The 56,924-nt window shown below is 62.8% G+C and carries 50 protein-coding genes and 1 other RNA gene (1 of these 51 running past the window's edge); 16 read left to right on the top strand and 35 right to left on the bottom strand.

Going from position 1 to position 56,924, the window contains the following annotated elements:
- Positions 1 to 584 carry the 3' end of a type II toxin-antitoxin system HipA family toxin gene (locus PSV38_RS11605; RefSeq protein ID WP_300547585.1) on the top strand. It extends 739 nt beyond the left edge of the window, so the window shows 584 of its 1,323 coding nt (coding positions 740-1,323); its start codon lies off the left edge, out of view; it ends in the stop codon at positions 582 to 584.
- Between the two features lie 23 nt (positions 585 to 607).
- On the opposite strand, the gene PSV38_RS11600 is transcribed toward PSV38_RS11605, so the two are convergent.
- The 13 genes from PSV38_RS11600 to PSV38_RS11540 form a co-directional block, all read right to left on the bottom strand.
- A complete protein-coding gene (locus tag PSV38_RS11600) occupies positions 608 to 4,102 on the bottom strand; it encodes a DEAD/DEAH box helicase (protein ID WP_300547583.1) in 3,495 nt (1,164 codons plus the stop codon).
- On the bottom strand, positions 4,102 to 4,863 hold the full coding sequence (locus PSV38_RS11595) for a Hachiman antiphage defense system protein HamA (RefSeq protein WP_300547581.1): 762 nt from the start codon (positions 4,861 to 4,863) through the stop codon (positions 4,102 to 4,104). The genes PSV38_RS11600 and PSV38_RS11595 overlap by 1 nt, the downstream gene beginning before the upstream one ends.
- 95 nt (positions 4,864 to 4,958) lie before the next feature.
- Complete coding sequence (gene ftsZ, locus PSV38_RS11590; RefSeq protein ID WP_300547919.1) at positions 4,959 to 6,101, bottom strand: cell division protein FtsZ; 1,143 nt, start codon at positions 6,099 to 6,101, stop codon at positions 4,959 to 4,961.
- Between the two features lie 503 nt (positions 6,102 to 6,604).
- Positions 6,605 to 7,228 carry a hypothetical protein gene (locus PSV38_RS11585; RefSeq protein WP_300547579.1) on the bottom strand — a complete coding sequence of 208 codons (624 nt, stop codon included), beginning with the start codon at positions 7,226 to 7,228 and terminating at the stop codon, positions 6,605 to 6,607.
- A gap of 487 nt (positions 7,229 to 7,715) precedes the next feature.
- Entirely contained in the window at positions 7,716 to 8,870 is a 1,155-nt protein-coding gene (locus tag PSV38_RS11580; RefSeq protein ID WP_300547577.1) for a hypothetical protein, read from the bottom strand.
- 7 nt (positions 8,871 to 8,877) lie between these two features.
- Positions 8,878 to 9,126 (bottom strand): acyl carrier protein, encoded by a 249-nt coding sequence (locus PSV38_RS11575; RefSeq protein ID WP_300547575.1) that lies wholly within the window; start codon positions 9,124 to 9,126, stop codon positions 8,878 to 8,880.
- On the bottom strand, positions 9,123 to 10,181 hold the full coding sequence (locus tag PSV38_RS11570) for a ketoacyl-ACP synthase III (RefSeq protein WP_300547573.1): 1,059 nt from the start codon (positions 10,179 to 10,181) through the stop codon (positions 9,123 to 9,125). The genes PSV38_RS11575 and PSV38_RS11570 overlap by 4 nt, the downstream gene beginning before the upstream one ends.
- Positions 10,178 to 11,095, bottom strand: coding sequence for a peptide chain release factor N(5)-glutamine methyltransferase (gene prmC / locus PSV38_RS11565; protein ID WP_300547571.1), 918 nt, complete (start codon positions 11,093 to 11,095; stop codon positions 10,178 to 10,180). Before prmC ends, PSV38_RS11570 begins: the two co-directional genes overlap by 4 nt.
- A 3-nt stretch (positions 11,096 to 11,098) precedes the next feature.
- Positions 11,099 to 12,085 (bottom strand): NAD(+) synthase, encoded by a 987-nt coding sequence (nadE, locus tag PSV38_RS11560; RefSeq protein ID WP_300547569.1) that lies wholly within the window; start codon positions 12,083 to 12,085, stop codon positions 11,099 to 11,101.
- Positions 12,086 to 12,089: 4 nt separating this feature from the next.
- Complete coding sequence (locus PSV38_RS11555; RefSeq protein WP_230177685.1) at positions 12,090 to 12,341, bottom strand: acyl carrier protein; 252 nt, start codon at positions 12,339 to 12,341, stop codon at positions 12,090 to 12,092.
- A 35-nt stretch (positions 12,342 to 12,376) separates the two neighbouring features.
- Entirely contained in the window at positions 12,377 to 13,903 is a 1,527-nt protein-coding gene (locus PSV38_RS11550; protein ID WP_300547565.1) for a class I adenylate-forming enzyme family protein, read from the bottom strand.
- Positions 13,900 to 15,837, bottom strand: a complete 1,938-nt coding sequence (asnB, locus tag PSV38_RS11545) for an asparagine synthase (glutamine-hydrolyzing) (protein ID WP_300547563.1) — start codon at positions 15,835 to 15,837, stop codon at positions 13,900 to 13,902. The genes PSV38_RS11550 and asnB overlap by 4 nt, the downstream gene beginning before the upstream one ends.
- Positions 15,838 to 15,980: 143 nt before the next feature.
- Positions 15,981 to 16,712: a PEP-CTERM sorting domain-containing protein gene (locus tag PSV38_RS11540; protein WP_300547561.1), complete on the bottom strand. Its 732-nt coding sequence runs from the start codon at positions 16,710 to 16,712 to the stop codon at positions 15,981 to 15,983.
- A 94-nt stretch (positions 16,713 to 16,806) separates the two neighbouring features.
- On the opposite strand from PSV38_RS11540, the gene ruvC reads away from it, so the two are divergent.
- Positions 16,807 to 17,358 (top strand): crossover junction endodeoxyribonuclease RuvC, encoded by a 552-nt coding sequence (ruvC, locus tag PSV38_RS11535; RefSeq protein WP_300547559.1) that lies wholly within the window; start codon positions 16,807 to 16,809, stop codon positions 17,356 to 17,358.
- A 9-nt stretch (positions 17,359 to 17,367) separates the two neighbouring features.
- On the opposite strand, the gene PSV38_RS11530 is transcribed toward ruvC, so the two are convergent.
- The 4 genes from PSV38_RS11530 to dsbD form a co-directional block, all read right to left on the bottom strand.
- On the bottom strand, positions 17,368 to 18,498 hold the full coding sequence (locus PSV38_RS11530) for a carbonic anhydrase family protein (protein ID WP_300547557.1): 1,131 nt from the start codon (positions 18,496 to 18,498) through the stop codon (positions 17,368 to 17,370).
- A 95-nt stretch (positions 18,499 to 18,593) separates the two neighbouring features.
- Positions 18,594 to 18,920: RNase P RNA component class A (gene rnpB, locus PSV38_RS11525), an RNA gene on the bottom strand.
- A 9-nt stretch (positions 18,921 to 18,929) separates the two neighbouring features.
- Positions 18,930 to 20,129, bottom strand: coding sequence for a multidrug effflux MFS transporter (locus PSV38_RS11520; RefSeq protein WP_300547555.1), 1,200 nt, complete (start codon positions 20,127 to 20,129; stop codon positions 18,930 to 18,932).
- Positions 20,126 to 21,940, bottom strand: coding sequence for a protein-disulfide reductase DsbD (dsbD, locus tag PSV38_RS11515; protein ID WP_300547553.1), 1,815 nt, complete (start codon positions 21,938 to 21,940; stop codon positions 20,126 to 20,128). The genes PSV38_RS11520 and dsbD overlap by 4 nt, the downstream gene beginning before the upstream one ends.
- A gap of 61 nt (positions 21,941 to 22,001) precedes the next feature.
- Between dsbD and cysK the strand changes: the two genes are divergently transcribed.
- Complete coding sequence (gene cysK, locus PSV38_RS11510) at positions 22,002 to 22,919, top strand: cysteine synthase A (RefSeq protein ID WP_300547551.1); 918 nt, start codon at positions 22,002 to 22,004, stop codon at positions 22,917 to 22,919.
- Between the two features lie 4 nt (positions 22,920 to 22,923).
- Here cysK and pyrC read toward each other — a convergent pair whose 3' ends face one another.
- Entirely contained in the window at positions 22,924 to 23,961 is a 1,038-nt protein-coding gene (gene pyrC / locus PSV38_RS11505; protein WP_300547549.1) for a dihydroorotase, read from the bottom strand.
- 209 nt (positions 23,962 to 24,170) lie between these two features.
- Between pyrC and PSV38_RS11500 the strand changes: the two genes are divergently transcribed.
- The 4 genes from PSV38_RS11500 (at position 24,171) to PSV38_RS11485 (ending at position 29,550) form a co-directional block, all read left to right on the top strand.
- Entirely contained in the window at positions 24,171 to 26,822 is a 2,652-nt protein-coding gene (locus PSV38_RS11500; RefSeq protein WP_300547547.1) for a C25 family cysteine peptidase, read from the top strand.
- Between the two features lie 43 nt (positions 26,823 to 26,865).
- A complete protein-coding gene (locus tag PSV38_RS11495; protein WP_300547545.1) occupies positions 26,866 to 27,411 on the top strand; it encodes a PEP-CTERM sorting domain-containing protein in 546 nt (181 codons plus the stop codon).
- Positions 27,412 to 27,576: 165 nt separating this feature from the next.
- Positions 27,577 to 29,022 carry an esterase-like activity of phytase family protein gene (locus PSV38_RS11490; RefSeq protein WP_300547543.1) on the top strand — a complete coding sequence of 482 codons (1,446 nt, stop codon included), beginning with the start codon at positions 27,577 to 27,579 and terminating at the stop codon, positions 29,020 to 29,022.
- Between the two features lie 45 nt (positions 29,023 to 29,067).
- Positions 29,068 to 29,550: a YqaA family protein gene (locus PSV38_RS11485; protein ID WP_300547541.1), complete on the top strand. Its 483-nt coding sequence runs from the start codon at positions 29,068 to 29,070 to the stop codon at positions 29,548 to 29,550.
- Between the two features lie 222 nt (positions 29,551 to 29,772).
- On the opposite strand, the gene PSV38_RS11480 is transcribed toward PSV38_RS11485, so the two are convergent.
- Positions 29,773 to 30,060 carry a copper-binding protein gene (locus PSV38_RS11480; RefSeq protein WP_300547539.1) on the bottom strand — a complete coding sequence of 96 codons (288 nt, stop codon included), beginning with the start codon at positions 30,058 to 30,060 and terminating at the stop codon, positions 29,773 to 29,775.
- A gap of 175 nt (positions 30,061 to 30,235) precedes the next feature.
- On the opposite strand from PSV38_RS11480, the gene argB reads away from it, so the two are divergent.
- A complete protein-coding gene (gene argB, locus PSV38_RS11475) occupies positions 30,236 to 31,150 on the top strand; it encodes an acetylglutamate kinase (protein ID WP_300547537.1) in 915 nt (304 codons plus the stop codon).
- Between the two features lie 75 nt (positions 31,151 to 31,225).
- On the opposite strand, the gene PSV38_RS11470 is transcribed toward argB, so the two are convergent.
- The 3 genes from PSV38_RS11470 to PSV38_RS11460 form a co-directional block, all read right to left on the bottom strand.
- Positions 31,226 to 32,251 (bottom strand): PEP-CTERM sorting domain-containing protein, encoded by a 1,026-nt coding sequence (locus PSV38_RS11470; protein WP_300547535.1) that lies wholly within the window; start codon positions 32,249 to 32,251, stop codon positions 31,226 to 31,228.
- Between the two features lie 305 nt (positions 32,252 to 32,556).
- Positions 32,557 to 33,525, bottom strand: a complete 969-nt coding sequence (locus PSV38_RS11465) for a CapA family protein (protein WP_300547533.1) — start codon at positions 33,523 to 33,525, stop codon at positions 32,557 to 32,559.
- Positions 33,522 to 33,953: a hypothetical protein gene (locus PSV38_RS11460; protein ID WP_300547531.1), complete on the bottom strand. Its 432-nt coding sequence runs from the start codon at positions 33,951 to 33,953 to the stop codon at positions 33,522 to 33,524. Before PSV38_RS11460 ends, PSV38_RS11465 begins: the two co-directional genes overlap by 4 nt.
- 67 nt (positions 33,954 to 34,020) lie before the next feature.
- Here PSV38_RS11460 and PSV38_RS11455 point away from each other — a divergent pair, with 67 nt between their 5' ends.
- Genes PSV38_RS11455 through PSV38_RS11430 form a run of 6 tightly spaced genes read left to right on the top strand, consistent with a single transcriptional unit; the run spans position 34,021 to position 40,559 of the window.
- A complete protein-coding gene (locus PSV38_RS11455; protein WP_300547529.1) occupies positions 34,021 to 34,737 on the top strand; it encodes a pyrimidine 5'-nucleotidase in 717 nt (238 codons plus the stop codon).
- 19 nt (positions 34,738 to 34,756) lie between these two features.
- On the top strand, positions 34,757 to 35,380 hold the full coding sequence (gene slmA / locus PSV38_RS11450; protein WP_300547527.1) for a nucleoid occlusion factor SlmA: 624 nt from the start codon (positions 34,757 to 34,759) through the stop codon (positions 35,378 to 35,380).
- A gap of 33 nt (positions 35,381 to 35,413) precedes the next feature.
- The gene (locus PSV38_RS11445) at positions 35,414 to 36,289 is read left to right on the top strand and encodes an ATP-binding protein (protein WP_300547525.1); all 876 of its coding nucleotides are present in this window, start codon (positions 35,414 to 35,416) and stop codon (positions 36,287 to 36,289) included.
- Positions 36,282 to 36,755 (top strand): NUDIX domain-containing protein, encoded by a 474-nt coding sequence (locus tag PSV38_RS11440; RefSeq protein ID WP_300547523.1) that lies wholly within the window; start codon positions 36,282 to 36,284, stop codon positions 36,753 to 36,755. The genes PSV38_RS11445 and PSV38_RS11440 overlap by 8 nt, the downstream gene beginning before the upstream one ends.
- A gap of 50 nt (positions 36,756 to 36,805) precedes the next feature.
- A complete protein-coding gene (locus PSV38_RS11435) occupies positions 36,806 to 37,684 on the top strand; it encodes a crotonase/enoyl-CoA hydratase family protein (protein ID WP_300547521.1) in 879 nt (292 codons plus the stop codon).
- A 4-nt stretch (positions 37,685 to 37,688) separates the two neighbouring features.
- A complete protein-coding gene (locus tag PSV38_RS11430; protein ID WP_300547519.1) occupies positions 37,689 to 40,559 on the top strand; it encodes a DEAD/DEAH box helicase in 2,871 nt (956 codons plus the stop codon).
- Between the two features lie 82 nt (positions 40,560 to 40,641).
- On the opposite strand, the gene PSV38_RS11425 is transcribed toward PSV38_RS11430, so the two are convergent.
- Positions 40,642 to 40,992, bottom strand: a complete 351-nt coding sequence (locus tag PSV38_RS11425; RefSeq protein ID WP_300547518.1) for an SWIB/MDM2 domain-containing protein — start codon at positions 40,990 to 40,992, stop codon at positions 40,642 to 40,644.
- A gap of 257 nt (positions 40,993 to 41,249) precedes the next feature.
- Here PSV38_RS11425 and PSV38_RS11420 point away from each other — a divergent pair, with 257 nt between their 5' ends.
- Complete coding sequence (locus PSV38_RS11420; RefSeq protein WP_300547516.1) at positions 41,250 to 42,515, top strand: NADH:flavin oxidoreductase/NADH oxidase family protein; 1,266 nt, start codon at positions 41,250 to 41,252, stop codon at positions 42,513 to 42,515.
- A 14-nt stretch (positions 42,516 to 42,529) separates the two neighbouring features.
- Here PSV38_RS11420 and PSV38_RS11415 read toward each other — a convergent pair whose 3' ends face one another.
- The 12 genes from PSV38_RS11415 to PSV38_RS11360 form a co-directional block, all read right to left on the bottom strand.
- Positions 42,530 to 43,105 (bottom strand): PEP-CTERM sorting domain-containing protein, encoded by a 576-nt coding sequence (locus tag PSV38_RS11415; protein ID WP_300547513.1) that lies wholly within the window; start codon positions 43,103 to 43,105, stop codon positions 42,530 to 42,532.
- A 29-nt stretch (positions 43,106 to 43,134) separates the two neighbouring features.
- On the bottom strand, positions 43,135 to 44,673 hold the full coding sequence (locus PSV38_RS11410) for an alkaline phosphatase PhoX (RefSeq protein WP_300547511.1): 1,539 nt from the start codon (positions 44,671 to 44,673) through the stop codon (positions 43,135 to 43,137).
- 133 nt (positions 44,674 to 44,806) lie between these two features.
- Positions 44,807 to 45,943, bottom strand: a complete 1,137-nt coding sequence (locus tag PSV38_RS11405) for an alpha-hydroxy acid oxidase (RefSeq protein ID WP_300547510.1) — start codon at positions 45,941 to 45,943, stop codon at positions 44,807 to 44,809.
- Positions 45,944 to 45,955: 12 nt separating this feature from the next.
- Complete coding sequence (locus PSV38_RS11400; RefSeq protein WP_300547508.1) at positions 45,956 to 46,492, bottom strand: cytochrome b/b6 domain-containing protein; 537 nt, start codon at positions 46,490 to 46,492, stop codon at positions 45,956 to 45,958.
- Positions 46,489 to 46,761 carry a PepSY domain-containing protein gene (locus tag PSV38_RS11395; protein WP_300547507.1) on the bottom strand — a complete coding sequence of 91 codons (273 nt, stop codon included), beginning with the start codon at positions 46,759 to 46,761 and terminating at the stop codon, positions 46,489 to 46,491. The genes PSV38_RS11400 and PSV38_RS11395 overlap by 4 nt, the downstream gene beginning before the upstream one ends.
- Positions 46,762 to 46,802: 41 nt before the next feature.
- A complete protein-coding gene (locus PSV38_RS11390) occupies positions 46,803 to 47,486 on the bottom strand; it encodes a Fe2+-dependent dioxygenase (protein WP_300547506.1) in 684 nt (227 codons plus the stop codon).
- 31 nt (positions 47,487 to 47,517) lie between these two features.
- Positions 47,518 to 49,794, bottom strand: a complete 2,277-nt coding sequence (locus PSV38_RS11385; RefSeq protein WP_300547504.1) for a TonB-dependent receptor — start codon at positions 49,792 to 49,794, stop codon at positions 47,518 to 47,520.
- Between the two features lie 224 nt (positions 49,795 to 50,018).
- On the bottom strand, positions 50,019 to 51,119 hold the full coding sequence (locus tag PSV38_RS11380) for a ChuX/HutX family heme-like substrate-binding protein (RefSeq protein ID WP_300547502.1): 1,101 nt from the start codon (positions 51,117 to 51,119) through the stop codon (positions 50,019 to 50,021).
- Positions 51,120 to 51,157: 38 nt separating this feature from the next.
- On the bottom strand, positions 51,158 to 53,377 hold the full coding sequence (locus PSV38_RS11375) for a TonB-dependent receptor (RefSeq protein WP_300547500.1): 2,220 nt from the start codon (positions 53,375 to 53,377) through the stop codon (positions 51,158 to 51,160).
- A gap of 79 nt (positions 53,378 to 53,456) precedes the next feature.
- Positions 53,457 to 54,095, bottom strand: coding sequence for a PEP-CTERM sorting domain-containing protein (locus tag PSV38_RS11370; RefSeq protein WP_300547498.1), 639 nt, complete (start codon positions 54,093 to 54,095; stop codon positions 53,457 to 53,459).
- Positions 54,096 to 54,229: 134 nt separating this feature from the next.
- Positions 54,230 to 54,430, bottom strand: coding sequence for a hypothetical protein (locus PSV38_RS11365; RefSeq protein ID WP_300547496.1), 201 nt, complete (start codon positions 54,428 to 54,430; stop codon positions 54,230 to 54,232).
- 130 nt (positions 54,431 to 54,560) lie between these two features.
- The gene (locus PSV38_RS11360) at positions 54,561 to 56,237 is read right to left on the bottom strand and encodes a M48 family metalloprotease (RefSeq protein ID WP_300547495.1); all 1,677 of its coding nucleotides are present in this window, start codon (positions 56,235 to 56,237) and stop codon (positions 54,561 to 54,563) included.
- A 112-nt stretch (positions 56,238 to 56,349) separates the two neighbouring features.
- Here PSV38_RS11360 and moaC point away from each other — a divergent pair, with 112 nt between their 5' ends.
- Positions 56,350 to 56,823 (top strand): cyclic pyranopterin monophosphate synthase MoaC, encoded by a 474-nt coding sequence (gene moaC / locus PSV38_RS11355; protein ID WP_300547493.1) that lies wholly within the window; start codon positions 56,350 to 56,352, stop codon positions 56,821 to 56,823.
- The last annotated feature ends 101 nt before the right edge of the window (positions 56,824 to 56,924 follow it).

The following is a 56,924-nucleotide window of genomic DNA, read 5'->3' as shown; positions in this document are numbered from 1 at the left end:
TGGTTGCCCGCATTAAGGACGTGGTCACCGTTCCTGCGCAGCAGAACGCGGCGCTGTCAAATCTCGCTGATTTGCTGCTGCTGACCTATGCGCTTCGCAACGCGGATTGCCACACGAAGAACATCGCTTTGCTCTACAGCACTCGTGAGCAAATCGAACTGGCGCCTGTCTACGACATGCTGACCATCACCGTCTACGACGACTATGCAAAGAACCCTCCGGGCATGGCCGTGGAGGGGCGGGCCACCTGGACGCCAGGTAAAGCGCTGGAGCGCTTCCTGCAGACGCGATGTAACCTGGCGCCAGCTCAAACGCTTGAGCGCATTGAACGAATCTGCGAGGCCATCGTGCAGGTCACGCCACAGGTGGTTGAGGCCACACGGCATCACCCGTCGTTCGTTGAGACGGGCAAGCGGATGCTGCATGCCTGGAACGACGGGATGAACAGCCTGCGTCTTCAAAAGACGTGGAGTTTGCCCAGCTTGGACGAGTCAATCGCGGCGGCCAAGTTTTCTGACCCGCTTCCCATCAAGCGCCGAAAAGTAGAAAAGATCGGGCGCTCGCCGCTGTTAGGGCTGCGCTAAAGGGGCTTACAAGGGGCAGTAAGCTAGTCCAGCAAAATCGTGTCGGGGCCGATATATTCAAATTCGAGCTTGTCGGCTGCGCCGGTCGCTATTGGGAGTGTCAGCCCAGAGGCTTTCAAATTCGGACGGAAGCCCAACGTACCGACCTCTTGATAGTCCGCAGTGAAGACGCGAACTTCACCAGTTGGTCCGCGCGGCTCGAAGCGAAGTGGCATGCCGGAAGGCATCGGCATGCCGTGCCACTTCACGGCACCCCAATACTCTGTGGCTTCCCAAGGCTTGGTCGCCTGGATTGAAGTGGGTGCGGCGAACTCGACCCAGATCTCGTGTGAGCTTGAGGTAGGCCAAGACGGGTCGGTCGAGCGAGCTTGAATGTCATCGGAGGCAAGCCAACTCAGGAGACCTAACATTGAGTCGAAGCTCGCGCCTGTAGATTCGACAGCCTTGATTGCGCCAAGGCGAGAGCCGAACCCGGCCTGGATGAGCATCGCCGCAGCAATGGACATCGTGCCTGTTTCCAAGGCGGGGACCGCGTAGGAACGAGTGAAGTCTGACAACTTCAGGTCTTCGGAGAACATGTCTTCGTGCACCTCGGCGCGCACCCTGACGGCCTCCATCGCCCAAGGTAGGTTGTAGACAAATGCGTGCTCGATGAGCGAGACGGCGGCATCCGTATCGTTTTCACCGATGTCCGTAAGAGGCGCGCCCATCAGCCATAGGCGCAGTACGTCCCTCCAGCGGCCCATCAGCTTGCCGGGCGTGAACGGCGGGATGTTGAAAGCGATCGCGGCGAACGCTGTGATGTGCGTAACGGCCTGCTCCCGTTGGCCAGTCATAACAGCGGCGTTTGCCGCCATCAGCAAACGATTGAGCTCCTCGGCCTGGGCATCGAGTGCATGACCCGTTGTGAGACCAACGCCAGCCAGGAAATAGCCACGACGCTGCTGTGCGGTTGAATTTGACCAGATGTACTTCGCTCGAGCCGCCAGGCCCGCAGTCAAAGCCATTTGGGTCGACTCTTCATGGCGGGCAAGGCGCCGCTTGAAAAGCGATGAAGCGAGCACCTCATCGAGCTTCGCCTCGATCTCATCGTCGGCAACCGTTGCTTCTCCCAGCAAGCTAAAAATAGCCGTGTCGAGATTGGTGAGATGACCTTCCCATGTTGCCTGCTCCTCAATTCGGATCCTCTCGCTCTCGCCGTCCAACTGCGGAAAGTCCCAAGGGGCCTCGCCTGTCACGAATTCAAGCAGCTTGTCCATATCTGATGTTCCGAGCTTTCGACGCATGCGGATTAACAGAGCCGCGACCAAGCGAAGCAAACCGCTTTCCATCTCTCTACCTGCGTGGCTATCGGCGAGTTGCTTCCAGTCGCCGCGACGGTTACGGTGGTCATCAAACATGGGGTAGAGCACCAGCCCTTCGACGTCGATGTACGCACGTCCCGCTCGACCGACGACGTTGCGGAACTCAGAGATGTCCAGAATCTTGCCTCGGCGCTTCGTTCCATGGAAGATGAGACTTGTGGCTGCAAGATTGAGTCCCTGCGCCAACGTCGGAGAAGAAACGGTGAGTTTGAGCACGCCGTCACGTAGCAAGCGCTCAATTTCTTTGCGGTAGGGGGTGGGTAGCTCGCCGTGATGGACGGCAACGCCAAGCTTGAGGCAAGCCAAGATTTCGTGATCTGGCCCGAACCACTCAGCCCCAACTGCCAACGCTGTAGCCAGGATCGACTCGGGCTGATCGAGAACCGAGTCGATGTGTCCGCGGTCATGCATATCGATGATGCACCGAGCAAATGGGAGCACGGATACGCGCAGTGGGCAAAAGACGAGCACAGTCTGATCGTCTTGCATTAGCCGCCAGGCGGTTGCAATGCAGAGCTCCGTTTGGTCGGACGGAAAGAGCTTTTTCTTCCCCTTCTTGGTCGGCTTCTTCGCAACGATGAACTTCGGCACGAAAGGGGTTTCGTCCCCGACTACGATATTTAACTGCGCGTCGCTTCCCCTCCAGTCGACCTCTCCGTAACGGAGCCTGGTCGGTCGCCAGTTGTTTTTGATGAGTCCGTCCGGCTTATCGCACGTCAACCATCCTGCGAAGTCGTGCAACTGGTCGCCCTCGGGCAAGATTGCGGACAGGCAGACGATGCGCCGCTCAGTGGCGTCTGAGCGGCGCAACAGGCGCTGGATCTGCGCTTCATAGCGAATTTCTCTCTCGTTTAGGCCGATCATGTGCCCCTCGTCGAGTACCACCAAGCCGACATCTTGCAGGAGTGTGGGATCGCTGCGCAGCGCGAAGTCGAGCTTTTCCGGTGTTGCGACGACGATGTCTCTGGTGCGCAGCGCATCGACGTCTGCGCCGCTCGCTCCGATGCTGCCGTACAGGCTGGAGACGGTCTTGCCGAGCGGTGCGAACGTTCGGCGCAAGCCTAGTTCCGTTTGAGCCGAGAGCGCACGCAGCGGGGTGACAAAGATAACGCGCTTACCCTTGGCGAGGCACGCCAGGATACAGAGCTCAGCGATACGCGTCTTGCCAGCGCTGGTGGGAAGGGATAAAACGAGATTCGAGTCGAACTCGAGTACGCGCTTGGCCGCATCGAGCTGGGAAGGCCAGAGCTCTATCTCAGCTCTACCGCGCTGATAGAGCGAGCTAATGAAGAGCTTGCGAAGAAGCGCCCAGTTGTCTGCCCCTGCATCCAGAGGCCCTGTTCGTGGCAAAACCGCATGGAAACTGGTATCCCAAAGGCCTCCAATGAGCCGAATGGCAAGTCGATGCAGCCACCACTGCGTCACAAAGCTGAGATCGCCTGCAACGTCTAGCCCGGCGCGAAGTCGCTCACGCGCGGCCAGGGACAAAGACTCGTCGCCTCGCTCGTGAGCCATCAACGTCTGGGACATAGCAGCCAGGAAATTCTCCTCAAGCGCGAGGTTCATTCCTTCCAGGACGTTATTTTCAACAAAATCGTCTTCGTCTGGCTCCAGCGACTCGGTGGAAAAAACGGTCTGCAGCGTATCGTCCGAGCCGGTGCCGGAAGAAAACCACGCGGAGACATCGCTTGCAAGACCATCGAGGTCACGCAGCATGAGTTTTGCAAACGCTCGTTCCGATGTCGACAGATTCGATTTCGTCAAACTACCGTGCAGCAGCGAATAGGCGCGTGCTGAGTAGCGTCCAAGGTGGTATGCCGCTGCAGCGACTAGACGATGAAAGTCGCGTTCGCGGTCATCCTCGCCCTTGAACGCAACGGCCTCAAGGGCTTCCGCTGCGACCTCGAAGGCTATTCGAGCTAGCTGGGGGTCTCCATTGATGTCAAGGTAGCGAACGCCGTGCAAAAGTAACGAGTATCCGTAGGACAGCAGATTGTCGGAAAGGTCGGGGCTGAACTCGGGTGCACTGTCCGGAAGCACTCCATCCCGCCAGATCATCGCTCGGGACTGGCCGCGTGCAAGCAGGCGCTGACGAAAACCGGGTTCGACGGCCGCCCGGATGTCATGTTCAAGCTCTTCTCGAGTGGTGGCCATCAGACTTTCACCGCATCAAAGACTGACTTGATGAAGTCCTGATGTGCCTTCACGCTAAGCGCGACGTACATCTGGGGTACAGCACCCTTGTAATTGGTGAGGTTGGTCGTCAGTAGTTTGCTTGGGTCGTTTCCGGAAAACGTGAACAGCATGTGGCTAACCTGGGACTGCTTGAGGGCGCTTTTGAGCTGAACGTCGTCGATGGCATCTCGAAGCGCCTTATCACCCTGCTCAAAGAGCCTGTCGGCAACGAACGAGAGCGCGTGCGCAGATGGCAGTCCTTTGTTCGAGGATAGGGCCTTCCGTGCGTCGCCGATTACTCCCGAGCCCATTGCCACACGGCTTTTCACCTCGGTCTTGAGCACCTTGAGTCCCTTGCCCCTAGCGTTTAAACTGAAGGCGAGGACGTCTTCGCCTCGCATCGCCATCTCCCGATGGTCTTTCCACCTGAGTTTGGTAATGCCGAGCGTGAAGCTTGTCGCCTCACCGATGTAGGCGGTGCAGAGTACCTCGCCGAGGTCACCAGACCGGATGGCTTTGGTCGTAGGAAGCTTCTCCTTCACAAACTTCGCCAACTTCGTTCGACCGAGGCGTCCCAGAAGTTGCGCAGCACGATCACTTGACACGTAGTAGCTGGGTACAGCTTTCGCGACCACCTTGACCGCGTGCGGCTGTTTTGTGGGATCGGCAGCAAGCAATCGCAGGGTGTGGTCTGCTATGGGAGTTTCAGTATCGTTGCACCATTCGTGAAATCGTGTCATAGGTTCCTGTTTAAGGCGAGAAAGGAGCTTGGCTTACATTAGCAACCAGCTTCAACGCAAGCGAAAATCTAAATCGCCAAACTGAACGCTCACTATCATTCTGGCTGCCTGCGCAGGAAAGCGGGGATTTCGATATCGTCCATTCCGTTGCTGGACAGGGAGTTGGCTTTGGATGTGGCTTGATTTGGGCCATTGCGCCACACGCTTAATGAGTTTCTGAAATTCAGCACGGGTATGTTGTCCGTGCCTGTGCGTGCAAATGCTTGTGTTAATGGTGCGCGGTGCATGGCGGCAATAGGTGCTCGGGCGAGTTCGGCGCCGCCTAGACCCGTGGCAATCACGGTTACACGTAATTGGTCGCCTAGGCTTTCGTCATATGCTGTACCGTAGATCACATGTGCTTCTTCAGCAGCGTATTGGCGGATGGTGTTCATCACAGTTCGCGACTCGCTCAGCTTAAACTTGCTCTTGCCAGCGGCGATTAACACCAGCACGCCCCGTGCGCTCGACAGGGCAAAGCCTTCCAGCAGCGGGCAAGCCACCGCAGCTTCAGCGGCTTTGGTTGCGCGATCAAGGCCATTGGCCACCGCTGTACCTACCATGGCCCTGCCCGGCTCTCTCATCACAGTCTTGATATCGTCAAAGTCTACGTTTACCAGCCCGGGGATATGTAGGATGTGGCAAATGCCGTCAACGGTGTTCTTCAATATATCGTTGGCCATGCTGAAGGCCTCTCTTTGCGTGACGTTGTCGCCCAGCAATTCAAGCACCTTTTCGTTAAGCACGACAACTAGCGAATCGACATTAGCCTCAAGTTCTTTGAGGCCCACATCGGCTTGATACATGCGGCGCCCGCCTTCAAATTCAAAGGGCCTGGTTACCACTCCCACGGTCAGAATACCCATTTCTTTAGCAATACGGGCGATCACAGGTGCAGCACCCGTGCCGGTGCCTCCCCCTATTCCTGCGGCGATGAAAACCATGTGGGCTCCGTCTAGCGCAGCACGGATCTGCTCTTTGGTTCCCTCAGCTACGGCCCTGCCTGCATCAGGCTTGCCCAGAGCGCCCAAGCCTGAAGCGCCGAGTTGGATTTGTATCTCGGCGTTGGAATGCAATAGTGCTTGTGAATCCGTGTCGGCGTAGATGAACTGCACCCCCGTCACACCTTGGGAAATCATGTGCTCAACCGCATTACCACCACCTTCACCTACGCCAATCACTTTGATTTGCGTGCCCATATCGAAGTTTTCGAGTATTTCGATATTTCGCCGACCGTGACTTTTTTCAGAGAGGGTTTTTTGACCTTGGAAAAGCACAGGGATTTTTGAAATAAACTCTCCCCCCAAAATTACCCTGCTAATGAATTCTGAAATCTCTCCCAGTGCTTTTCGTCCTATTTTTTCATTGCTGCAGGCAAAATCAATCAAAGCTTTTGACAATTGTTGCGCATCTCCAAACCATATTTTCCCGGCTTCAAATTCATAACCATAAATAGGTAAGGCATCTTGCAATTGAGAGATGCCAGCAATGCCAATTGGGGAGATGCGAACAAGTGTATCCTCGGCATCAGGTTCAACGAAATCCAATTTCGCACCATTCAATGAGTAATAAGCTCTGCCGATAGCCACATCCGCATTTTGCACCACCGGAAAAACGAAAGCTCGTTCATCTGGAACGGTTTTTAAGTAGCCTATGATGTACCAGTCTGGGGTGAGTGGGTTATTCATGAGTATCTCCGATACTAAACTAGTTCAGCACAGATTTCTTCCAGCTTGGCCTGGTAGTGGCCAGCTGTGTGCAAAGGTCGAAGTTGATAAGTTTTGACGATAACGCCCGCACCTAAATCAGACTGCCAACTCCGAAGCCAATCGGCTTCGGAGATTGACTCTGGAACGACTATGGCAAAGGTGTCTGCAGTAGTTAACGATAAATTTCGATTTATCTGTAGCTCAATAGCAAGGCGCCGATCATCGGCCGGCTCTGCAGATTTGTCATTTAGCATTTCAGCAATGGATTCAACCTCAAACTCACCTGAGTAAGGGCGAGTCGGACGAATCGGCGCCATTGCCAAGTAATGGTCACGGCTACCGAAGAATTCTGAGACATGTCTTTCCGCCGCATCTTGCCCACAAGGCATTGTGAAGCCAGATAGCTGCATATCCTGATGGCGCCAGGGCTCATATCTAGACTCGAACGCTCCACTGTCGAACGGAAATAATCTCATTCCTGCGCGCTCAATGACGTTATTGAATATCAGCACTACGGGAGCTCTGGCGGAAAGTCGAAGTTGTTGAGATTCGATGGCCCGATATGCAGGCCTTCCATAGAATAAATAAATCAATGCTTCTTTGAATACGTTGCACATTTGCGGGGCAATGTACCCATTTTTCACCATATTCCGCAAGGCGAAAGCGTCCGTTCTATGGCACCATTTGAGTCTATCGTTGAGGGGGGCGGATTTCTGCAGCCAGCGCCAATATGGAGGCTCGGTATGCGAATCGGATATTGCCGTCAAAGCATGCTCCCAGTCATGTTAGTCGCAAGCATACATTCATTCGTTGATATGGAGCACATGGCTTGCCCCGGATCACGGATTGCAATGCTTGGGTGGCTGTTAATAGAAGCGAGGGATCTTGAGTTTGGCGCCTTGTCGGCGGGCAGGCTAACCAAAAATTTCTAGCAGGGATGGGCCTTAGATGTTTTGCGAGTTGACAGCCTGCTATGGGTCGATACGAGCAACCCCACGCGCAGCCCCGAGACCACTGGAACGAAGAGGCACGAGCCTGCGTGAAATCCATGAATTGTTCGCCGGTGCCTGGGCACTGCTGGGCGCGTCAACGCCCTGCTACCCCTCAAACCCGATCAGTGTGAACCTCGCTCAATGTCCAGTCCGGCCGGGCTTCAACCAAAGCCTTGAAGCCTTCATCCCGGCAGGTCCAACCCAGCGTCTCGAACTGGTGGGCCTGCTGGCGAAAACCCGCTCGGCGCAACTCACGCTCCACATCCTGGCGGTACGAAGTCATGCTCACGTACTCGACCTGGTGGCGCCAGGCTTCCTCCAGCACAGTCCACAACAAAGCTCGCAAGGCTGGCCGGCCGCTGGGCAATGGCACCACCAGGTCCACGATGGTCAATGCCTGGCGCTCGCCGTCCAACGGGGTTAGTTGCGTGGCCATGTAGCCGATCAAGCGGCCTTTTGACCAAGCGCCCCACACCTGCGATGACCCACGTGGGTTGTCCAGCAGGCGCCAGTTCAGCTGCGCCGGGGTGCGTTCGGCATGCACCACATCGTTGGCCTCCAGTTGGGCATTCAGCTCATGCAAGGCGTCGTCCAGCCGAGCCCATGGCCTGACCTGGATGGACGATGGCAACCAGGGCGCCAGCAGCAGCGCACGGCCCAGCCGCATCATGGTTTCCAGGCCCATCGCCATGAGGTGCGGCAGGCCTGGCACCGGCAGCCGCTTGCGCAGAAAGTGGCCCAGTTTGACGGGGTGCACAAAGCTGCGCCGATTGGGCAAGGTGTCGAACAGGCGGCTGACCATGCCGATGGAGTTGGCGTTGGCCCCGATGGCCAGCGTGGCCGTGGTTTGTTCCTGGATGAACAGGTTCAACCAGACGCCCAGGCCCACGCTCTCCAGCTCAGGCTGGATCAGGATGTCCATCAGGGACAAGGCCGGGCAGGACTGGTCATCGCAGCGCAGCACCAGGTCTTGCGTGCCGACCATGCCCAGCAACGCACCATCGCGCACCAGCACCCAGCATTCGCCACCACCGGCTTGGGGGCGACCCAGGCGGTAGCGCCAAGCCATGTAGGCCTCGTCGTCCCAGCGTATGTCGGCACCGATCACGCGCGTTCGCAGGGCCAGGATGGCGGGCAGGTCGGCCCACACGGCGGGGCGACAACTGGCGCTCAGGTCCTCGGCGCTCATGCCGAGGGCCCGCGCCACCAGTCGGGTCGTTTGGGCCAGCGAGGGCCTTGGTCGTGAACCTGTACTGCGCTTGCTCACGGAAAGTTCAGTCGCGCAAAGCGCCGTGTTGCTTCAGAAAAGCCAGGGCATCGCCAATGCTTTTCATGGCGCGTGACTCTTCAGCGCTCAGCTCCAGCTGAAAACGTTCGTCGATCTCGGCGATCAGCATCAGCGCGCCCATCGAGTCCCAGCCAGGGATGCTCTCGCGCGAGGTGGTGGCGTTCAGTTGGTCGGCCGGCTCCATGAAGCATTCCGAGAACATGGCCAGGGCCTCGGCGGTGGAGATGGGGTTCAAAGGGGGCTCCTTGAAGGCGGCGACTCAGGCGCCTGGTAGGTGTGGTGAAGCAAGGGGGTGTCGGGGTGCAGGGTCATGATCGTGGCGCCCCATGACAGGCCCACGCCATAGCCCAGCAGCATCAGGCGCATGGGCTGGTCGCCGCGCTGTGCCAGCGACCGGGTCAGCGTCAAAGGCACCGAGGGGCCGCCGCAATTGCCCATGTCTTCGAGGATGAAGGGCACCCGGTCTTCCGGCAGTTCGCACTTCTTGATCAGGTGCTTCATGATGAAGCGGTTGGACTGGTGGAAGATGTACGAGTCGATGTCGGCCACCTGCAGGCCAGCGTAAGCCAGGGTGTCCTGGATCAGGGCGGGCACGCGCTTGATGGTGAAGTTGAAAACGCTGGCGCCATCCATGCGCAAACGCAGGTCGCGCGGGTCGGCGGGGTGCGGGTCGCGGAAGGCGCCGCCTTTGATGATCAGGCTGTTGGCGCCACTGCCGTCGGTGAACAGGCTGAACCAGGCTTCGTCTTGTTCATCGCCAGTGTGTTCAAGCGCGGTGGCCGAGCCCGCATCACCAAACAGCAAACTGGTGGCCTGGTCTTGCGGATCAATGAAGAGGCTGGGCGTTTCACCGTGCAGCACCAGGATGCGCTGGTGGCCACCGCCGCGCAGCATGGTGGCGGCCAGGTAGAGGCCATAGGGGTAGCCAGAGCAGCCCAGGCCCACGTCGAAGGCCGCGCACTGGTCGCCCAGGCCCAGGCGGGCATGGACCACGCAACTGGACGAGGGCAGGAAGTAGTCGGGCGATTGGGTGACCATGATCAGGCCGGTGACGGATTCTGGGGCCCAGCCCAGTTGCACCAGCAGGCGCTGTGCGGCGTCGGTGCACAGGTCCACGGCGGTGACGTCGGGGGTCACGACATGGCGGTGGCGCACGCCGGCCATGGAGACCACCTTGCGCACTTCGACCGCGCCAAAGTCTTTGCCGGCTTCCAGGTTGTCGACGCGGGTTGGCGGCACGCAGGTGCTAACGCCGGCCACCTTGAAGCCGTGCAGGTGCGAAAAACTCATGCGGTGTCCTTGTGGCGGGCCAGGAAGGCGCGGGGCTGGCCTTCGGCGTCGAGCACGCTCTCGATGGTGTCGTAGTGACCGGTTTTGTTCAGCCATTGCAGCACGGCGGGCCCTTGCCCCAGGCCCACTTCAAAGGCCAGCCAGCCGCCCGGGCGCAAAAAGCGCGCCGCCTCGCGCATCAGGCGCTGCAGGATGCGGATGCCGAAGGGGCCGCCATCGAAGGCCAGCCGGGGTTCGAAGCCAACGATCTCGGTGGGCATGGTTTCCAGCTTGCCGGACGAGATGTAGGGTGGGTTGCAGACCAGCAGGTCCACCCGGCCGTGGAAGTCGGCTTCGTCAAAGGGGGCCAGCAGATCACCGCTGCGCCATTGCACGCGCGCTTGCAAGCCCAGGTGAATGGCGTTGCGCTGGGCCAGGCTCACGGCCTCTTCCGACAGGTCGGCGCCGAAGACTTGGGCGCCGGGCACGCCATGGGCCAGGGCCAGTGCCAGGTTGCCTGAGCCGGTGCAGACATCGATGACCAAGGCGGGGCGGTCGCCCTGCGCGGCGGCCAGTTGCCGCAGTTTGTTCAGCGCGGCGTGGGCCAGCAGCTCGGTCTCGCGGCGTGGGATCAGGGCTTGTGGGCCAGCCAGCATCTCCAGCCCCATGAAGTGCTGGCGCTCGGTCAAGTGGGCCAGCGGCGTGCCGCTGATGCGTTGGGCGCTCAGTTCGTCCAGCATCAGCAATTGGGCGGTGGTCAGCTCGGGCAAGGGCAGGCGGGTGGCCGCTTCGATGGACAAGGCCTGTCCGGCCGCCAGGTGCCACAAGGTCTGCAAGGCGGACGTGGTGGTTTCATCCGGCTTGTCGGGCAGGGTGCGCAAGGCGGCGTCCAGCTGGGCCAGCCGTTCGGCGAACAAGGGGTGGGTCGTGTCCATGGGTCAATCGGCCAACTGGGTGATGGGCTCGACCAGGGCGGGGCGGGCGTGCAGGTAATGCGTGGCCCGGCGCTTGGCCTCGATGTCGGTGTAAAGGTGGCTCGCTTGCGCTTCGCTCAGGTTCAGGGCTTGGGCCAGTTCAACGGCGGGCCGCTGGTGGTTGTGGGCCCACAAGGCCAGGTCCATCTGCGGGTAAGGCAGGGCGAAGTAGAACTCGTCCTGGCCTTGCTGCAGGCTGTAGGTGTCGGTGGTGGGCATGGCCGAGCAAACCACCTCGGGCAGGCCCAGGTGCCGGGCCAGCGCGTACACCTGGGTTTTGTACAGGTGGGCAATGGGCTTGATGTCGGCGGCGCCATCGCCGTTCTTGACGAAGAAACCCTGGTCGTACTCCAGCCGGTTGGGCGTGCCGATCACGGCGTAGTTCAGGCGGTCGGCGTGGAAGTACTCCACGGTCTTGCGGATGCGCTGCTTGTAGTTGGTGGCGGCCACGATCTGCAGGTATTCGCGCAAAGGCAGGCGGGCTTCGTGCTGCACGCCATCGGGCGATTGCACGATGAGCTTGAAGAAGTTGATGCGCCCCTCGGTGCCGCCCGAGATGGCGATCTTGCTTTTCCACTGCTCGTTGTAATCAGGAAAGACCGCGCGCATGGCTTCGTCGCGCCAGCGGTAGCAGCCGATCGCCTCGACCGTGGGGCCGATGTTCTCAAGCAGGTAGCCCATGCCCAGTTGCTCGGCCACCAGTTGGCCCTGGTCGGCACTGCCGGCGCTGGAGTCGCGCTCGGGCATCAACAGGCCGAAGACCTTCTTGGGCCCCAGGGCGCGCACGGCCAGCGCGGCGCACACCGAGCTGTCCACGCCACCCGACAGGCCCAGCACCACGCCGCGCTTGTGGAAACCGCGCAGCGAATCGACCAGGTGGCGGCTGATGCGTTCGACCTCGGCGGCGCAGTCCAGCGCCAGCACGTCGGGGGTGAGCGGGGGCGTGCTCATGGGATCAGGCGGCCTTCTTGCGGTTGACGTAAGCCTCGATGGCGTTCAGGCCGTCCAGGTTCTCGGGCACCATGTCTTCGTCGGCGACCTGGATGCCGAAGGTGTCTTCGATGAACACGATGAGTTCGAGGAAACCGGTGGAGTCGACGATGTGCAGTTCCAGCAGCGAATCGGCATCGCTGAAGGGCTGTTCATCGGAGCCCATGATGAAGTTGTCGACGATGTATTGGCGGACCTGGTCTTTGATGCTGGACATGTTGCTCTGCTTGAATGATGGTGGCGGTGGTGGGCTCAGTTCAGCCCGGTCTTCTTGATCTTGCCGGTGTCGGTGGTGGGCAGCGAAGCGACGAACTCGACGTGCTTGGGGGCCATGAAGCTTTCCAGGCGGCTCAGGCAATGTTTGATGACATCGCGCTCGCTCAAGGTGACGCCGGCTTTCAGCACGACGAAAGCCTTGACGGCCTGGCCCAGCAACTCGTCGGGCACACCGACCACGGCGGCCTCGTAAACGCCTTGGTGCGCGTACAGGGCATTCTCGACTTCGCGCGGGCTGACTTTCTCGCCACGGCTCTTGATGATGTCATCCTTGCGAGACACGAAGTAGAGGTAGCCCTCGGCGTCGGTTCGGAACAGGTCGCCGGAGTAGAGCACCATCTCGCCGGGCAAGGGGCCAGGCTTGAGTCGTTTGGCGGTTTCCAACGGCTTTTCCCAATAGCCGCGCATGACGTTGCTGCCGCGGATCACCAGCTCGCCCAGGCTGCCGTTGGGCAGGCGTTGGCCGGCGTCATCGACCAGCCAGACTTCTTCATTGGGCATGCCGCGGCCCACGCTGGTGGGGCGCGCGTCGAGTTGATCCGGGGGCAGGTAGGTGACGCGCTTGCACTCGGTCAGGCCGTACATCGAGAACAGCAGGGCTTGCGGAAACAGCTCACGCAGCTGGCGGATGCGTTCTTCCGGCAAGGCGGCGGCCGTGTTGGTGATCATGCGCAGGCTGCTCAAGCCATGGTGGTCCAGCGACTTCAGGTTCATCAGCATGGAGAACATGGTCGGCACGCCGGGGAAGGCGGTGACCTTCTCGCGCGCCATCACCTCCAGCACCTTGACGGGGAAGGTGAAGGAGCGCTCCAGCACGACGGTGGCGCCCACCGCGAAGGCCATCAGCACCTGGTACAGGCCATAGTCAAAAGCCAGGGGCAAGGCGCACAGGATGATGTCGTCCTCCTGCAGGCCCAGGTAGGTGCTGACCGAGCGCGTGGCCGAGACCATGTTGAGGTGGCTGAGCATCACGCCCTTGGGATCGCCGGTGGAGCCCGAGGTGTAGATGATGCTGGCCAGGTCCTGGTCGATGAGGGCGGGCGCTTGCCAGCTGGCTTGACCGGGTTGGCCGGTGAAGGGCAGGGTGCGTTCATCCAAGGCTTCGCTCAGGCCTGCGACCAGCACGGTGTGCACGCTGTCATTGAGGGCCAGGGCAGCTTGGTAAACGCTGGCCAGCGAGCTTTGCGTGATCAAGGCACTGGCGCGCGCATCGTTGAGCAGATAAGCCAGCTTGTCTTGTTTGGTCAGCGGGTTGACCGGCATGAACACCGCTCCCACCTTCAGGGCTGCGAAGATGCCCACCACCATCTCGACCGTGTTGTCCAGGAACAGGGTCACGCGGTCGCCACGCTGCACGCCGCGCTGTTGCAGCCTCAAGGCGAGCTGGTCGACCTGTTCGCGCAACTGGGCATGGCTGTGGCGCTGCTCACCACAGACCAGCGCGGTCTTGTCCGGCAGGCGCGCGCAGGTCTGGTCGAAGAAGTGGTGCAGCAACGTGCTCATTGAAATGCTTTGCCCAGGATGAACTGCTCGTGCACCAGCATGGTCGACAGGATGCCGACGAAGGCCATGTTGTCGCCAAAGCCAATGGCGCGGCCCGCACGGCATTTCTCGAACAGCTTGCTGACGGCCTTGGGATCGAAGTAGCCAGCATCCGCGATGCGCGCGGGGCCGAGCAGTTCGGCCACGTAGTCCACCGGCTGGCCGCTCTCGAAAAAGCTGGCGCTGTCGGGCGAGCGGTAAGGCTGCTTGGTGCGCGTTCGGATGCTGTCGGGCAGCAGGCCGGTCATGGACCGTTTGAGCAGGTACTTCTCGGTCAGGCCCATCAGCTTGTAGCGCGGTGGCAAGCGGTTGGCGAACTCGATCACGCGGTGGTCCAGGAAGGGGAAGCGCCCTTCGATGGAATGGGCCATGGCGGGCCGGTCGCCTTGCGAGCTGAGCAGGTAGCCTGACATCAAGGTGTGCGCTTCGATGTACTGATCTTGGCTGAGCGCGGCCCACTGGCCGATGTCCGGCGGCAAGTGCGGTGCGATGGCGGCCAGGTGATCGACACCCGCCAGGCTTTGCCGAACCTCCGGCGTGAAGAACTGCCACATGCGGCGCGTGGTGGCCCAACGCGGGCCGTGGGCGAAGTGCGGCTGGCCCAGGTGCTCCGAGCCTTCGCTGAAGAAGCGCTGCGCCATCACGCGGTTGGCGGCGGGCGAGTGGCGCAGGTAGGGGTAGAGGCGCTCCATCAAGGCGGGTCGCATCTTGGAGCTGGGCTGCCGCGCCATGAAGCGGCGCACGCTGGCTTCCTTGAAGAGGTCATAACCACCAAAGACTTCGTCGGCACCTTCGCCGGTCAGCACCACCTTGAAGCCAGCCTCGCGCACGCTGCCGGCCAACAGCATCATGGGCGCTGGCGCGGTGCGCACGATGGGGCTCTCGGCGTGCCAGACCGCGCGTGGAAACGCCGCGGCAATGTCAGACCGCTTGCAGCGCAGGGCGGTGTGCTCGGTGCCCAGGTAGCGCGCCATCTCCTGCTGATAAGCGCTTTCGTCGAATTCTTCGTCTTCAAACGCCAGCGAGAAGGTGCGCAGCGGCGTGTCGGTGAAATGCTTGATCAGGCTGGTGATGATGGACGAATCCAGCCCGCCGCTCAGGTAGGCGCCCACCGGCACATCGGCGCGCAGTTGCAGGCGCACGGCGTCGATCAGCAGTTCGCGTAACTCGTCGGCCAGGTCGTCGGCGCTGCGCTGGGTTTCCAGGTGCGCCGCCGGGAAAGCCCAGTCCCAGTAGCGCTCGGTGCGCACGCCGGATTGGCCGCGTTCGTCGATCACCATCAGGTGGCCTGGGGGCAAGGCCTGGATGCCCTCGAACACGGTGTGGCCGGGCAGTGGCGCCCAGTAGGTGAAGGTTTCGCCCAGCGCTGGCAGGTTCAACTGGCGAGGGGTGTCGGGCAGGGCCATCAGCGCCTTGACCTCGGAGGCAAAGGCCAGCCGCTGGTGGCTCCAGTGGTAGAACAGGGGGCGGATGCCGGTGCGGTCGCGGGCCAGGATCAGGCGCTGCTGCCGCGCATCCCACAGGGCGATGGCGAACTGGCCGTTCAGGTGATCGACAAAGCGTTCGCCGTGCTGCTCGTACAGGTGGACGATGACTTCGGTGTCGGAGTGCGTGTAGAAGCGGTGCCCGGCCTGCTCCAGGGTCTGGCGCAGTTCGATGTGGTTGAAGATTTCGCCGTTGAAGACGACCCACACGCTGCGGTCTTCGTTGTGGATGGGTTGGTCGCCACCGGCCAGGTCGATGATGCTCAAGCGGGCATGGGCCAAGCCCAGGGGGCCATCGGTGTGAAAGCCCTGGCCGTCTGGCCCACGGTGGTGCAGGCGGCGGATCATGTCCTCCAGCGAGGCGCGCGCGACCTGGCCATGGCTATTCAAAATCCCAGCAATGCCGCACATACTTCGCGAAATACCTTCCCTGCAGAGGGGCGCTGGTGCCGCGTTGCCCGCACCACCGAGTTGGTGCGTGGGCACGCCCAGGCCAGCCGCGATCCTAACGAGGATCACCGGCGGGGCCTAGTCCTAATTCATGGGGGTCGGCTTTAAATGCTCATTTTTGGCAGGCTGTGATCTCGCCGCGAGCGTCTGGCGGCCCAGACAGCCAGCAAGCCCCCGCCCGCCAACCAGGCCAGATCGGGTTCTGGCACGGCCGAAACGCTGACGCGCAGCCGGTCCATGGCCCAAGACTCGTCGTCGAGTGTTTGAATCCCTTCGCCTTCGACCTGGAAGGTGAAGGTGGCCAAAGAGCCGGTGTGCGCGATGTTCTGAAAGGCGGGGTCGGCGCCGAGGTCGTAAGCGCTGTCGGTGTAGTAGCCACCGGGGCCTCCAAACCCCAGGTCCACATGCCTGGCGAGTTCAACGCCGGTGGGCGGCACATAACTTTGAATTTGCGACAGCAAGGCGTTGGCGAACGATTCCCGGAAAATGGTCTGCCCGTCCAAGGTGATCTTGAAGAAATCGCCCGATGGAAAATTACCTGTGCCATCCAGCGAGTCGATGGCGGCAAACAGGAAGTCCAGGCTGATCTTGTCGTGCGTGGGCAGGTTGCCCAGCGTGAGCGTGAGCACATTGCCGGTGGCGCTGCGCAGGAATTGACCGCCGAAGGTGTTGCCGGGTGACCCCAGGCCGTCGAAGCCTTGAACGCCGGTCAGCGTGGCGGTTCCCGGGTTCAACGCGGCGGGAACGCTGCTGTCGAAATCAGTGCTGAGCACCGTTGTTTGCGCTTGCGCCATGTGACAGCCCGCCAGCAGGGAAAGCGCCAAGAGGTACTTCATGAAGATGCTCCAGAGGTGAAACCAGGGTGAATGCCCTCAGAATGATGGGTGCTCGGTGTCGAATGCACTATCCCTAGTTTGGAAAATCCACCCCATGAGAATTTTGGGCATCGATCCCGGTTTGCAGACCACCGGTTTTGGCGTGATCGACGTCGATGGCCCACGCCTGGCCTATGTGGCCAGTGGCACGATTCGCACCAAAGAGGCGGCTTTGGGCGACCTGCCCGGGCGCCTGAAGCTGATCTTCGATGGGGTGCGCGAGGTCATGGCGCGCTACGAGCCGCAGCAGTCCTCGGTCGAAATCGTGTTCGTCAATGTCAACCCGCAGTCGACCTTGCTGTTGGGGCAGGCGCGGGGTGCGGCTTTGGCAGCCTTGGTCAGCGGTGGCGAAATGGCCGTCTCGGAATACACCGCGCTGCAGATGAAAAAAGCCGTGGTGGGCCATGGCCACGCGCGCAAGGAGCAGGTTCAGCACATGGTGATGCGCTTGCTGCAATTGCCGTCAGAGCCCAACAAGGATGCGGCCGATGCCCTGGGCCTGGCCATTTGCCATGCCCACGCCGGGCACTCAATGGCCGCGATGGCGCGCGCCACCGGCCTGACCCGCCGCACCCATGCCCAGCTCAAGGGCGGGCGCGTTTACTGACGCGCCGGTTCACTGGCCTTCTTTGATCATGCGGCCCGAGGCCGACTGGACCGGCCTCGCGTTGTTCGCATACAAGCGGCTGAACACCGAGGCTTGGTAGGGCGACAAGGTGGCTGGCTGCTTCATCACCAACCACAGCACGCCTTCGGTGCAAGGTGGCGTGGTCAACGATCCCATGTAGGTGTAGTACTGGCGCTGTTCCGGCAGCATCAGGTTCATGTCCAGCATCACGGGCGAGGCCTGCTCAATGCTTTTCTCCAGCGGCAGGCTGTTCCACACCAGTTGCACCATCGGGTGCTCTTTGCCTTGGTCCAGCAGCACGGCGATCACGGCCAGGCGGCCTTGCGCGTCCTTGTGCACCAGGTGCGCCACCATTTCATATTGACGGCCGTTGATGCGCTCTTCGCTCGGCCGGTGGAAGTGGAACTGCACCAGCTCGTAGCGGCGGCCCGACACCGTGATGTTGTTGCCTGCGTCCAGGTTGACCTGCACGGTGTGCCCGTTGTCGATCACGCGGAAGGGCGTGGGGCGGTAGTCGAACTGGATTGGTTCCAGCTGCACCTTGATGCCGTCGCGGATGTCGATGGGGCTTTGTCGCGTGCCGGTGTTGCAGGCCTTGAACTCGGGGTTGAGCTGGCCCCAGCTTTGTGGGCCGGCGGCGCCGGTGTATTCCCAGTGCAAATCGTGGCCGACAGGCAGGCCCGGCACGGCGGCGGCGCCATGGGCGGCCATGGTCTGCCTGACTTGGCTGCTGATGGCCGCCGGGCGTGGTTTGGGTGACTTGTTGATGATCTTGACGGCGGGTGCGGCAGCCTGTTTGGCCCTCACTTCGGCGATTTTTTGGTCGATCAAGTCGCGCAATTCCGCCATCGACACGGAGGTCGGCTCGGCCTTGCCCGATGGCGCGGAGGCGGCAGAGGTTTCCGCGGCCTTGCCCGCGGCCATCTTGCGCTTGAGCGAGTCCTTGGCGATGACTTTGGGTTCGTCCTGCGAGGCAGCGGCACCCTGCGCGCCGCTGGCATGGTCGCCGCCGTGATCGTTGGCCCAGGAGCCGAATGAAACCCCGACAGCAGCGGTCAGCAGCAAAATGCGCGCGGCGCGCAGCGGTGAGCGAGTGGGAGAGGGGGGCGTGGACGACATGGCGGCTTTTCCTGAGATTTCAGGAAGCATTTCGACCACCCGGCCCGCCAACTTGAGGCCCGCGCCACTTTCAAGGCGCGAAAAATCAAAAAAAAGTGTGAAGTCAGCCGATAGGCCGGATTCTGTGCAGCGTGATGTCTTGCGACGCCACGCCGTGACCGCCATTCCTCTGGGCCGCCTGTCGCCAGAACGGCTCGGTGCCACCTACCCGCACACTCCCCGGGCCAGGTCAACGTGTGCCTATTTGGTGTTGCTGCGCGTAGAGATTGCCCGTTTCACCCGGACTAAACCGGCTCGTCTCTGTTGCTCTGATCCTCACCTCGCGGTGGAGAGGTGTTACCTCCTACGCTGCCCTGTGCAGTCCGGACCTTCCTCCAGTGCCATCTTTCGATGCTTGCACCAGCGGCGGTCTGGCCGACTTCACCCGTGCATTATCGCCTCTGCAGATAGGTCCACGCCAACAATCCCACCGACATCAAGGCCAACGAGGCCATGGCCAGGTATTGCGTGCTGTGCATCACCAGGGGAGAGAGCACGCCGGCCACCAGCCCGTTGGACGCCGCGCCCACGAAGGCCTGCAAGGAGGCGGCCATGCCACGCCGGTGCGGAAACAGGTCGAGCACCATCAGCGTGACCACCGGGGTCATCATGGCCCAGCCGAAGGCGTACAGGCTGATGGGGATCAGCGCCCAGGACACGTGGGCGGTGAACAGCAGGTTGGCGACCAGGTTGAGCACCGAGACGGTCAGCATCACCGTGAAGCCCAGCTTGATCTGGTGTTCGCGGCTGATCCGCCCAGCCAGACGCCCGCTGACGAAAGCACCGCCCATGATGCCGCCAATGGTGCACAGGAAGAACCAGAAGAATTGCGTGGGCTGCAGGTGCAGCAGGTCGCCCAGAAAGGCGGGTGCCGACAACACGTACAAAAACATGCCGTTGAAGGGCACCCCACTGGCCAGGGCCAGCAACAGGAAACGCGGGTTGAAGCCCAGTTCCAGGTAGCCCTGCAGCAGGCTTTTGACCGCGAAGGGCTGGCGCTGCGAGGAGTGCAGGGTTTCGGGCAACAGCCACCAGTTGGCCAGAAACAGCACCACGCCCACGCCGGTCAGGAACCAGAACACCGCGTGCCAACCCGCGTGCGTGAACAGCAGGCCGCCCACGATGGGCGCGATGGCTGGGGCGGCCCCGAAGAACAGCGTGACCTGGGCCATCACGCGCTGCGCCTGGTCGGGCGGGTACATGTCGCGGATCACCGCCCGCGACACCACGATGCCCGCGCCCGTCGACAAGCCCTGCAGCGCGCGGAAAAAAATCAGCTGCCCAATGGTGGTGGACAAGGCGCAACCGGCCGAAGCGATCGTGAACATGGCCACGCCCGCCAGCACGATGGGGCGGCGCCCGAAGCTGTCGGACAGCGCGCCATGAAACAGGCTCATCACCGCGAACGAGAACAGGTAAGCCGACAGCGTTTGCTGGATCTGCAGGGGCGTGGCGTTCAGCGAGGCGGCGATGCCCGCGAAGGCGGGCAGGTAGGTGTCGATGGCGAAGGGCCCCAGCATGCCCAGGCACGCCAGTAGCACGGCCAGCATCCAGGCGGGGGCCCGCCACAGGCTGTGGGCGTCAGGGTTCAAAGGCCCGCCTTTTCCAGGCTCTTCAAAAAGACGTCCGCATTTTGAAAGCCGATGACGCGGGCCTGACTGAGCAATCGGCCCTGCGCATCAAAAAACAGGATGCCGGGCGGGCCGAACAAATTGAAGCGTTTGAGCAGCGCCTTGTGGTCGGCGGAATTGGCGGTCACGTCGGCCTGCAGCAGCACCACGTTTTTCAGCCGCGCCTGCACGCGCGCATCCGAGAAGGTGAAGTGCTCCATCTCCTTGCAGGACACGCACCAATCGGCGTAGAAATCCAGCATCACCGCTTGGCCGGACTGGGTGGCGGCGGCCACGGCCTCGTCCAGCTCCTGCGAGTTGGACACGCGTTTGAAGGCCAAGGCGTTGGCGGCTTCGCCTTGAGTGGCACCCGCGCTGGCATGTGCCACAAAGGGCCGCAGCGGATCCCACGGGCTTTGCGCCCCCGCCAGCCCCCCAATGATCTGCACCGCCGACAGCAAGGCCAGCACCAGCCCCAGGGCCAGGGCAGAGCGGTGCTTCAGGCTGACGTGCGTCGTCAGGGTGTCAAAGCCACCCGTGAAGGCCGAAGCCAGGGCCAGCAAGGCGCCCAACGACAAGGTAGCGGCCAGCGGCGGCAGCAAGGGGTAGACCAACCACCAGGCCACGCCCAGCAGCATCAGGCCAAACAAGGTTTTGACCGCTTCCATCCAGCGGCCCGCGCTTGGCAGCAAGCTGCCCGCCGACAGACCCAGCAACAGCAGTGGCAGGCTCATGCCGCAGGCCAGCGCGTACAAGGCCACCCCGCCCAGCACCACGTCTTTGGTCTGGCTCAGGTACACCAGGGCCCCGGCCAGAGGCGCGCTCACGCACGGCCCCACGATGAGGGCCGACACCACGCCCATGAGGAACACGCCCAGCAGGCTGCCGCCTTGCAATTTGCCCGAGGTTTTGGTCAGGTGGCCTTGGATGAAAGCGGGCATCTGCAACTCGTAGACGCCGAACATCGACAAGGACAGCAGCACCATCAACGCGCTGAAACTGCCCAGCACCCAAGGGTTCTGCAGCGAGGCGGCCAGGCCTTCGCCCAGCAGCCCGGCGGACACCCCGAGCAGCGTGTAGACCAGCGCCATGCCTTGCGAATAACTCAGCGCCAGGATGAAACCGCGCAAGCGGCCCACCTTGCCCTGGCCGATGATCACCGCCGACAGGATCGGCATCATGGGCAGCACGCAAGGTGTGAAGGACAGGAGCAGGCCGGCCACCAGGAACACACCGATGATGGTGGGCAGGTTGCCCGAGGCCAAGGCGGTTTCGATGCGGCTCCCGCTGGTCGCGGTGCTGGGGGTGGCTGATGACTTGGGCGTGCCCTCGTCCGTGCCGACAATGGCCGTGATCAGGCCGCCCTGGCCTGCCGTCAAAGTGAAGTGTTTGGTCTGCGGCGGATAGCACAGGCCGGCGTCGGCACAACCTTGGTAACCCACCTCGACCAGGACTGAGGTACCCGCGGGCGTGGCTGGCGTCAGGCCGAATTGCAAGGGCACCAGGCCGTGGTACACCTCGACCTCCTTGCCGAAGGTCTCGTCGAATTTGCGTTGACCGGGCGGCAGACTCATGGGGGTGAGCGTCACCGAGGGGGTTTTGGACTCCACCCGGAAGCGATCCCGGTACAGGTAGGTTTTGGGTACGATGCTGAAGTCGATCTGCACCTGGCCCTTGGGCGTGGTGCTGGCCTGCAGGGTGAAGGCCTGATCGGCTGGTAAAAATTCTTCAGCCTGACAAGGGGTGGCCAGCAGCCAGCCAGCCACACTGGCCAGCACGATTCGAAATACCATTCGCCAGACGAACATCATCATCCTTGTTGTCTTGTCTTTGAACATTGTCCAGGAGACTCGCATGAAAGCCGCCACCATTCTCGACACGATCGGAAATACCCCTCACATTCGCGCGCAACGCCTGTTCGGGCCGGGGCATGAAGTCTGGATCAAATCCGAGCGCAGCAACCCGGGGGGCTCCATCAAGGACCGCATCGCCTTGTCCATGGTGGAGGACGCCGAGCGCTCTGGCGCGCTCAAGCCGGGCGGCACCATCATTGAGCCCACTTCGGGCAACACGGGCATTGGCCTGGCCATGGTGGCCGCCGTCAAGGGTTACCAGCTGATCCTGGTGATGCCCGACAGCATGTCGATCGAACGCCGCCGTTTGATGTCGGCCTATGGCGCGACGTTTGATTTGACGCCGCGCGCCGGTGGCATGAAGGCTGCCATTGCCCGTGCCCAGGAGCTGGCCGCTGGGATCGAGAACTCGTGGGTGCCGCAGCAGTTCGAGAACCCCGCCAACATCGAAGTGCACATGCGCACCACGGCCCAGGAGATCCTGGCAGATTTCCCGGACGGGCTGGACGTGTTGATCACGGGGGTGGGCACGGGTGGTCACATCACGGGCTGCGCCCGCGTGCTCAAGGCGGCCTGGCCTCAGCTCAAGGTCTATGCGGTCGAGCCCACGGCATCGCCGGTGATCTCGGGCGGCAACCCGGCGCCGCACCCCATCCAGGGCATCGGCGCGGGCTTCATCCCCGTCAACCTGGACACCAGCCTTCTGGATGGTGTGATCCAAGTGGAGGCCGAAGCGGCCCGCGAGATGGGTCGCCGCGCCGCGCGTGAAGAGGGCATGCTCGTCGGCATCTCGTCGGGTGCCACGCTGGCGGCCATCGCGCAAAAGTTGCCCGACTTGCCCCAAGGTGCCAAGGTGCTGGGCTTTTGCTACGACACGGGCGAGCGGTACCTGTCGGTGGAAGGCTTCCTGCCCGCTTGACCGGTCAAGGCTGCAGTTTCCAGGCCAAGGTCTCGCCGCCCCTCAAAGGCTTGATGCTGGCCTGATCGCCAAAGGGCAGGGACTCGGGCACCACCCAGGGCTCGCGCTTCAAGGTGACCTTTTCCACGTTGCGTGGCAGCTCGTAGAAGTCCGGGCCATGGAAGCTGGCAAAGCCTTCCAGTTGGTCCAGCGCGCCCGCGTTTTCAAAGGCCTCGGCGTACAACTCAATCGCACAGGGCGCCGAGTAGCAGCCCGCGCACCCGCTGGCGTGTTCCTTCAGGTTGGACGCATGCGGTGCACTGTCGGTGCCCAAAAAGAACTTGGATGAACCACTGGTGGCCGCGTCGACCAAAGCCACGCGGTGCTCCTCGCGCTTGAGGATGGGCAGGCAGTAGTAATGCGGCCGGATCCCACCCATGAAGATGGCGTTGCGGTTGTACAGCAGGTGTTGCGGTGTGATGGTGGCGGCCAAGAAGCGGTCGGCCTCGCTCACGTACTGCGCGGCCTCCTTGGTCGTGATGTGCTCGAACACGATCTTCAGCTCAGGGAAGTCGCGGCGCAGCGGGATCAGTTTTTCGTCGATGAAGGCTTTCTCGCGGTCGAACACATCGACCTCGGAGTCGGTCACTTCGCCGTGCACGCAGAACACCAGGCCTTCGCGCTGCATGGCTTCCAGCACCGGGTAGGTCTTGCGCAAATCGGTCACACCCGCATCGCTGTTGGTGGTGGCGCCTGCGGGGTAAAGCTTGAAGGCCACCGCGCCCATGGCCTTGGCACGCGCCACTTCGTCGGGCGGGGTGTTGTTGGTGAGGTAGAGCACCATCAAGGGCTCGAACTTCAAGCCTGTCGGCACCGCGGCGCGGATGCGGTCGCGGTAAGCGATGGCTTGCTCGGCCGTGGTCACGGGTGGACGCAGGTTGGGCATGACGATGGCGCGGGCGAACTGCCTCGCGGTGGCAGGCACCACGCTGGCCATGGCGGCGCCATCGCGCACATGCAGGTGCCAATCATCGGGACGGGTGAGGGTCAAGGTATTGCTCATGCCGTGATTGTTGCATTGAGGCGTCACTGACCCCCCAAAACCCCCTAAGCCTTGGGCCCTAGTTCTAGGTTCCCCCCTAGCTTGACCGTCCCCAACCCTAGGGGCTTGGGACCCTTGCACCCTTGTGGCGCTTGCCCGGCGTCCCTAGTCTTCGCTTCACACCACGCCAATCAGGCCCGGTGCCTGTTTCTCAAATTTTGGAGCTGACCATGCCTATTCACTCTCTCATCAACCGGCGGCGCGCGCTGTCGACCACCGCGCAAGCAGCGGCGGCCATGCTGGCCATGACCTCGATGGCCTGGGCGCAAACCGCCCCCACCCTGCACGTTGAAACCGTGTCTTCCTCCCCTGATCAAACCGTGCTGCGCGTGATCGTGCCTGTGCCCAAGCTGGACAGCGTGGAAACGACCAGTGGCGTGTTCCAACGCTTCTCGCTGGCCAACGGTGGCGGCGCCATCAATGACATCCGCGAAGTCGGCCTGCCTGAAGTGCCCCTGAGCGGCTTCTCACTGGCTCTGCCTGTGGATGCCAAGGACGGCTCGTCCACGGTCGAGATCGTGCCCGAAGGTTCCATCAAGCGCCAGCAAGCGCGCCTGTACCCCGTTCAGCCGCCTGAAAGCAACCGCGCCGGTGCCAAGGATGAGACCAGGTTTGAGTTCGACGCTGACCGCTGGGCCAAAGGCTTCAAGACGCCTGGTCAAGACCAAGGCACCTTGCCCGTGTTCAAGGGCGATGCCAGTGTGAACGGCTACCGCCTCTCGCCTTACGGATACAACCCCGCTGAACAGCTCATCACCTACTACCCCAGCTACCTGGTCACCATCAAGCACCCAGGCAACTGCTTCATCTACGACCGCCTCAAGCTCAAGGGCGTGGTCGGTACGCGGGCCATGGGCTTTGACGGCATCGACCAGCGCATTGAGCAACTACCCCTGCCCGCCCTGCAGTTCACCATCAACAAGGACATGGCCAGCAAGCTGCGCTGCGCCCCGCCCATCATCATCAACCCCGCGATCTTCGGGGCCCGCTTCCTGATCGTCACGCACCCCAACTTCAAGCCAGCGGCCGATGCGCTCAAGGCGCACAAGCAGGCACTGGGCATCTCCACACGCGTGGTCACCACCGCGGAGATCACCGGAGGCGGCGCCGCGGCCACGGAAGGCCAGGTCCGCAACTGGATCGCCAATTACTACAACACGCACCTGATCCGCCCGAAGTGGGTGCTGTTCATGGGCGATGCCGAGTTCGTGCCCACTCACTATGACCAGCAGAACATCTGGGACACCGCGCGCAACGCGGGCGACATGTGGTACGGCCAGTTCCTGGCGGGTGCCACGGCCACGACCATCCCGCCATTCGGCATTGGCCGCTTCCCGGTGGACACGCTGGCCCAGGCCAACACCATCGTCTCCAAGGTGATGGCGTTTGAGAACTCGCCCCCCGCCAACCCGATCTTCGGGCAGGACTTCTACAGCCGCCTGACGTTTGCCTCCTACTTCCAGAGCACGGGTGCCACCGATGCGCGCTGGTTCGTGGAAACCTCTGAGATGGTGCGCAACCACGCGGTGGGCAAGGGTTACAACGTGGCCCGCTTGTACACCGCGCCGGCCTCGTCCAACCCGTCCTTCTATAACAGCGGTGCGGCCATCCCGGCGGCCCTGAAGAAGCCCGGCTTTGCCTGGGATGCTGATCGCAACGACATCGCAGCGGCCATCAACCAAGGCTCTTCGCTGGTTTATCACCGCGACCATGGTTGGTGGTCGGGTTGGGGTGATCCTTCCTTCCAGACTGGCGACCTGGGCTTGGTCTCGGTGGTCAACAACCAGTTCCCGGTGGTGTTCAGCATCAACTGCGCCAGCGGCATTTTCGACAACGAGACCGTGGACCTGGTAGCCAACAAGATTGGCGCCGGTTATGGCCCCGGCGTGGGCAGCACCTACTGGGCTGAGTCCTTCCTGCGCAAGGCCGACGGTGCTTTGGCGGTGATCGGTGATTCGCGCTCCAGCAGCACCACCGACAACAACCACTTGACCCTGGGCTTGTTCGATGGCGTGTTCCCCGGCTTGGTTCCCACCTTCGGCACCGGCAGCGCCATCCAGCGTCTGGGTGATTTGTTGAACTATGCCAAGACCTACATCTCTGATGTGAGTTCGGGCGCGCAAGGCAACCGGCACCCGCTGAACAGCGGTGGCAGCCGCCCCGCGATCGTCAACCTGCGCCAGGAACTCAACATCTACAACCTGTTGGGTGACCCCACCGTCAAGCTGCGCGTCAGCCCGCCCTGGAAGTTCAGTCTGCCCATCTTCACCCTGGAGAAGACGCTGGTGAAGATCAAGGTGCCCGTGCAACCCGGCTGCCTGACCTGCCCGCCTGAACTGCCTCAGCCCGAGTGGGTCACCGTGGTGGCGTTCGAGCCCAAGACCGGTGTCGAACTGGGACGCACCTTGCTCAACGTCGATGGCGTGGGCGAGATCGACCTGGGTGAAGGCTTCAAGGGTGACAACGTGCTGGTTCGCGTGGCCTCGCCCGATGGCGCCAGCACCCAAGCCGCCATCAAGGAAACCGACAGCGATGGCGACGGCGTGCCCGACAGCCGCGACAACTGCGTGACCGTGCCCAACAAAGAACAGCAAGACACCGACGGTGACGGCTACGGCAACGCTTGCGATGCCGACCTGAACAACGACGGCTTCGTCAATGCGCTGGACCTGTCGACCCTGCGTGGCCAGTTCGGCAAGCGCGGTGTGGCCGGCGACCTGAACGGCGACGGTCTGGTCAATTCGCTGGACGTCAGCCGCTTCAGCAAGTTGTTCGGCAAGGTCCCTGGCCCTTCTGCCTTGCACCTGCCCGTGGCCAAGTGATTCTTTTTTCAACCCTGTTTTCTCTGACCTTCAAGGAATTTTCATGAAACTGCACCAAACCCTCATCGCCGCCGCCGTCACCCTGGCTGCCTTCACCGTGCAAGCCCAGACCGTCTCGGTCAGCCCCTCGCTCACCAACGTCCACATCGGCGACAGCTTCACCGTGGACCTGCTGGCCACGGGCTTCCCCGACAAGATCTTTGGTGGCGGCTACAGCATATCGTTCGACGCCAGCCTGCTCCAACTGGACGACATCACCTTCCCGTCCAACTGGGAGTTCCTGACGAGCAAGGGCACCACGGTGGGCGGCACCGTGAGCGACGTGTTCTTCAACACGTTCTCGGCACCCATCAAGGGAGACTTCCTGACCTCGACCCTGAAGTTCACGGCCATCGGTTTGGGCACCTCGTCCATCACCCTGAGCGAGTCGCCTTCCTTCCCGTTTGGTGACGAGTTCTCCAACGCTGTGAGCGTGACTTACGTTGGCGGCACCGTGGCGGCCGTCCCCGAGCCTGGCTCGGTGGCCTTGATGCTGGCCGGCCTGGGCGCCGTTGGCTTCATGGCCTCGCGCCGTCGCCGCCAAGGCTGAGCTCGCGTGTAGTTGGTTAAGGGGTTGGCGACACGCCAACCCCTTTTTTTCTTGGGTGACGCATGGACTGCTGCCCCCTTGAACGTGGGGCCGGGTGACACGAATCTGTCATCATGACTCCCTAGCCTGAACATCATTTTTCATGTTGTTCTGGAGAGTTGTTTCATGAAGTCCACCACCTTTACCCTGGTTGCCGCATTGGCCACCGGCCTGGCCCTGAGTGCACCGGCCCAAGCCGCAGCCACCTTCGTCAATGGCCTGGCTTTGTCAGGATCGGCACTTGATGTCTCGGGGGGCACTTCGGTCAACGATGGCCGCATGGGCTATTTCTCAGACTTGTATTACGACGCCAACCGTAGCGAATGGTGGGGCTTGTCAGACCGTGGTCCCGGTGGCGGCACACTCAGCTATGACACGCGCGTTCAGCGCTTCACCCTCGATGTCAACGCCACCACGGGTGCCATCTCCAACTTCCGGGTGGTCCAGACCGTCAAGTTCACCAACGCATCGGGCCAGGCCTTCAATGGCATCGCGCCCAACCCAAGCAGCACCTTGGGCCGCTCTTTCGACCCGGAAGGCTTGGTGATCAACCCGCGCAATGGCAATTTCCTGGTGTCTGACGAATACGGCCCATCGCTGTACGAGTTCAATCGTTCAGGCCAATTGGTGCGCACCTTCAGCACGCCCAGCAACCTGACCCCGCGCAATGCAGGCACCAGCTTGGCCAACTATGCAGGCGACACGGGCAACACCGCTGGCAAGCGCACCAACCGCGGCTTTGAAGGCCTGGCCGTGACCCCTGATGGGCAGTTCGCCTTCGCCATGCTTCAAAGCGCCATGCTCGATGAGGGTGGCGCGGATGGTGTGTACAACCGCATTGTCAAGTTTGACTTGAACACGGGTGCCGTGGCCGGGCAGTACGCCTACAAAATGGAAGGCAGCAGCCAGGGACGAGGCATCTCCGCCCTCGTGGCCATCAATGACCATGAGTTCGATGTGCTGGAGCGCAACAACCGTGGCGTGGGCGTGCCCGAAGCCAATCTGGCTGCGCCCAACAAGAAGGTGTATCGCATCAGCATTGGCGACGATGTCACTGATGTCAGCGGGATTGACTTGGATGCACCTGGCGCCAGCTTCACCGCGGTGAGCAAGACCGCCAAGCCCGTGGTTGATTTGGCCGCCGATACCTTGTCGGAGCTGGGCAATTTGTCGCCCGAAAAATGGGAAGGCTGGGCCATCGGGCCGAAGTTGGCCGATGGCACTTACCAGATGCTGGCGGGTACTGACAACGACTATTCGATCACCCAAAATGCGAACGGTGAGCAGTTCGAGGTGTTCATCAAGGCAGGCGCCGGCACGGTGACGCGCATCCAGTGCGACATTGGCACCTTCAGCAACTGCAAGTCGATTGGCGGCAATGGTTTGGTGGGGGCCGCTTTGCCCACAGGGACCGACTTCACGGGCTACACCGCCATTCCAGGCGTACTGCATGCTTACAAATCCGGCCTCGGGGACATGACGAACTATGTCCAGGCCGTGCCCGAGCCTGAAACCATGGCCTTGTTGGGCGCCGGCCTGGCCGTGATGACCTGGGTGCGTCGCCGCCGCTGATCTTCCGATCCGGTGCCGGATCTGAAACCCCCCGACAATCCAGGCATGGAAGCTTGGATGGTCGCGGGGGTTTCTTCGCTTTTGCAGTGCTTGGCTTTGCCTCAGGTGGGTTTGAGCGCGTTGTTCGTGGTGGCCTTCGTGTCGGCCACGCTGTTGCCTTTGGGCTCTGAGCCGGCCGTCTTTGCTCTGATCAAGCTCAACCCCGAGATGTTCTGGCCTGCGGTGCTGATCGCCACCCTGGGCAATACCCTGGGCGGCATCGTCACCTGGTGGGTAGGCTGGTTGGCACGCCGTGGCACCGAGAAGGTGACCCACCACCCCGCCAATACCAACACCCGCGCCCTGCGGTGGTTGCAACGCTTTGGTGCCAAGGCCTGCCTGCTGTCGTGGCTGCCCATCGTGGGCGATCCGCTGTGCGCGGTGGCCGGCTGGCTCAGGCTGCCCTTTTGGCCTTGCGTGGCTTACATGGCGGCGGGCAAGTTCGCCCGCTACATCACCATGACCGTTTTCATGCTTTGGGTGGTCTGATTTTCACCAAGCGCCATCCCATGTTCATGGGATGCATTTTGTAACGAATTTGTTTCGGCAAGTGGGTCAATCCGTGACTTGCGACACTAAGATTGGATCAATCGCGAACCAAAACAGACTGATACCAATCGCGACCATCCAACGCTGTCATCAAGAAAAGGTCCAGGGAGGACTGATGGATGACAAGCCCCGGCGGTGAAAGCTTCCGGGGCTTTTTTTACGTCACTTCTTGACTTCGAGCGTGGTGATGGTGAACTGGCCGCCCACCTTGTCGGCCGTGAAATCCACCTTGTCGCCCACCTGCACGGTTTTGAGCCACGCCGGATTGGCCACCCGGAAGGCCATTTGCATGGCGGGCAGGTCCAGGCTTTTGATCTCGCCATGCTTGAGCGTGATCTTGCCGTTGTCGGCGTCGATCTTCTTGACTTCGCCGTCCACGGCCAGGGCCGAGGCCGACAGGCCCAAACCCATGATCAGGGCAGCGGTGGTGGCGAACAATGACTTCTTCACAGAGGGCTCCTTGGCAGACACGACGGTGTCCAGTATGACCCGAGGCGCACCAATGCGCGATCCTCGCCTTCCTTAGACGCGCGGGGTGGGCAACGGGTTGACAAGTTTTTCATCAACAGCCCGCACAGTGTCCCTAAAATGGGCGCTTTGCTTGTTACAAGAACTGCGCGCCGCCATGACCGCCTTGCCCACTGACCCGTCCGACACCTTTGCCAGCATTTCGCCCCGTGACAAGGCCGAGATCCTTGCGCAGGCTTTGCCCTACATCCGCAAGTTCCACGGCAAGACCATCGTCATCAAATACGGCGGCAACGCCATGACCGATCCGGCCCTGCAAGCCGACTTCGCCGAAGACGTGGTGCTGCTCAAGCTGGTGGGCCTGAACCCGGTGGTGGTGCACGGCGGCGGCCCGCAGATCGACGACGCGCTCAACAAGATCGGCAAGAAGGGCCAGTTCGTGCAGGGCATGCGCGTGACCGACGAAGAGACCATGGAAGTGGTCGAGTGGGTGCTGGCCGGTGAAGTGCAGCAGGACATCGTCGGTTTGATCAACCATGCCGGTGGCAAGGCCGTGGGCCTGACCGGCCGCGATGGCGGCTTGATCCGCGCCCGCAAGCTGCGCCTGAAAGACCGTGAAGATCCCAGCAAAGAACACGATGTGGGCCATGTGGGCGACATCGTCAGCATCGACCCCAGCGTGGTCAAGGCCCTGCAAGATGACCAGTTCATCCCCGTCATCAGCCCCATCGGCTTTGGCGACGAGAACGAGAGCTACAACATCAACGCCGATGTGGTGGCGGGCAAGCTGGCCGAGGTGCTCAAGGCCGAGAAGCTGGTGCTGCTGACCAACACCCCGGGCGTGCTGAACAAGCAGGGCGAGCTGATGACCGACCTGTCGGCCCGCGAGATCGACGAGCTGTTCGCCGACGGCACCATCTCGGGCGGCATGCTGCCCAAGATCCAGTCCGCGCTGGACGCGGCCAAGAGCGGCGTGCACGCGGTGCACATCATCGATGGGCGCGTGCCTCACGCCTTGCTGCTGGAAATCCTGACCGAACAGGCTTTCGGCACGATGATTCGCTCGCACTGATCGACTGAGCGTTGAAATCAAAAAGGGCCTGGAATTTTCCAGGCCCTTTTTGATTGAAGCTGCTGTGCGCAGACTTCAGCGGGTGCGGTGCTTTCTCACACCCAGTGCCATGAAGACAAAGCCGGCCATCCACATGAAGTACGTGGATGGCTCAGGAACGGCCGACAGCAAATAAATGCGATCGGTCGTTCTCACGGCGAGATCCCCATTGTCTCCAACAATCAATTCGCTCAGCCCGCTTCCGACATTGAGCTGATTGCCCAGGCTGTAAGTGGTGATGGGCGTGAACGTGGCTTGATCAAACACGGTCAATACGCCAGAGGAGGACAAGGCATAGGCCTGACCCCATTTGGCGGCTGAGGCAAAAACACTGCCATAGCCAATGTTGAACGTGCCCAGCAGCAGACCGTTCGTCGGATCAACGACCCTGCCGTCGTTGCTGTACATGAGCCCACCGTCGTAAGTGATGGTGGGGGAGTAACCATAGAACGCACCCGTGGCCACGGAGGTGATGCTCACACCCGAGGCGTTCACACTCATGGTGCGGAAACCAAAATCGCTGGTTTCATTGTTGTAGCCATAAAGGGTTGAAGCATTGGCCCCGAATTCAATGGTGTTGCTGCCCGTGTGGGAGGGTGTGGTGGCAGGCAACATGACGCCATTTTTGTAGATCGCGACGCCTTCGTGACGAGGGCTGCAGCAGCTGTTGCGTCGGGCCACGGCGATGGTGTCGTTTTGCCCTGGGGCCACGGCAATGTCCTCGGCGTACATGGCCCCATTCCAGGTGGATCCCAAACCGAACTGGATGCCCGCCGCTCCGGTGATCGCGTCAAATTGGCGCACGCTTGGAGAACCTTTCAACGCGACATAACCCGTGGTGCCATCACTGGACAACGCGATGATGCCCGGTTCACTGCCGACAAAAGTAGATTGGACGATCTGCCCTTGGTTGGAAATGCGAGTGATGGTGTTGCCGAGGCCAAAACCAGCGGTGCTGGACACAGAGGCCAAATACTCCTGGGTGGTGGAGTTGTAGGCCAAGTCATTGGCCGCCAGATTCACTGAGGTGATCTGAAAGCTTTGCGCAATGGGGCTGGCCATGGAATTGTGCATGGCTAGAACAGCCAGGCTTGAGCCCAGGATGCGAAGAAAAGCAGGTGCACGCATACAATTTTCTCGATGGAATTTTTGATGCCAGGCCAGAGGCGGTCCCCAGCCCGGTTTGAACACACCAAGGGGCACGTTGCGATGCTTGTCAAAACTTCGCGTTGATTTCCCCCTGAGTGGATTCATGTTAGCTTGACTTCAAGGCTCCAGGAATCCCACGACCCCGGGGTTCTTGCCGGTGTTGGTCCTCAGTGCCTGATGAGGTGCACCATGGCGCGATGCGCCAACAGGTTGATCGGTCACGGCAGTGGCATTGCAGGCCCCAAGTTGATTGGGATCGGTTGGCCGGCGGGGTGTGGCGTGCCATGCCGGTCGATGCGGCCGACCTGGATGTGGGCATCGCGCACGCCCTTGCGGTCCACGTTCAGGCGCAATACCCAGGCCGTGTTGTTGTCGGCATCGTCAAAGCCATCGAAGATGAAATTGCCCAGGCTGTAGACGATGGGCTTGCCCTGGTACAGCTCGATGTCTTGCACGACGTGAGGGTGCGTGCCCACCACGGCATCGGCGCCCGCGTCGATCATCAGGCGGGCCAGTTCACGCTGGCGGTCATTGGCGCGGGGCTGGTGTTCCTCGCCCCAGTGCATGAAGGGGATGACGATGTCGGCGTGGTGCACAGTGCGGGCGCGGCGGATGTCCAGCACCACCTGCTCGTCTTCGCTCCAGGCCACGCCGGGGTGCTTGTCGCCCGCTTCAAAGCTGCGGGGAAAGAACTCGTCGTAGCCCAGCAAGGCAATGCGCAGGCCCTTGCGTTCGATCAGCAGCGGGGTGTGAGCCTGGCTCAGGTCTTGGCCACCACCAAAGAAGGGCAGCTTGGCCTGGTCCAGCCGGCCCAGCATCTCGGCAAAGGCTGTGCGGCCAAAATCACCCGAGTGGTTGTTGGCCACGGACACGGCGTCCATGTGCCGCTTGAGCAGCTTCAAGACGCGCGGGTGAGCCCGGAAGGTGTAGGGCTTGTCTTCGGCTTTGCCGCCGCGTGCGATCACGCATTCCAGGTTGGCCACGCGCACATCGGCGCTGTCCAGGAGTTGGGCAAAGGGCGCGAAAGGGTTGTGGCCCTGCTTGATCCGCTGGCCTGGGTGGTCCGCCAGCATCACATCGCCCATGAAAACGATGGACACGGTGGGTTCGGCGTGGGCCGTGAATGAGCACAAGGTGCTGGCGCTCAGCAGCAGGGCGGTCAGCCAACGGCGCATGATCATCATCATGGAGCGGCCTTGTTGGTCAGTGCGCAGCCGTAGACCATCTCGCGGCCGAGTCGCGCGGAATAGGCATGGTTCCAGCCGGTCAGGCCGGGCACTGTTGTGTTGCTGGAAAACGGCGGTTGGTGCACCACCTCGTGGATCAGCAGGGGGGCGCCGGGCATCGCCATGTCGTAGGCGTAGAGCGCGATGTAGTCCACTTGTCGATCGTTGCCGACCATCACCGCCTTGAAGCGAAAGCGCTCGCCGATGTCTTGCGAGGTAACGGTGTAGGGGTTGGCCACCGGGCGGGTCTCGATGTGGATGGTGTCACTGGCGTAGCGCACCTGGCAGCGCAGCACCGTGGCTGCCGCTGCCGTCTCGGCGTGGGTTGGCATGGCGGTTGATGCCACGATGACCATGGCCACTTTGCAGGATGTGCCAATGTTTTTCATGGGTGCAATGTACAGGGGGTCGCAGACCGCCCCAGCCCGCGTAAAACACTCACACTACACTGGCCTTGTGAAGCAACACCACTCCAAACAGCAGCCCCCCATCTGGTTGTTCGACCTGGACAACACTCTGCACGACGCGTCCAGCGCCGTGTTCAGCCGCCTCAATGGCTCGATGACCGACTACATCGTCCAGCACCTGGGCCTGCCGCGCCAAGAAGCCAATGACTTGCGGGTGCATTACTGGCGCCGCTACGGGGCCACCCTGCTGGGCCTTGAAAAACACCATGGCATCCGCGCCGCGCACTTCCTGGCGCAAACCCACGAACTGCCAGGCCTGGAAGCCCACCTGCGCATGCCCCCCTGCGACCGCGCCGCCCTCAAGCGTCTGCCCGGCCGCAAGTTCATCCTCACCAACGCCCCGGCCGACTACGCCAAACGCGTGGTCACCGCCCTCGACCTGGCCAGTTGCTTCGAAGGCATCATCTCGATCGAAGGCATGCGCGTGTTCGGCGATCTGCGGCCCAAGCCCGATGCCCGCATGCTGCGCGTGGTGCTGGCCCGCCATCGCTTGCCCGCCCACCGCTGCGTGCTGATCGAAGACACCCTGGCCAATTTGAAAACTGCCCGGGCGGCGCACTTGCGCACGGTGTGGATGCAAAGCTACCTCAAGCACAACCCGCATGGCCCCGAAGCAGGTGCACACTTGCATCGTCGGCCTGCCTGGGTGTGTGCCAGAATCCGTCGGCTGCGTGCGCTGCACACGGTTTTCAGCCCCAGCCCCTGATGTTGCACAAGACGATGCGATGAACGACGAACTCATCCCTGCTGCTGTCGAGCCTGCGCCCCGCAAACGCCCCAAGCCGGGCGAGCGCCGCGTGCAGATCCTGCAGGCCTTGGCGACAATGCTGGAGCAACCTGGCGCCGAACGCATCACCACGGCGGCCCTGGCGGCGCGCCTGGAGGTCAGCGAGGCCGCCTTGTACCGGCACTTCGCCAGCAAGGCGCAAATGTTCGAAGGCCTGATCGAGTTCATCGAGCAAAGCCTGTTCACCCTGGCCAACCAGATCATGGAGCGCGAAGCCGACCCGTCGGTGCAGATCACGCGCATCCTGGGCCTGGTGCTGCAATTCGCCGAAAAGAACCCGGGCATGGCCCGCGTGATGGTGGGCGATGCGCTGGTGTTCGAGCACGACCGCCTGGCGGTGCGAATGAACCAGGTTTTTGAGCGCCTGGAGTCTTTGCTGCGCCAGAGCTACAAGGCGCGGGCTGAAGCGCGAGGCTCGGTCACGCCCACGGTAGATGGGCAAGTGAACGGGTCGCTGGCCATCAGCGTGGTGCTGGGCCGCCTGCACCGATTCACGCGCACAGGCTTCAAGCGCCTGCCCACCGAGCACCTGGACGCCACGCTGAAGCAACTGCTGGCCTGAACGCCGCCAGGCTGCTGCCTCTACACTGAGGCCATGAGCACGCCCGACCTGACCCACCTGATCAGCCGCGCCGAACATTTGATGGCCCGGCTCGAGAACGTTTTACCCCACCCCTTGAGCGAGCCAGACTGGTCTTCGGCCGTGGCTTGGCGCTACCGCAAGCGCAGCAGTGGTGGCGCCACGCTCGAGCCCATCCGCCACATCGGCCGTATCCAGTTGTCCGATCTGCAGGAGGTGGACACACAAAAAGAGCGCTTCACCCGCAACCTCGCGCAGTTCGTGGCGGGGCGCAACGCCAACAACGTGCTCTTGACCGGTGCGCGCGGCACCGGCAAGTCTTCGTTGGTCAGGGCCGGCCTGAACGAGTTCGCGGACCAAGGCCTGCGCCTGATCGAGGTCGACAAGGCCGATCTGGTGGACCTGGCCGACCTGGTGGACTTGGTCGATGGCCGCCCCGAGCGCTTCATCGTCTTCAGCGATGACCTGTCGTTTGACGAAGGCGAGCCCGGCTACAAGGCGCTCAAGTCAGTGCTCGATGGTTCCGTCTCGGCCGCGGGTGACAACGTGCTGATCGTGGCTACCTCGAACCGTCGCCACCTGCTGCCCGAGTACCACGCCGACAACAAGAGCTACCACCGCAGCGACGATGGCGAGCTGCACCCCGGTGAAGTCGTCGAAGAAAAGATCTCGCTGTCTGAACGCTTCGGCCTGTGGATCAGCTTCTACCCCTTCACACAAGACGAGTACCTGGCCATCGTGGCGCAGTGGTTGAGCCATTACGAGGTGTCGGCCGATGCCATCGCCGCCGCCCGCCCGCAGGCCCTGGTGTGGGCGATCGAGCGTGGTTCGCGCTCCGGCCGGGTCGCCTACCAGTTCGCGCGTGACTACTCGGGGCGCGACCATGGCTGAAGCCAAGTCGTACCACGTGATGGCAGAGACCGACCGTGTGCCGGTCGAGGTGGCGGTGGGCGTGCTGATCGAGCGCGATGCGTCGGGCCGTGAAACCCGTTTTCTGATGACTTCGCGCCCCCCGGGCAAGGTCTACGAAGGCCACTGGGAGTTTCCGGGCGGCAAGGTGGAGCAGGGCGAGAGTATCGAAGAGGCCCTGCGCCGCGAACTGGTGGAAGAACTGGGCATCACCATTGGCCAGGCCCACCCCTGGCAAACCGAGGTGATGGACTACCCCCACGCCAAGGTTCGCCTGAACTTTTGCAAGGTTTACGACTGGACCGGCGAGCTCGACATGCGCGAGGGCCAGCAAATGGCCTGGCAGGTCTTGCCGGTCGAGGTGGTGCCGGTGCTTCCCGGCACCGTCCCTGTGTTGTGGTGGCTGGCCGCAGAACGTGGTCACGAAGGCGTCACGCACAGCGGATAATGGGGGCTTGCCCAAAAAATCCACAGGCCCCCCGCTGGAGGAGAGATTCCATGACCTACAAGACCCTGGACTACGCGGTTGACCCCGACGGCGTGTTGCTGCTCAAGCTCAACCGTCCCGAACAGCTCAACGCCTTCACCGTCGAGATGGCCAATGAACTGGTTGACGCTTTCACGCGCGCCAGCAACGACGACGCCGTGCGTGCCGTCGTGGTCACCGGCGCGGGCAAGGCCTTTTGCGCGGGCATGGACCTGACCGCCGAAGGCAATGTGTTTGGCCTGGACGAAACCCAGTGGCCGACCATGGACGACATGCGCCACCGCCTTAACGAGCCGGAGATCTTCAACGGCGTGCGCGACACCGGTGGCCGCGTCGTGCTGGCCATCTACGATTGCAAGAAGCCGGTGATCGGTGCCATCAATGGCGCGGCCGTGGGCATTGGCGCCACCATGACCTTGCCCATGGACATCCGCCTGGCCTCTGACAAAGCCCGCATCGGCTTCGTCTTTGGCCGCATCGGCATCGTGCCCGAGGCCTGCTCCAGCTGGTTTCTGCCGCGCGTGGTCGGCATCTCGCAAGCGCTCGAATGGACCTACCTGGCCGATGTGTTTGATGCGCAGGAAGCCCTGCGCGGTCGCCTGGTCAAGGCCGTGGTGCCGCACGATCAGTTACTGGACGAGGCCTTGAAGATCGCCCGCCGCATCGCCACCGAGCGCTCGCCCGTCGGCATCGCCCTGACGCGTCAGATGATGTACCGCAACTCGGCCCAGCCCCATCCCTTGGCGGCCCACCAGGTCGATTCTCTGGCCATGTTCTACACCAGCATCGGCGATGGCAAAGAAGGCGTGAACGCCTTCCTGGAAAAGCGTCCCGCGCAGTTCGAGGGCAAGACCTCCGAGATGCCTTCTTTCTACCCATGGTGGGAATGAGCTCTTGAGTGATTTCGCACTGCCCGAAGACTTTGATCTCGGGGAATACTTTGATGGCCGCACCCTCGCGCGCGCCGTGGACCTCAAGCCTGAGCAAGCCATCCAGTCCATGCAGGTGATCGGGCCGGTCTTGTCGACCCGCCTGCACGGCAGCGGCGCGCAAGCCTATGCGCAGCGCACCGAGTTGGTCAACGACCGCCGACTGGGCCTGCGCGTGATGGGGCATTGCACCTGTCCAGTGGGTTTGAACTGCAAACATGTGGCCGCCGCCTTGATCGCCTTCGAGGCGCAGCAGGTGCGCAAGCAGCGTGGTGGCGGCCTGCCTGATGAACCGCTGGTCATCAAGGCCACCCCGCCTTCGCCGCAGATGCGTCTGACATTGGGGGATGAGCCGCCCGAGCTGCCCTCGGTCAGCCTGGGGGCCTTGCCCCTGATTCCCGTGCTGAAGCTCACCACCTGCGTGGACGTGGTCTCCGAGGCCATGCTGCACCACCGTTATGGTTCGCAATCGTCCATCAGCACCAAGGTGCGTCAGGCGGCCGCGCAACTGATCCTGCGCTATCAGCCTGAAGGCAGTGAGCCGGTTGATTTTCATTTTCCTGCCGTGCATGGCGCCATGGGTTTCAGCGAGCGCGAGGACCCGGAGCAGCCCGGGCAGCGCCAGATGGTGCGTTTTGAGCGCCAGAGCAAGCAGGAAGCCACGGCCTTGCTGGACCTGTGCAACACGCTCGAATTCCGCTCGTGGAGCCTGTCGGCCGGTCTGGCCATCAACCGCCTGACGCGGCTGAATGCGGGCGGCGGCACGGGCGGCGCCGGTTCGGCGCTCGAAGGCGAACCCCTGGTGCTGGTGCCACAGCGCCGCGAACAGTGGCCTCACATCCTGACCACGCAATTGCCCCTGCTCAAGTCACGCGGCTGGGTGGTCGAGGTGAAGCACGACTTCCCTTATGAGCTTCACACCGCCGAAGAGTGGACCGTTGACGTTGACGAGGAAGCCGGTGGCGACTGGTTCAGCGTGGGTTTGAAGGTCACCGTGGAAGGCCAGAGTGTCGACCTGTTGCCCCTGCTGGTGGGCCTGGTGCAGACCGGCTGGTTGAAGCTGAATTCGGATTTGCGGGACGGCAAGCCTCGCGGCGAAGTGCTGGTGCCTTGGCCCGATGATGCCGTGCCCGAGCCTGGCGCCCTGCCGCGCCAACGCCTGCTGCGCATCCCGGTGCAACGCGTGGCGCCGTTGATGGAGTGGATGCGCTCGGTCTTTGCCGCCAATGGCAAGGACAGCGGGCCTTTGCGCCTGTCTCGCTTTGACCTGGGCACGCTGGAAGCGGTCACGGCCCAGACCACCGTGGTGGCCCCCCCCACTTTCACCGACCTGATCGAACAGGTGCGCTTGCTGGGCAGCGGCAAAAGCCTCCCGGCCGTGCAGCCTTCACCCCATGTTCAGGCCACTCTGCGCCACTACCAACTCGATGGCCTGGCGTGGATGGATTTCTTGCGCCGTGCCCGATTGGGCGGCGTGCTGGCCGACGACATGGGCCTGGGCAAGACCCTGCAGACCCTGACCCTGTTGCAGGGTGAGCTGGACGCGGGCCGCCTGGACCGCCCCAGCCTCGTCGTCGTGCCCACCAGCCTGATCACCAACTGGCAAACCGAGGCACAGCGCTTCACGCCCGGCCTGAAGCTGGTGGTGCTGCACGGGCCGCAGCGCATGCAGCATTTCAAGCGCATCGAGCACGCCCACCTCGTCATCACCAGCTACCCGCTGGCAGTGCGCGACATCGACACCCTGGCCGCGCAGGAATGGCACTACCTGCTGCTCGATGAAGCTCAACGCATCAAGAACAGCCGCAGCCAGGCCACGCTGTCGCTCAAAGGTCTGCGCGCGCGTCACCGCCTGTGTTTGAGCGGCACGCCGCTTGAGAATCACCTGGGCGAGTTGTGGAGCCTGATGGACTTCGTCTGCCCAGGCCTGTTGGGCAGCGAGGCGCAGTTCCGCGAGCACTACCGCAACCCGATTGAAAAGCGCAAGGACACCCTGCAAGCCGAACACCTGGCCCGCCGTGTTCGGCCCTTCATCCTGCGCCGCACCAAGCTGCAAGTGGCGCGCGAGTTGCCCGAGAAAACTGAAACGCATTTGCGTGTTGACCTGAGTGGCACCCAGCGTGACCTGTACGAAACCGTGCGCGCCACGATGGACAAGAAACTGCGCGAGGCCATTGAAAAGCAAGGCCTGGCGCGCAGCCAGATCATGGTGCTCGACGCCTTGCTCAAGCTGCGCCAGGTGTGTTGCGATCCGCGTTTGCTGAAGATGGGCCCGGATGGCGCACCCGCTGCTGGCAAAGCCGCGCCCTCGGCCAAGATGGCCTTGCTGCTCGACCTGCTGCCCACCCTGGTGGAAGACGGCCGCCGCATTTTGCTGTTCTCGCAATTCACCGAGATGCTCTCGCTGATCGAGGCCGAGCTGGTGCGTTTGAAGATCGACTACCTCAAGCTGACTGGCGAAACGCATGACCGCGCGGGCCTGGTGGACAAGTTCCAGAAGGGCAATGTGCCCTTGTTCCTGATCAGCCTGAAGGCCGGTGGCGTGGGCTTGAACCTCACCGCGGCCGACACCGTGATCCTGTACGACCCCTGGTGGAACCCGGCGGTCGAGCAGCAGGCCATTGACCGCTGTTACCGCATCGGGCAGGACAAGCCAGTGTTCGTCTACAAGCTGCTGGCCAACGGCACGGTGGAAGACAAGATGGTGGAGTTGCAGGCGCGCAAGGCCGGTCTGGCCGATTTGCTGCTGTCGGGCGTGGCCAGCGATGCCGCGCTGAACGCGCAGGACTTTGACGAACTGTTCAAACCCTTGATCCCCGAAGAGTCCACGCCCTGAATGAAAAAAGCCCGGCGTTTTTCAACGGCCGGGCTTTTCAATCAAGGGGCGAAGCGGGCTCGTCAGCCCGCCAGGCTCAGGCTCACTTCAGCAGTTGATCGCTGATGAGCTTGGTCATCTCGAACATCGAGACTTGCGCCTTCTTGAAGATCACCTTCAGCTTGTCGTCTGCATTGATGTTGCGCTTGTTGGCGGCATCTTGCAGGTTGTGCTTCTTGATGTATTCCCAAACCTTCTTGGTGACTTCCGTACGCGGCAGTGGCTCAGCGCCAATGATCGCGGCCAGGGCCGGGCTCGGTGTGAGAGCCTTCATGAAGGCGGCATTTGGGGTGCGCTTGACAGCGACCTTCTTGGCTGCGGGTGCAGCCTTCTTTGCCGGGACTTTCTCAGTTGCCGCAGCCTTCTTGGCCGGGACTTTCTTCGCAGTTGCCATGTGAATTCACTCCAATCTAGGGTCAGATCTGATGCCTTGCCTCGGGCACGTGCTTCTTGCGCATGTGTTCCTCAAGGGTATTGCGCCTGCGATGGTAATGCCACTTCCCTCTGAAAAACAGTGTTTATGAATGTTTGTGGCCCTTCAACGTCAATGAAATGTGCATTGGAGCCGGGCGTGCGGGCTCGCACGCGCTGCAGACATTTCAGTTTCGGTGTTCAATCGCGTCTTTCGCGGTGTTTCCAGGAGTAATTTCGATGACGCCTCAAGCCGTTTTGGCTCAACCGTTCACGCTGCCCAATGGCGTGGTGATCAAGAACCGCCTCTTCAAATCGGCGATGTCCGAAGCCTTGGGCAATCGTGAACGAGCCCCCACGCCCGAGTTGGTGCGCCTGTACCAGGCCTGGGCCGATGGCGGTGTGGGCTTGTGCGTCACCGGCAATGTGATGGTCGACCGGCGTGCCTTAGGCGAACCGGGCAATGTCGTCATTGAGGATGACCGTGATCTGGCGCAGCTCAAGGCCTGGGCACAAGCCGCCACGCGCAACGGCACGCAGTGCTGGGTGCAGCTCAACCATCCTGGCAAGCAATCGCCCAAAGGCCTGAACAAGGAAACCGTCTCGCCATCGGCCGTGCCGTTCAGGCCCGACATGAAGGCCTTCTTCGCCACGCCGCGCGAGCTGAGCGATGCCGAGATCCATGCCCTGGTGGAGCGTTATGGGCGGGCTGCGGGCGTCGTCAAGCAGGCCGGGTTCTCTGGCGTGCAGATCCACGGGGCGCATGGTTACCTGGTCAGCCAGTTCTTGTCACCGCACCACAACCGCCGAACCGATGAGTGGGGCGGCACGGCCGAGAAGCGCCGCCGTTTTGTGCTGGCGGTGTTCCGCTCCATGCGCGAGCATGTGGGCCCTGACTTTCCGATCGGCATCAAGCTGAACTCGGCTGATTTTCAACGCGGTGGTTTCACCGAAGAAGAATCGCTGGACACGATCCGCGCTCTGGCCGAGGCGGGCATTGATCTGATCGAGGTGTCGGGGGGCACGTATGAAGCGCCCGCCATGACCGGGATCAAGGCCGAGCAGGCACCGGCCAAAGACAGCACGCGACAGCGCGAGGCCTACTTCATGGCCTTTGCCGAGAAGGCGCGGCAGGCCGTCAAAACGCCGCTGGTGGTGACGGGCGGATTCCGATCCTCACAGGGCATGGCCGAAGCGATCACCTCTGGGGCGGTCGACATGGTGGGCTTGGCGCGTGTGCTGGCCGTTGAGCCAGATTTGCCCACACGTTTACTGGCGGGGCATGAGGCCATCAATGTGATCAAGCCGATCAAGACCGGCATCAAATTCATCGACAAGATGGGCTTGCTGGAGGTGACCTGGTACACCGGGCAGCTCAAGCGCATTGGCAAGGGCGAAGCACCCAAGCCGCGTGAGTCGGCATTGTGGGTGTTCGCCAAGTTCGCCTGGGCCCAAGCGGGCGTGGGCCGCCAGAAACGCTCGCCCACGAAGTTGCGGGCGAGCTGAGGCTTGTCGGCCGATCAGGCCTTGCGGCGACGAGCGAAGGCGCCCAGGGCGGCCAGGCCCAGCAACGCCATCACGTAGCTTTCGGGTTCCGGCACGGCGGCCGTCACGGTCAGCACATCGCCGACCTGCAGATTGCCGGTGTCGATGGCCCAGTCCTGCGCGCCGTTCACGCCCAGGGGGTTGCCGATGGCCACGTCCAAGTACTCGGGCGAGCCAAAGCTCACCAAAGCCTGTTGACCACCCAGGCTGGAGGCGACGGTGTACGTGGGGTCAAAGCTGCGGGTCACGGTGCCCAGCGTCTGGAAGCTGGCCAGGCTCAGGCTGAAGCGGACTTCGTTCAGGCCCGTGCCCGTGAGGTTGCGCAGCATGGCGTTGAAGTCCAGGCCCGACAGCAGGTCGTCAGCGGTGATCTGGTAGCTCAGCGAGACTGGTGCGAGGTCGCTCAGGTCCAGGTCGAACGAGATCAGGCCGCTGCCGCTGTAGTCCGTGACCACGCTGGCACCCGCGCTGGTGCTGCCGATGAAGTTGGCGGCGAAGGCGGGTGTGCTGGCCAGGCCGCACAGGGCCAATGAGGCGATGAGTTTTTTCATGAGAGGTACTCCTAAGGGGATGTCGGGGGTCAGAGCGTGCCGTTGGCCCAGGGGCCAGTGATGGCCACGGTCAAGCCGGGCGATTGCAGGTTGGCGAACAGCACGCGGCCATCCGGGCTGAAACAAGAACCGCACCACTCGGTGTTGCGCAGGTTGCCTGTGGGGGCATTGGGCTTGCCCGCTGCGGCCAGTTGGGCTGCCGTGAAGTTGTAGTTGTTGGCCGCGAACATGTAGGAGCCACCACTGGGGTGCAAGGCCATCAGGCGTTGAGCGGTCACGGCCGGGCCGCTGTTGGGGCCACTGGTGCCGCCGTCTTCGTTGAACAAGAGGCCGCCCCGTGGGCTGACGCAGATGTTGTCGGGCGAGTTGCCCACTTGCAGGTCGTTGCTGACGAAGATGGCCTTGAGCACCATGCTGGCCAGGTCCAATGCCCAGATGCGGCCGGCGCGGCTGGGGCTGGTCGACACTTGCTTGTCGGTGAAGAACACCGTGCCGTTGGCAACCCAGCAGCCTTCACCCGCGCCCAGGATGGCGGCGCCGTTGGCATAGGCCTGGCGATAGGGGCCGCTGGCCGACACGCTGCCGACGACGGATGACAACGTGGCGCCGTCCAGGTCGGGGTTGGCGATGTCCACCCATTCGGTGTCGAACTCCTGGCACAGCGTGGGCATGCGCAGGTCGGCGTTGGCCTGGCCTCTGACCTTCAGGCCTTGCAAGGTGCCGCCAGCGTGCAGCGAGTTCAGGCCACCGGCGATGTTGGTGGGGCGGAAGCGGTACAGCGTGTTGGCGTTGCCCTGGTCTTCGGTCAGGTACCAGTAGCCGGTCAGCGGATCGATGGCGCTGGCTTCGTGCGCCATGCGGCCCATGTCGACCAGAGGGTTGGGGTTGGCGGCGGTCAGGCTGGGGTCGGCAGGCACTTCGAAGATGTAGCCGTGCTTCTTGCCGGTGCTGCTGACCGCGTTGCTGCGGATCTCTTCATTGGTGAGCCATGAACCCCAGGTGGATGAGCCGCCTGCGCAGTTGCGGTTGGTGCCGCCGAAGGAGGCGTAGCTTTCTGCCCAGCTGCCATCGCGCCAGACCAGGTTGGTGGTGCCGCCCAACTGGTAGGCCGATGAGGTGGTGCCGGTGTCGTACTTGGCGACGGCGGCGCGGCTGGCGCCAATGATGGACGCGGCGCTGCTGCCGGTGCTCAGTTCATGATTGCGAATCAGCACGATCTCGGTGCTGCGGCCGACCTTGCGGGCGCGGACCACGCCCATGCCGTCGTGGCCAGTGGGCGTGGTCAGGCCGTCGGTCATCATGTCGCCGCGCCAGCCGTACGATTTGTACGAGAAGCCTGGCGGCAGTTGGATCAGGGGCAGGCCGGTGGTCAGGTCATTGACGGGGGCAAGCGCGCCGTAGGGGCTGTCGAGCAGGACGGAGGACGTGGCCGCCATGCAGGCCGAGGTGGAGGCCTCGGCCACGCGCGAAGCCAAGGCGGCGATCGGGCCACCAAAGGCGGCGGCGATGGCGGCTGAGCCACCTTTGAGGAGGGTGCGACGTGACGACGAGACTTCTGGGGCGTCCATGAGGGTCCTTCAAGGGGGTTAGTTGAAGGACCGAAATTTGCCTGCGCTGTGTGACGATGGCGTGAACGCTGGCGCATCGCCAAATGCCTTGCTTCAGCGCCAGGCATTGACCTGACAGTGTCAAACGCGTGTGTTAGCCAGTCAGTCCGGGGCGTGGATGAAACAAGACGGCGGGCGTGATGTCTTGCAAAGTGGCGCAACCGGTGAGGGCCATGGCGATCTCCAGCTCGTCACGCAGCAAGCGGATGACGTGGGCCACGCCCAAGGCGCCTGCGGTGGCCAGCGCATGCACGTAAGGGCGGCCGATCAACACGGCATGTGCGCCCAGTGCGAGGGCCTTGAGCACATCGGTGCCACGCCGGATGCCGCCGTCGACCAGCACTGGCATGTCGGCGCCCACGGCTTGCGCAATGCGCGCCAAGGCCCAGGCGGTGGGGATGGCCGTGTCCAGCGTGCGGCCGCCGTGGTTGGACACGATCAGGCCCGCCACGCCCAGCTGGGCCGCTTGCCGGGCATCGTCTTCATGCAGGATGCCTTTGAGCAGGATGGGCAGGCGGGTGATGCTTTGCAGCCAGGCGATGTCGGACCAGGTGGGGGCCGTGGTGAGCAGGCCATCGAACATGGCACTTTGTCCGAGGGACAAGGACACCGGTGGTGGGTCTGGCAGGCCCGCGAGATTGACGGCGGAGATGCCGGGCGGCAGCTTGAAGCCAGCGCGCCGTTCACGGTCGCGGGCGCCGCTGGCGGGGGCATCGACGGTGAGCACCAAGGCTTCGTAGCCTGCGGCTTCTGCGCGCTGAACCAAGGTCTGCGTGAATGCCCGGTCATGCTGAAGGTAGAGCTGGAACCACAAGGGGCCACGGCCGGGGTCGCCCAGGATCGCTTGGGCGATTTGCTCGAGCGAGGTGCTGGCTTGCGTGCTCAACACCAAGCCGGCACCTTGGGCGGCGGCGGCGTAGGCGGTGCCCAGTTCGCCATCCGGGTGGGCCATGCGCTGAAAGGCCACGGGCGCCAGCAGGATGGGGTGTTCAAGCGTGCGACCCAGCAAGGTTTGGCGAGTGTGGCCACCAGTTAACGCACGCAGCACGCGCGGGTGCAGCAGCAGTTGATCCCACGCAGTGCGGTTGGCCTGCAGGGTGAGTTCGTCGGCGGCGCCGCCGCTGAAATAGGCCCAGGCCTGGTCGTCCAGCCGTTCGCGCGCGTGGGCCGTGTAGTCGGTCAGGTTGACTGTGCCAGGGGGGATCGCGCCGAGTTCAGGGATGGGGCTCATGGGGGTAGGCCGTCAGGCGACGTCATTGCCGTGGGGCGGTGATTTGCGCCCGGTGATCATGGCCAGCACCAGGTTTTCGCGGTGGCGCAGGCTGGTGAAGATGATGCCGATCAGGTGCAGGGTGATGAGGCCCAGCAGGCCCCAGGCCATCCAGGTGTGCACGATTTCCAAAGGCTCGGAACCCCAATAGCGGTCGGTGGTTTGTAGCCAGCCTGTGAAGGCGGTGCCCGCGATGCAGGCCAGCAAGGCCACCACCATCCAGCCTCCCAAGGGGTTGTGCCCGATGTGGCGGGGTTCCACGTGGCGCCACAGCTTCTGGCTGTATGCCATCACCACCGAGGGACGGCGCACAAACTGGTCAAAGCGGGCATATTGGCGACCCGCCCAACCCCACATCAACCGAATCGACACCGCTGCTGCGGCCACGTAGCCAGCGCGTTCGTGTGTCCAACCGATGCCCAGGTCCAGGGTGCTCAGCCATGCTGTGGCGATGGCGGCCACCAGTGTCCAGTGAAGCAGGCGAACGAGGCGGTCCCAGACTTGAATCACTGCACCACGTTGCCCATCAACTCAAGGGTCTTGGGATTGAAGTAGGACTCTTTCTTGTTGCCTTGCTTGTCAAAGCCATAGACCTCGTAGCAGCCGTTGTCGACCTTGATCTTGCGGATCTTCCAACCTTCTTTTTCAAGCTTGCTGACCAACTCGTCACGCTTCTTCCACTCAGCAGTGGGCTCACTGCATTTGAAGTCGCCGTGAGCGTGGACCAGCGTCGGGGCTGCCACGAACAAGGCCAGGGAGAGGATGAAGGATGCTTTCATGGGTGGGCTTTCTGTTTGGCTGTTCAACAAACTTGCGGGCTTCAGGTGTCGGCCCACATGCGCAAAAGATTATGGTACAGGCCGGTCAAGCCGACCACCGAGGGGTCCTCGCCGTGCTGGGTGCGAAGGCGCAGCAGGTCCATGTCCATGTCGAAGAGCAGGCGGCGTTGATCGTCACGGCGCACCATGCTTTCGACCCAGAAGAAGCTGGCCACACGTTGGCCACGTGTCACGGGCTCGACCCGGTGCACGCTGCTGGAGGGGTAGATCACCAGGTGGCCTGCCGGCAGCTTGACGGTCTGAACACCGAAGGTGTCGTTGATGACCAGCTCGCCCCCCTCGTAGTCTGCGGGCTCGGACAGGAACAGGGTGCAACTGACGTCGGTTCGAACCCTTTCGCCGCTGGTGGCGGAGTGCATGACCGCACCATCGACGTGATCGTCGTAGCGGTTGGTGTCGTTGCTGTAGCGATTGAACTGCGGCGGGAACGTTTTCTTGGGCAGCGTGGCCGAGAAAAACAGGGCGTGGCGGTTCAGGGCTTGCAGGACCAGGGCCTGCGCGGCCTTGGCCGGTTCGCTGCCAGGAATTACTTGCTCATTGCGTTTGGCATGCGCCGCCTGCGTGCCGGCCGTGACCCGACCATCGCGCCACGCGGCTTCACCCAAGGTGGCGTGCAGGGCACGCAACTCGTCAGGTGTCAGGACATCTGGGATGTGAAGCAGCATGGTGGCGAAGTCGGGTTTCAGAGCCCGCAGTTTAGAACGTGGCCTTGAAGCTCAACTGGGCATTGCGTGCCGCTCCGGGTGTGTAGAAGCCCCGGTACAGGCCGTCGGCATACAACTCGTCGGTCACGTTGTTGACGTTCAGGCGCACGCTCATTTGCCAGTTGATGGTGTATTCGACCATCAGGTCGCCCGTGGTGAAGTCGCGCGCCTTGGCGACCCGGTTGCCTTCCGGATTTTGTGAACCACGGTGGTTCAAGCCAGCCCCGACGCGCCACTGTGGGTTGATCTGGTAGGTGTTCCACAGGCTGGCGCTGTGCTTGGGGGTCAGGCCGGGGCGGTCACCTTGCTGCTGAGCAGGGTTGGGATTGCAGGTGGTCACACCGCCGGTGGTGTTGCAAGTAAGGGCAGCAACATTGCTCTTGTCGATTTTGGCTTCCGGCATCCAGGTGTAAGAGAGGTAGGCCTCCCAGTCCTTGGTGATTCTGCCGGCGATGTCCAGATCCAGACCCGCCGTATGGCGCTTCCCCGACAGCAGTTGCTGGGCGGACGCGCTGTCCGGGTCGGTGTTGCGTTCGTTGTACTTCTCGGAATAGAAGAGTGAGGTGTTGAGGGACAAGCGTTGGTCCAGCAGGTTCAGCTTGGAGCCGATTTCAAAGTTGCGGCTTTTCTCGGGTGCGGTGTTGGCGTCCTTCGAGTTTGGGCCTTGCACGGCGAACTGGTAGGTGTCTCCAGACACGTTGAAGGACGTGCCGTAGGAGACGTGGAAAGAGGTCGACTCGCTGGGTTGGTACAAGGCGCCCAGACGCTCGCTCCACAGGCTGTCGTCCCTAACGAAGCTGGCACCTGTGCTGGTGTGGTAGGAGGCACTGAACTGGTCGTTGCGCAGCCCGGCAATCAGCTTGAACGCGGGCGTGATGGCCAGCGTGTTTTGAACGTACACGCCCAGGTTGCGGGCGGTGTAGTGGTCGTAAGGCACGGACCCGCGCAGATCGCGAACTCGGTCGCCGTTGTCCGGCGTACCCACGGTGGTGTTCGGTGTCGTGGCGGTGGTGTTCGGAAATCTGTTCGCCCGGGCCGCATGGTCCCAAGACAGGTCCGCGCCTGTGATCAAGTTGTCGGTCATGGAGCCGAGTTTGAACGTCTGGTTGTAGTCGCTTTGCAGCAAAGTTCCACGCGTGGCGGCCATCCGTCCTTTGCTTGAGGGGGTGATGACGCCGGTGGTGGCGTTGACGTTGTTGCGCCGAATGATCGTGGCATCGCTGAAGTTGCCGAGCGTTGTGGCGGCTCCGTTGGTGGTCCCGAAGCCGACCGCGGTGGCCAGCAGATCACGCTTGTAATAGCCTTGGCGCAGCGTGGTCTTGAGTTCTCCACCGCTGGAGAACTTGTGCTGGTGGCTCAAGGTGCCATACGTGACATTGCCCTTGTTGTGGTCGCTGGCCAGACCGTAGAAGGCATCGGCTGGCAGGACGGCGTTGATTCGGCCGTTCACCAGCAACCAAGGGTGGTTGTAGATCGGGTTGTTGTCGTATTGCAGGTGGTACAGGCTGGCGGTGAATTCGTCAGCGGTGCCCATGCCCCAGCGGTAGGTGGGGGCGATGCCGCGCTTGGAGACGGTGGCGCCTGAGTTGTCGGCATCGTGCACCAAGGTGTTGATGCGCAGTGCTGAACTGTCACTGGTCTGGATGTTGAAGTCGCCAGTCAAGCGGCGCATCGTGCCGGTGCCCACCGTGGCTTCCACTTCATGTTGGGTCATCAGGTAGGGTTGCTTGCTGACCTGGTTGACCACGCCACCTGTGGAGCCTCGGCCAAACAGCATGGAGGCCGAACCGCGCAGGACTTCGATGCGGTCATTGTTGAAGGTGTCGCGCTCGTACAGCGAGGGGTCGCGCAGGCCATCGATGTAGATGTCCCCAGACTGGCTCAGCGAGAAGCCGCGCAGTCGAATGTCTTCTTCGCCGGTTTCGCCAGCCTGGAAGGTGACGCCGGCCGTGGTGTGCAGCACGTCCTTGATGTCGGTGAGGTTGCGGTCCTGCATCAGCTTTTCCGTGACGACGGTGACCGATTGCGGGATGTCTCGCAGTTCCTGCTTGCCTTTGCCGATGGTGGTGGTAGTGGCTTGGTAGGCGTTCTTGGAGGGGGGCGTGCGATCGACCGCACCCTTCACCGTCACTTCGGGCAAGGCCGCATCGACTTGCTTGACCCCACTGTCGGCAGTCTGAGCCAAAGCAGACGAGCCCATCAGGCTCAGGCCGAAACCGGCGGCGAGGGCGCCCAGGGAACAGGCGGGGTTGGTTCGAGGGCGAGACATGACAACTTGCTCCAAAAATAAAAGGCAAAACCAGATCGTGAATAACTTTGCGAATGATAACAATTCGCAATACTGTTCGTTTTTACCTTAGGCCCCTGAAATCGGGGGTGCCCAGTTCGCGTTGTCTGTGAACAACAGTCAGCGAGGGCTGCACAAGCTGCGCGCACTCCCGCATGGGGTTGATGCGGACCCTGGTCGGCGTTGCATCAAAGGGCGTGGCGGTATCACGCGGGCTCTGCCTGCACCACCGGGCCCCGCACCAGCCGGTGGGCCAGGGCACGCCAGGCTGGCAGTTCGGCCTTGCCTGGTTTGCGTTCGCCAAAGAACATGGCGATGAGCTGACCTTGCTCGTCGAACAACTCCACCGAGGTCACCGGGCCGTCCTCGGTGGGCTTGGTGACCAGCCAGCTTTCGGCAATGTGGTCGTGCCGCAGGTGCAGGTTGAAGCCGTCGTCCAGCACGTTCAGCCAAGGGCCCATGAGCTCGATGCGGTGCACCGCGCCGGTGTGGATCTGCAGGCAACCTTCGTTGCCTGCGAACACCATGATCGGCAGGCCGCTGCTGGCGGCTGCTTCCAGCAACCACTGCACGCTGAGCAGCGGGATGCGGCGCGTGTGGATGCCCTCCATGAGCCTAAAGCTTTGGGCGCGGTCCACTTCGAATTGGCGTAGCAGCGAGAAGAGCTGGTGCGTGTCGGTCATCGCCGCCCAGGCGTCGCCCAGGCCCAGCGCGTCAATGGCCTCGTCGGGGCGGATCGTGGCGCGCATCGGCGAACCGGGCATGAACACGGGCCGTGCCTCAGGCCGCGCGTGGCGTTGCACCAAGGCTTCAAGCGCGTTGAGGTCGGTGCGGGGGCGGGCGTGAACCTTGTGCACCGCGCGGCCGTGAGCATCGAAGAACTGCAGGCTGTGCTGCTCGCCCTTGGCGGTGTGTTCGATCACATGGAAGCCCGCGTGCCACTTGGACAAGAACAGGCGCAGGTCGATCTCCGGGCCCAGGGCCAGGCCCATCAGGCCCGTGGCCGTGACGTTGCGGTACACGCCCACCTTCTCATGCACCACGCTTTCATTGCGCGTCAGGGCCATGACGGGGCCGCAGTTCTCCAGGCCTTGCAGCAGGTTGACCCAGTCCGAGTCCAGCGGCATGGTGGTGTACAGGCTGTGCTCGGCCACGTCGGGGTGCATCTGGCTGGCGGCGTGCGCGGCCATCACGTCACCTTCGCTCAGGTCGAGTTGGCGCGCGGCATCGCGGGCGCGCAGGCCCTGGGCGCGCAGCGCGGCGAACTGCTCGCGCAGCAAGGTCAGATGGGAGGTGTCGGTGATCATGGTCAGGCTCCATCAAGGGGTGGTGAGGAAGGAATCGGTCAATAGATGGCGGTGAGGGCCACGCGCACATTGCGGCCCGGTGCTTCAGTGCCCAGGCCACCACCAAAGCCGTTGCTCAGGTGGTAGCTGTCGTTGCGCAGGTTGTCGCCACTGAGGTTCAGGTTCAGGTGCGGGTTCACGTTCCAGCGCAGGCTCATGCCCAGCAGGTGGTAGCCGCTTTGCGTGCCGAGGGTGTTGCTGTTGTCGACGATGGTCAGGCGGCTGCGCACGTGCTGCCAACGCACCATGGCTTCGACGGCGCTCCAGCGCCAGCCCAGGCTCCAATGCAGGCTGTCGGCCGGGGCGGTGGTCAGTGGTCGGGCCTGGCGGCCATCGAAGGCATCGCCCTGGATGCGGCTGGCGGCCAGGCTGGAGAAGGCCGGGCCGATGTCGAGCACGGCTTCCAGCTCGGTGCCGTGGCGCCGCTCCCAGCCGTCTTGCACGATGAGGCCACTGCCGCCCGATTGCGCCAGGATCGACTCCAGCAGGTGGTCGGTGCGGTTGCGGAAGAAGGTCAGCTTGGCGCTCAGGCTGTGCTTGAGCTTGAAGCCGGTGCCCATGAACTGGGCTTGGCGCGTGCTCAAGCCCCACTCCACGCTGCGCGAGGTTTCGGGCTGGTACAGATCACCGCAGATGCGGGAGGAGGGGCCGACCTGGCTGGCATCGGTGTAGCCGGGCAGCAAGGTGCTGCCCGAGCCTCGCAACAAGGAATCCACGCACCGGCTGAAGCCGCCTTGTGTGAACGCCTCGTCGATGAGTGGTGGCCTGAAGGCCTGCCCCCATTGCGTGAAGGCGGTCCAGCGTTGTGGCACCAGTTCAAAGGTCAGGTGCAGGCTGGGCGTCGTGCGCTGGTAAGTCACGCTCGATGCTTGCCCGGCCTGGTTCAACTCGAACACGGTCTTGCCTTGCGCTTGCACCCCCACCTGGTCCCAGCGCAGGCCGGGCAGCACTTGCAGTCGGCCCCAGCGCCAGTCGGGCTGAAGGTACACGCCCAGGGTGTCTTTGCGGCCTGGGGGTTGCGCGCCATTGAAGCCGCCGGGGTAGAGGGTGTCGGTGTTGGGGCTGTCGATGAGCCGGTGAACGGTGCGCTGCTGCTGCCCCCATTGCAGGCCCAGGTGCAGGTCCATCTGGCTGGCGGGGCCTTTCATCAGGCGCCAGGTGCCTTGGCTGTCAACGGTGTTGTTCTGGTAGCGGAAGGCGTCGTCCACGGCATAGGCCATCGAGAAGATGGACTTGCCCTTGGCCATGTGGTCGTTCACTTGGGTGTGCGATTGCCCCACCGTCAAGTGCCAGCGGTTGGCGCGCTCGGCGTCCTGCCACTGGGTTCGCACAGACACGGTGTCGTCCTTGATTCGCCGCACCACCTGGCCGAAGCTGCCAGGCACGCCCGCGGTCGCGTCATAAGCCTGCAAGCCCTGGTCGGCAAAGCGCAGGTATGAAGCCGTGACCTGCCATTCATCGTTGGGGAACCAGCGGGCTTTGAGCAGGCTGCTGTCTGCGTCGGTGGCCGACAGGTCCAGGCGTTGGCCGCTGGGCAGCATCAGGTCGCGGCCCGCGCGTTGCGAGTGCGCGGCCAGCCAATCCACGTTGTCGCCGGCCAGGCCATACAAGGCGGTGAAGCTGTGGCGTTCGTCGTTGTTGCTGGCCCAACTGGCGCGCACGCGCCCGCCCAAGCGCTGGCCGGGTCGCAGCAGGTCTGATCCATCCTTGGTGGTGGCCGACACGGTGCCGCCCAAGGCGCCGGCGTTTTCGATGCTGGCGCCGCGCCGCACCTCGATGGACTTGATCAGGTCGGGTTCGATGAAGGTGCCACCAAAGCGGTATTTTTCAAAGCCCTTGGCGATGCCATCCACCTTCACGGCCACGTCTTCGTGGTCGGTGTAGCCGCGGATGTTGAAGCTCATGCCGCTGGCGCGCGGGCCGCCATTCACACTCACGCCGGGCACCTCGTCCAGCAACTGGAAGACGTTGTCGGGCTGGCGCCGATCGAGCGTTTGCGGGCCCACGGTGGTGATGGGGCGCGTCGGGTCGGGCTGGCTTTCTCGCGAGCGCGTCATCGGGGCGGTGCCTTGCACGGTGATGGTGGGCAGCGGGGTGTCGCTGGTCGGGCTGGGGTCGGCAGGCGGGGTCTGGGCGAGGGCCATCCATGGGGCGGCGACCGACCACCACAGCGCCCCTCTGGGAAAGCGCAAGCTCGAGAAATGCAACAACAAGGGCATGGCAAGCATTCATGGGCACGCGGGCCCCGAGCCCCCTTTCAATCGGGGGCCCGGGGAGTCGTCAGCCAACCTGCTCAGGTCAGGCTGCGTTCAGGCCTTGACGGCGGCGGCTCATGAAGGCGACCATGCCCAGGCCGGCCGCCATCAGGGCCCAGGTGCCGGGTTCAGGCACGGCCGTGGTGGCGGCCACCGCGTACACGCCGACCTGGTCCAGGCTCAGGCTGCTGCCCGTGGCACCAAAGGCCAAGTTCAGGGCGCTGCCACCGGTCAAGGTCCATTTCCACAGGCTTTCTTCTTCAGCGCCACCAAAGGCGCCGCCCAGCCCTTCCGTGAAGACGATGTTGCGGGTGGCGTCCACGCCGTTCAGCGAGGCGAGGTCCTTGACGGAGGTGCCCAGGCCGCCAATCCGCAGGTAGACATCCCAGCTGCCAGCGCCCAGGGCGGCGGTGCTCACCGTGAAGGCCGTGGCGGCCGAGAAGCTGTAGATGTTGCCGCCGCTGGTCAGGAACGCGGTGCCCGTGGTTTCGGTCAGGGTGCCGGCGCCAGCCACGTCAGGCGTGCTGTCGCTGGGGTAGCTGTTGATCACGTTCCACTCGGCCAGGGTCGTCGTGCCCGAGGGCAGGGTCGAATCCCATTGGCCGCCGGTGGCCGAGGCCAGCAAAGGCGCGGCCAGCAAGGCGGCGGACAAGAGACGTTTGAAAGCAAAAGCGTGGTGCATGTGAAACCTCGTTGGTCAAAAGAAAGGGACTGGTAGTCCCTTCCCCACGAAGGCGACACACGGTTTGGGATGACAGCGTTTTGAATGGCAATCGAGATCGCCCACGGCCTCGCGCCGCCGGGCTCTGGGCTAACTCAGCGCGGTGCCAGGACGGGGATGTCCACGACGAACCGGTGCTGCTTGCCGCAGTCCAGGATCACTTCTTTCTGGCCACGCTTGAGCAGGCGCACGTCAACGCGGACCGACCCGAAACCGTCGTGCGCCAACACCTCGTCCAACAGGGCCAGCAATTTGGTCTGAAGGGGCGGCAGGGCAAGAGCGGTGGGCGAATCCAAGTTGACAACTCCGGGCAAAGGGTGAGATCAGCAGATCGTGATCGAGTGGGCTCATTGTATTGCGAATAGTTCTCATTCGCAAATAATTGACCACAACCACCGTCGGGTTGCTTGGCCTGATCACGTCGTGTCAGCGCGCCCCGTCCTCGGCCAAGTCGTCGCGTTGCTGACGGCGCCACACACGCAGGCGTGATTGCATGACCGACAGCTCGATGGCATCGGCGGCCGAAGCGTGGCGGACATTCTTGGCGCCGCCTTCGATGCGGTCGATGGCGCCGGGCAGGTCACCCAGGGCGGCGGTGGCCTCGGCCTCGGCCCGCACCGCGCGCAAAGGCTGGCCCAGGTTCCGCCACAAAGCGGCCAGCAGGCCCCAGGCGGTGGCGTCTTGCGCTTGGGCGCTGACGTGGGTTTGCAGGCGCGTGGCGGCCTCTTGCCAGGCTTCGCGGCTGTCGCGCGTGTCGGGCAGGTTGAGGGCAATGCGGGCGTTCAACAGCAACTCGGGTCGGGCATCCAGCGACACCGTGCCCTGGCCCCGCGCCACGGCGTTGGACAGGATTGCGGCAGCTTGCATGGCCTGGCGGGCATCGACCAATGTGTCGGCCTCTTCCAAAGCCAGGATGCGTTCCACGGCCGCGTGCTGAGCCTTGGGCAGGCTGATCGCCGCCGTGCGGGCCAGCTTCAGGGAGGCGGCCACCTGGGCCCGGTCGTTCAGGCGCTGAGCCGACACGGCGGAGGTGTAGTGCAAGGCCACGGCCTCCAGGGCGGATGAGCCTTTAGGTGCGGTCGGGTTCAGCAAGGGGATCAGGCTGATGCTGCGCTGGTCCATCAAGACTCTGCTGCGGGCCGACATCAAGGCGTGTTGCGCCACCAGCATTTCACGGGCATCGCTGCGGTCGATGGCTGGCGGCAACAAACCATCGGGGCCCATCCTGGAACGCGCTTCGCCAATGCGTTCGCTCGTCAAGGGGTGGGTGCGCAAATAGGGGTAGCTGTTGTCGTCGGTCAGGCGCGAGGCCTGTTGCAGGTGCTCGAACATCTGAGCCATGCCGATCGGTGCAAAGCCCGCGTCGTTCAGCACGCCAAAGCCCACGCGGTCGGCCTCGCGCTCCATGTCGCGCGAAAAGTTCAGCTGCCCCTGGATGGCGATGGCCTGCCCACCCGTCATCAAGGCCTGGGCCGCCGCCGGCGCGCGGCTGACTGCCAATGCGCCCAGGATCATGGAGGCAATGCTGATCCACGACTGGCGGCTTTGTTCGCTGATCATGCGGGCGATGTGGCGCTGCGTCACGTGCGACAACTCATGCGCCAGCACCGAGGCCAACTCGTCCGGGGTCGTGGTCATGGCCAGCAAGCCCAGGTGCACACCGATGTAGCCACCCGGCAGCGCAAAGGCGTTGACGCTGCGCTCGCGCACCAGGAATGGACGCCAGGCGTGGGTCGAGTCGATGTCCGCGTTCAAGTCGCCTCTTTGGCGCGCGCTGCTCAGCAAGGCCTGCCACGATTGGTTCACGTACTCCAGGATCAGCGGGTCGTCGATCACATCCGGGTCGGGCAGGATGGATCGCATGATGCGGTCGCCCAGGCGTCGTTCTGCCATGGGCGACAAGGTTTGCGCGGCCGCGTCACCCAGGGAAGGCAGGGCCAGCGATGAACTGCTCGGTGGCAAGCCCAGGTCGCTGGTTGAAGCCGCGCTCAGGCCGAGCGGCCAAGCCAGCAACATGGCCAGGGCCACGGTGTGCCAGGCCTGGGGGCGTGCCGGCGGGCGCTTTGCAAAGCAGGAGGCGGAAGGCGTTTTTTTCAAAAGCATGTAGGCGCAAGAGGTTTGCCACGCTGGGCAGTATGCTGTGTCTGTCACCGCTTGGAGTGTCGAGCCTCTGTGCAGGTTCGGCGTGCAGGGTGATCTTTACATCCCAGACATCATGACCGAACTGACCCATTTTGACGCCCAAGGCCAAGCCCACATGGTGGACGTGTCCGACAAGCCTGCCACCATGCGCCGCGCCGTGGCCGAGGGCCGCATCCGGATGCAAGCCGAGACGCTGGCCCTGATCAACGAGGGCCGCGCCGGCAAGGGCGATGTGCTGGGCGTGGCACGCATCGCAGCCATCCAGGGCGCCAAGCGCACGTCCGACCTGATTCCCTTGTGCCATCCTTTGCCCTTGTCCAAAGTCGCCGTCGAGTTCGAGCTGGAGCCGGACCTGCCCGCTGTGCTGTGCCGTGTGACGGCACAAACGGTAGGCCCCACGGGGGTCGAGATGGAAGCCTTGACCGCCGTGCAGGTGGGCCTGCTCACCATTTATGACATGTGTAAAGCGGCCGACCGAGGCATGGTCATGACCGATGTGGCCTTGGTGGAAAAGCTGGGAGGGCGCAGCGGGCATTGGCAGCGGTGATGCTCGTGTTGTTTTGTCCTGGCAGCGCGGGGCGGGGATGAGTCGAAGGCGGGCGGGGCTCCTATGGTGGCGGTCCACCGCGTAGCGGCGGACTGCGCTCG

This window comes from Aquabacterium sp. (assembly GCF_029946005.1).
In the GTDB taxonomy this organism is placed as follows: Bacteria; Pseudomonadota; Gammaproteobacteria; order Burkholderiales; family Burkholderiaceae_C; genus Aquabacterium.
This window is presented reverse-complemented; position numbering and strand designations above follow the sequence as displayed.

What these genes read in the sequence shown, in the direction of transcription:
- PSV38_RS11600 (WP_300547583.1), bottom strand. Translation starts at nt 4,102, where the DNA reads ATGGCCACCACTCGAGAAGAGCTTGAACATGACATCCGGGCGGCCGTC.
- PSV38_RS11595 (WP_300547581.1), bottom strand. Translation starts at nt 4,863, where the DNA reads ATGACACGATTTCACGAATGGTGCAACGATACTGAAACTCCCATAGCA.
- ftsZ (WP_300547919.1), bottom strand. Translation starts at nt 6,101, where the DNA reads ATGGGCACGCAAATCAAAGTGATTGGCGTAGGTGAAGGTGGTGGTAAT.
- PSV38_RS11585 (WP_300547579.1), bottom strand. Translation starts at nt 7,228, where the DNA reads ATGTGCAACGTATTCAAAGAAGCATTGATTTATTTATTCTATGGAAGG.
- PSV38_RS11570 (WP_300547573.1), bottom strand. Translation starts at nt 10,181, where the DNA reads ATGAGTTTTTCGCACCTGCACGGCTTCAAGGTGGCCGGCGTTAGCACC.
- prmC (WP_300547571.1), bottom strand. Translation starts at nt 11,095, where the DNA reads ATGGACACGACCCACCCCTTGTTCGCCGAACGGCTGGCCCAGCTGGAC.
- nadE (WP_300547569.1), bottom strand. Translation starts at nt 12,085, where the DNA reads ATGAGCACGCCCCCGCTCACCCCCGACGTGCTGGCGCTGGACTGCGCC.
- PSV38_RS11555 (WP_230177685.1), bottom strand. Translation starts at nt 12,341, where the DNA reads ATGTCCAGCATCAAAGACCAGGTCCGCCAATACATCGTCGACAACTTC.
- PSV38_RS11550 (WP_300547565.1), bottom strand. Translation starts at nt 13,903, where the DNA reads ATGAGCACGTTGCTGCACCACTTCTTCGACCAGACCTGCGCGCGCCTG.
- asnB (WP_300547563.1), bottom strand. Translation starts at nt 15,837, where the DNA reads ATGTGCGGCATTGCTGGGATTTTGAATAGCCATGGCCAGGTCGCGCGC.
- PSV38_RS11540 (WP_300547561.1), bottom strand. Translation starts at nt 16,712, where the DNA reads ATGAAGTACCTCTTGGCGCTTTCCCTGCTGGCGGGCTGTCACATGGCG.
- ruvC (WP_300547559.1), top strand. Translation starts at nt 16,807, where the DNA reads ATGAGAATTTTGGGCATCGATCCCGGTTTGCAGACCACCGGTTTTGGC.
- PSV38_RS11530 (WP_300547557.1), bottom strand. Translation starts at nt 18,498, where the DNA reads ATGTCGTCCACGCCCCCCTCTCCCACTCGCTCACCGCTGCGCGCCGCG.
- dsbD (WP_300547553.1), bottom strand. Translation starts at nt 21,940, where the DNA reads ATGGTATTTCGAATCGTGCTGGCCAGTGTGGCTGGCTGGCTGCTGGCC.
- cysK (WP_300547551.1), top strand. Translation starts at nt 22,002, where the DNA reads ATGAAAGCCGCCACCATTCTCGACACGATCGGAAATACCCCTCACATT.
- pyrC (WP_300547549.1), bottom strand. Translation starts at nt 23,961, where the DNA reads ATGAGCAATACCTTGACCCTCACCCGTCCCGATGATTGGCACCTGCAT.
- PSV38_RS11500 (WP_300547547.1), top strand. Translation starts at nt 24,171, where the DNA reads ATGCCTATTCACTCTCTCATCAACCGGCGGCGCGCGCTGTCGACCACC.
- PSV38_RS11495 (WP_300547545.1), top strand. Translation starts at nt 26,866, where the DNA reads ATGAAACTGCACCAAACCCTCATCGCCGCCGCCGTCACCCTGGCTGCC.
- PSV38_RS11490 (WP_300547543.1), top strand. Translation starts at nt 27,577, where the DNA reads ATGAAGTCCACCACCTTTACCCTGGTTGCCGCATTGGCCACCGGCCTG.
- PSV38_RS11485 (WP_300547541.1), top strand. Translation starts at nt 29,068, where the DNA reads ATGGAAGCTTGGATGGTCGCGGGGGTTTCTTCGCTTTTGCAGTGCTTG.
- argB (WP_300547537.1), top strand. Translation starts at nt 30,236, where the DNA reads ATGACCGCCTTGCCCACTGACCCGTCCGACACCTTTGCCAGCATTTCG.
- PSV38_RS11470 (WP_300547535.1), bottom strand. Translation starts at nt 32,251, where the DNA reads ATGGCCAGCCCCATTGCGCAAAGCTTTCAGATCACCTCAGTGAATCTG.
- PSV38_RS11465 (WP_300547533.1), bottom strand. Translation starts at nt 33,525, where the DNA reads ATGATGATGATCATGCGCCGTTGGCTGACCGCCCTGCTGCTGAGCGCC.
- PSV38_RS11460 (WP_300547531.1), bottom strand. Translation starts at nt 33,953, where the DNA reads ATGAAAAACATTGGCACATCCTGCAAAGTGGCCATGGTCATCGTGGCA.
- slmA (WP_300547527.1), top strand. Translation starts at nt 34,757, where the DNA reads ATGAACGACGAACTCATCCCTGCTGCTGTCGAGCCTGCGCCCCGCAAA.
- PSV38_RS11445 (WP_300547525.1), top strand. Translation starts at nt 35,414, where the DNA reads ATGAGCACGCCCGACCTGACCCACCTGATCAGCCGCGCCGAACATTTG.
- PSV38_RS11440 (WP_300547523.1), top strand. Translation starts at nt 36,282, where the DNA reads ATGGCTGAAGCCAAGTCGTACCACGTGATGGCAGAGACCGACCGTGTG.
- PSV38_RS11435 (WP_300547521.1), top strand. Translation starts at nt 36,806, where the DNA reads ATGACCTACAAGACCCTGGACTACGCGGTTGACCCCGACGGCGTGTTG.
- PSV38_RS11425 (WP_300547518.1), bottom strand. Translation starts at nt 40,992, where the DNA reads ATGGCAACTGCGAAGAAAGTCCCGGCCAAGAAGGCTGCGGCAACTGAG.
- PSV38_RS11420 (WP_300547516.1), top strand. Translation starts at nt 41,250, where the DNA reads ATGACGCCTCAAGCCGTTTTGGCTCAACCGTTCACGCTGCCCAATGGC.
- PSV38_RS11415 (WP_300547513.1), bottom strand. Translation starts at nt 43,105, where the DNA reads ATGAAAAAACTCATCGCCTCATTGGCCCTGTGCGGCCTGGCCAGCACA.
- PSV38_RS11410 (WP_300547511.1), bottom strand. Translation starts at nt 44,673, where the DNA reads ATGGACGCCCCAGAAGTCTCGTCGTCACGTCGCACCCTCCTCAAAGGT.
- PSV38_RS11405 (WP_300547510.1), bottom strand. Translation starts at nt 45,943, where the DNA reads ATGAGCCCCATCCCTGAACTCGGCGCGATCCCCCCTGGCACAGTCAAC.
- PSV38_RS11395 (WP_300547507.1), bottom strand. Translation starts at nt 46,761, where the DNA reads ATGAAAGCATCCTTCATCCTCTCCCTGGCCTTGTTCGTGGCAGCCCCG.
- PSV38_RS11390 (WP_300547506.1), bottom strand. Translation starts at nt 47,486, where the DNA reads ATGCTGCTTCACATCCCAGATGTCCTGACACCTGACGAGTTGCGTGCC.
- PSV38_RS11385 (WP_300547504.1), bottom strand. Translation starts at nt 49,794, where the DNA reads ATGTCTCGCCCTCGAACCAACCCCGCCTGTTCCCTGGGCGCCCTCGCC.
- PSV38_RS11380 (WP_300547502.1), bottom strand. Translation starts at nt 51,119, where the DNA reads ATGATCACCGACACCTCCCATCTGACCTTGCTGCGCGAGCAGTTCGCC.
- PSV38_RS11375 (WP_300547500.1), bottom strand. Translation starts at nt 53,377, where the DNA reads ATGCCCTTGTTGTTGCATTTCTCGAGCTTGCGCTTTCCCAGAGGGGCG.
- PSV38_RS11370 (WP_300547498.1), bottom strand. Translation starts at nt 54,095, where the DNA reads ATGCACCACGCTTTTGCTTTCAAACGTCTCTTGTCCGCCGCCTTGCTG.
- PSV38_RS11360 (WP_300547495.1), bottom strand. Translation starts at nt 56,237, where the DNA reads ATGCTTTTGAAAAAAACGCCTTCCGCCTCCTGCTTTGCAAAGCGCCCG.
- moaC (WP_300547493.1), top strand. Translation starts at nt 56,350, where the DNA reads ATGACCGAACTGACCCATTTTGACGCCCAAGGCCAAGCCCACATGGTG.